At 58.1% G+C, this 57,671-nt stretch carries 48 protein-coding genes and 3 pseudogenes (1 of these 51 running past the window's edge); 23 read left to right on the plus strand and 28 right to left on the minus strand.

Annotated features, from left to right (window positions below; genetic code table 11):
- Positions 1–219, plus strand: a 219-nt coding sequence (locus JS530_RS07925) for a peptidylprolyl isomerase (RefSeq protein ID WP_214376648.1), incomplete at its 5' end; no start/stop codon positions are given.
- Positions 220–390: 171 nt separating this feature from the next.
- Here JS530_RS07925 and JS530_RS07930 read toward each other — a convergent pair.
- The 3 genes from JS530_RS07930 to JS530_RS07940 form a co-directional block, all read right to left on the minus strand.
- Entirely contained in the window at positions 391–2,718 is a 2,328-nt protein-coding gene (locus tag JS530_RS07930; RefSeq protein WP_214376649.1) for a RelA/SpoT family protein, read from the minus strand.
- A gap of 93 nt (positions 2,719–2,811) precedes the next feature.
- Positions 2,812–3,303: a dUTP diphosphatase gene (gene dut / locus JS530_RS07935; protein WP_214376650.1), complete on the minus strand. Its 492-nt coding sequence runs from the start codon at positions 3,301–3,303 to the stop codon at positions 2,812–2,814.
- Complete coding sequence (locus JS530_RS07940) at positions 3,303–3,596, minus strand: DUF4193 domain-containing protein (RefSeq protein ID WP_033890131.1); 294 nt, start codon at positions 3,594–3,596, stop codon at positions 3,303–3,305. Before JS530_RS07940 ends, dut begins: the two co-directional genes overlap by 1 nt.
- 147 nt (positions 3,597–3,743) lie before the next feature.
- On the opposite strand from JS530_RS07940, the gene sepH reads away from it, so the two are divergent.
- Positions 3,744–4,832: a septation protein SepH gene (sepH, locus tag JS530_RS07945; RefSeq protein ID WP_214376651.1), complete on the plus strand. Its 1,089-nt coding sequence runs from the start codon at positions 3,744–3,746 to the stop codon at positions 4,830–4,832.
- A gap of 20 nt (positions 4,833–4,852) precedes the next feature.
- On the opposite strand, the gene JS530_RS07950 is transcribed toward sepH, so the two are convergent.
- Positions 4,853–6,118, minus strand: coding sequence for an alkaline phosphatase family protein (locus JS530_RS07950; protein WP_214376652.1), 1,266 nt, complete (start codon positions 6,116–6,118; stop codon positions 4,853–4,855).
- Positions 6,119–6,194: 76 nt separating this feature from the next.
- Between JS530_RS07950 and JS530_RS07955 the strand changes: the two genes are divergently transcribed.
- The 6 genes from JS530_RS07955 to JS530_RS10825 all read left to right on the plus strand — a co-directional run bounded on the left by JS530_RS07955 (position 6,195) and on the right by JS530_RS10825 (position 13,185).
- Positions 6,195–8,906 carry a DNA gyrase/topoisomerase IV subunit A gene (locus JS530_RS07955; RefSeq protein ID WP_214376653.1) on the plus strand — a complete coding sequence of 904 codons (2,712 nt, stop codon included), beginning with the start codon at positions 6,195–6,197 and terminating at the stop codon, positions 8,904–8,906.
- 119 nt (positions 8,907–9,025) lie between these two features.
- The gene (locus tag JS530_RS07960; protein ID WP_214376654.1) at positions 9,026–9,652 is read left to right on the plus strand and encodes a hypothetical protein; all 627 of its coding nucleotides are present in this window, start codon (positions 9,026–9,028) and stop codon (positions 9,650–9,652) included.
- Positions 9,639–9,950 carry a transcriptional regulator gene (locus JS530_RS07965; protein ID WP_214376655.1) on the plus strand — a complete coding sequence of 104 codons (312 nt, stop codon included), beginning with the start codon at positions 9,639–9,641 and terminating at the stop codon, positions 9,948–9,950. Before JS530_RS07960 ends, JS530_RS07965 begins: the two co-directional genes overlap by 14 nt.
- 123 nt (positions 9,951–10,073) lie before the next feature.
- The gene (locus JS530_RS10820) at positions 10,074–11,378 is read left to right on the plus strand and encodes an ABC transporter ATP-binding protein (RefSeq protein WP_240541147.1); all 1,305 of its coding nucleotides are present in this window, start codon (positions 10,074–10,076) and stop codon (positions 11,376–11,378) included.
- A 72-nt stretch (positions 11,379–11,450) separates the two neighbouring features.
- Positions 11,451–12,140, plus strand: a complete 690-nt coding sequence (locus JS530_RS07975) for a hypothetical protein (RefSeq protein ID WP_214376656.1) — start codon at positions 11,451–11,453, stop codon at positions 12,138–12,140.
- 118 nt (positions 12,141–12,258) lie between these two features.
- The gene (locus JS530_RS10825; protein WP_240541148.1) at positions 12,259–13,185 is read left to right on the plus strand and encodes a response regulator transcription factor; all 927 of its coding nucleotides are present in this window, start codon (positions 12,259–12,261) and stop codon (positions 13,183–13,185) included.
- A gap of 108 nt (positions 13,186–13,293) precedes the next feature.
- Here JS530_RS10825 and JS530_RS07985 read toward each other — a convergent pair whose 3' ends face one another.
- A complete protein-coding gene (locus tag JS530_RS07985) occupies positions 13,294–14,421 on the minus strand; it encodes a zinc-dependent alcohol dehydrogenase (protein WP_214376657.1) in 1,128 nt (375 codons plus the stop codon).
- Positions 14,422–14,584: 163 nt separating this feature from the next.
- A complete protein-coding gene (locus JS530_RS07990; RefSeq protein ID WP_214376658.1) occupies positions 14,585–15,199 on the minus strand; it encodes a sugar O-acetyltransferase in 615 nt (204 codons plus the stop codon).
- Between the two features lie 204 nt (positions 15,200–15,403).
- Here JS530_RS07990 and JS530_RS07995 point away from each other — a divergent pair, with 204 nt between their 5' ends.
- A complete protein-coding gene (locus JS530_RS07995) occupies positions 15,404–15,784 on the plus strand; it encodes a hypothetical protein (protein WP_214376659.1) in 381 nt (126 codons plus the stop codon).
- A gap of 51 nt (positions 15,785–15,835) precedes the next feature.
- Complete coding sequence (locus JS530_RS08000) at positions 15,836–16,000, plus strand: hypothetical protein (protein WP_214376660.1); 165 nt, start codon at positions 15,836–15,838, stop codon at positions 15,998–16,000.
- 192 nt (positions 16,001–16,192) lie between these two features.
- Here JS530_RS08000 and JS530_RS08005 read toward each other — a convergent pair whose 3' ends face one another.
- The 4 genes and pseudogenes from JS530_RS08005 to JS530_RS08015 all read right to left on the minus strand — a co-directional run bounded on the left by JS530_RS08005 (position 16,193) and on the right by JS530_RS08015 (position 18,672).
- A complete protein-coding gene (locus JS530_RS08005) occupies positions 16,193–16,657 on the minus strand; it encodes a lipocalin family protein (protein WP_214376661.1) in 465 nt (154 codons plus the stop codon).
- A pseudogene (locus JS530_RS10990) lies at positions 16,643–16,714 on the minus strand (hypothetical protein); the annotation flags it as partial. The pseudogene JS530_RS10990 and the gene JS530_RS08005, both read right to left, overlap by 15 nt.
- A gap of 12 nt (positions 16,715–16,726) precedes the next feature.
- Positions 16,727–17,212 carry a hypothetical protein gene (locus JS530_RS08010; protein ID WP_214376662.1) on the minus strand — a complete coding sequence of 162 codons (486 nt, stop codon included), beginning with the start codon at positions 17,210–17,212 and terminating at the stop codon, positions 16,727–16,729.
- A 47-nt stretch (positions 17,213–17,259) separates the two neighbouring features.
- Positions 17,260–18,672, minus strand: a complete 1,413-nt coding sequence (locus JS530_RS08015) for a DHA2 family efflux MFS transporter permease subunit (protein ID WP_214376663.1) — start codon at positions 18,670–18,672, stop codon at positions 17,260–17,262.
- A 184-nt stretch (positions 18,673–18,856) separates the two neighbouring features.
- On the opposite strand from JS530_RS08015, the gene JS530_RS08020 reads away from it, so the two are divergent.
- The 4 genes from JS530_RS08020 to JS530_RS08035 all read left to right on the plus strand — a co-directional run bounded on the left by JS530_RS08020 (position 18,857) and on the right by JS530_RS08035 (position 22,297).
- Positions 18,857–19,402 carry a hypothetical protein gene (locus tag JS530_RS08020; RefSeq protein ID WP_214376664.1) on the plus strand — a complete coding sequence of 182 codons (546 nt, stop codon included), beginning with the start codon at positions 18,857–18,859 and terminating at the stop codon, positions 19,400–19,402.
- A 67-nt stretch (positions 19,403–19,469) separates the two neighbouring features.
- A complete protein-coding gene (locus JS530_RS08025) occupies positions 19,470–20,717 on the plus strand; it encodes a CynX/NimT family MFS transporter (protein WP_214376665.1) in 1,248 nt (415 codons plus the stop codon).
- Positions 20,714–21,601 (plus strand): ABC transporter ATP-binding protein, encoded by an 888-nt coding sequence (locus JS530_RS08030; protein ID WP_240541149.1) that lies wholly within the window; start codon positions 20,714–20,716, stop codon positions 21,599–21,601. Before JS530_RS08025 ends, JS530_RS08030 begins: the two co-directional genes overlap by 4 nt.
- A gap of 435 nt (positions 21,602–22,036) precedes the next feature.
- The gene (locus JS530_RS08035; RefSeq protein WP_214376666.1) at positions 22,037–22,297 is read left to right on the plus strand and encodes a hypothetical protein; all 261 of its coding nucleotides are present in this window, start codon (positions 22,037–22,039) and stop codon (positions 22,295–22,297) included.
- Positions 22,298–22,369: 72 nt separating this feature from the next.
- Here the strand turns inward: JS530_RS08035 and JS530_RS08040 are convergent, their stop codons facing one another.
- The gene (locus JS530_RS08040; protein ID WP_214376667.1) at positions 22,370–23,239 is read right to left on the minus strand and encodes a hypothetical protein; all 870 of its coding nucleotides are present in this window, start codon (positions 23,237–23,239) and stop codon (positions 22,370–22,372) included.
- 267 nt (positions 23,240–23,506) lie between these two features.
- Between JS530_RS08040 and JS530_RS08045 the strand changes: the two genes are divergently transcribed.
- From JS530_RS08045 to JS530_RS08055, 3 genes are all read left to right on the plus strand, one after another.
- Positions 23,507–23,860 carry a hypothetical protein gene (locus JS530_RS08045; protein ID WP_214376668.1) on the plus strand — a complete coding sequence of 118 codons (354 nt, stop codon included), beginning with the start codon at positions 23,507–23,509 and terminating at the stop codon, positions 23,858–23,860.
- 141 nt (positions 23,861–24,001) lie between these two features.
- A complete protein-coding gene (locus JS530_RS08050) occupies positions 24,002–24,271 on the plus strand; it encodes a type II toxin-antitoxin system TacA family antitoxin (RefSeq protein ID WP_214376669.1) in 270 nt (89 codons plus the stop codon).
- Positions 24,272–24,297: 26 nt separating this feature from the next.
- The gene (locus tag JS530_RS08055; protein WP_214376670.1) at positions 24,298–24,750 is read left to right on the plus strand and encodes a GNAT family N-acetyltransferase; all 453 of its coding nucleotides are present in this window, start codon (positions 24,298–24,300) and stop codon (positions 24,748–24,750) included.
- 141 nt (positions 24,751–24,891) lie between these two features.
- Here JS530_RS08055 and JS530_RS08060 read toward each other — a convergent pair whose 3' ends face one another.
- Positions 24,892–25,239: a helix-turn-helix domain-containing protein gene (locus JS530_RS08060; RefSeq protein WP_214376671.1), complete on the minus strand. Its 348-nt coding sequence runs from the start codon at positions 25,237–25,239 to the stop codon at positions 24,892–24,894.
- 343 nt (positions 25,240–25,582) lie between these two features.
- On the opposite strand from JS530_RS08060, the gene JS530_RS08065 reads away from it, so the two are divergent.
- Entirely contained in the window at positions 25,583–27,838 is a 2,256-nt protein-coding gene (locus tag JS530_RS08065) for an HsdM family class I SAM-dependent methyltransferase (RefSeq protein ID WP_214376672.1), read from the plus strand.
- Positions 27,839–28,063: 225 nt separating this feature from the next.
- On the opposite strand, the gene JS530_RS08070 is transcribed toward JS530_RS08065, so the two are convergent.
- The gene (locus tag JS530_RS08070) at positions 28,064–28,759 is read right to left on the minus strand and encodes a hypothetical protein (RefSeq protein WP_214376673.1); all 696 of its coding nucleotides are present in this window, start codon (positions 28,757–28,759) and stop codon (positions 28,064–28,066) included.
- A 94-nt stretch (positions 28,760–28,853) separates the two neighbouring features.
- On the opposite strand from JS530_RS08070, the gene JS530_RS08075 reads away from it, so the two are divergent.
- Positions 28,854–29,045 carry a hypothetical protein gene (locus tag JS530_RS08075; protein ID WP_214376674.1) on the plus strand — a complete coding sequence of 64 codons (192 nt, stop codon included), beginning with the start codon at positions 28,854–28,856 and terminating at the stop codon, positions 29,043–29,045.
- A gap of 264 nt (positions 29,046–29,309) precedes the next feature.
- Here the strand turns inward: JS530_RS08075 and JS530_RS11095 are convergent.
- From JS530_RS11095 to JS530_RS08095, 5 genes and pseudogenes are all read right to left on the minus strand, one after another.
- Positions 29,310–29,457: pseudogene (locus tag JS530_RS11095) on the minus strand (hypothetical protein); the annotation flags it as partial.
- A gap of 616 nt (positions 29,458–30,073) precedes the next feature.
- Positions 30,074–31,285: an Lhr family helicase gene (locus tag JS530_RS11100; protein WP_425350864.1), complete on the minus strand. Its 1,212-nt coding sequence runs from the start codon at positions 31,283–31,285 to the stop codon at positions 30,074–30,076.
- A 27-nt stretch (positions 31,286–31,312) separates the two neighbouring features.
- A pseudogene (locus tag JS530_RS08085) lies at positions 31,313–35,116 on the minus strand (DEAD/DEAH box helicase); the annotation flags it as partial.
- Between the two features lie 553 nt (positions 35,117–35,669).
- Entirely contained in the window at positions 35,670–36,635 is a 966-nt protein-coding gene (locus JS530_RS08090) for a ribokinase (protein WP_214376738.1), read from the minus strand.
- A 153-nt stretch (positions 36,636–36,788) separates the two neighbouring features.
- On the minus strand, positions 36,789–37,994 hold the full coding sequence (locus JS530_RS08095) for an MFS transporter (RefSeq protein WP_214376676.1): 1,206 nt from the start codon (positions 37,992–37,994) through the stop codon (positions 36,789–36,791).
- Between the two features lie 155 nt (positions 37,995–38,149).
- Between JS530_RS08095 and JS530_RS08100 the strand changes: the two genes are divergently transcribed.
- A complete protein-coding gene (locus JS530_RS08100; protein ID WP_214376677.1) occupies positions 38,150–40,036 on the plus strand; it encodes an alpha/beta hydrolase in 1,887 nt (628 codons plus the stop codon).
- 188 nt (positions 40,037–40,224) lie between these two features.
- On the opposite strand, the gene JS530_RS08105 is transcribed toward JS530_RS08100, so the two are convergent.
- From JS530_RS08105 to JS530_RS08115, 3 genes are all read right to left on the minus strand, one after another.
- Entirely contained in the window at positions 40,225–42,558 is a 2,334-nt protein-coding gene (locus JS530_RS08105) for a DNA gyrase/topoisomerase IV subunit B (protein ID WP_214376678.1), read from the minus strand.
- A gap of 66 nt (positions 42,559–42,624) precedes the next feature.
- A complete protein-coding gene (locus JS530_RS08110) occupies positions 42,625–44,085 on the minus strand; it encodes an RNA polymerase sigma factor (protein ID WP_214376679.1) in 1,461 nt (486 codons plus the stop codon).
- Positions 44,086–44,283: 198 nt separating this feature from the next.
- Complete coding sequence (locus JS530_RS08115; protein WP_342590063.1) at positions 44,284–44,886, minus strand: DUF4192 domain-containing protein; 603 nt, start codon at positions 44,884–44,886, stop codon at positions 44,284–44,286.
- Positions 44,887–45,391: 505 nt separating this feature from the next.
- Here JS530_RS08115 and JS530_RS08120 point away from each other — a divergent pair.
- Together JS530_RS08120 and JS530_RS08125 are read left to right on the plus strand one after the other, a co-directional pair.
- The gene (locus JS530_RS08120; RefSeq protein WP_214376680.1) at positions 45,392–46,468 is read left to right on the plus strand and encodes a polyprenyl synthetase family protein; all 1,077 of its coding nucleotides are present in this window, start codon (positions 45,392–45,394) and stop codon (positions 46,466–46,468) included.
- Between the two features lie 53 nt (positions 46,469–46,521).
- On the plus strand, positions 46,522–48,807 hold the full coding sequence (locus tag JS530_RS08125) for a Stk1 family PASTA domain-containing Ser/Thr kinase (protein WP_214376681.1): 2,286 nt from the start codon (positions 46,522–46,524) through the stop codon (positions 48,805–48,807).
- Positions 48,808–49,035: 228 nt separating this feature from the next.
- On the opposite strand, the gene JS530_RS08130 is transcribed toward JS530_RS08125, so the two are convergent.
- The gene (locus JS530_RS08130) at positions 49,036–49,764 is read right to left on the minus strand and encodes a lysophospholipid acyltransferase family protein (protein WP_214376682.1); all 729 of its coding nucleotides are present in this window, start codon (positions 49,762–49,764) and stop codon (positions 49,036–49,038) included.
- 51 nt (positions 49,765–49,815) lie between these two features.
- Between JS530_RS08130 and JS530_RS08135 the strand changes: the two genes are divergently transcribed.
- Positions 49,816–50,427, plus strand: a complete 612-nt coding sequence (locus JS530_RS08135) for a hypothetical protein (protein WP_214376683.1) — start codon at positions 49,816–49,818, stop codon at positions 50,425–50,427.
- A 156-nt stretch (positions 50,428–50,583) separates the two neighbouring features.
- On the opposite strand, the gene JS530_RS08140 is transcribed toward JS530_RS08135, so the two are convergent.
- The 6 genes from JS530_RS08140 to JS530_RS08165 all read right to left on the minus strand — a co-directional run.
- A complete protein-coding gene (locus tag JS530_RS08140; RefSeq protein ID WP_214376684.1) occupies positions 50,584–51,897 on the minus strand; it encodes an ABC transporter substrate-binding protein in 1,314 nt (437 codons plus the stop codon).
- A gap of 129 nt (positions 51,898–52,026) precedes the next feature.
- The gene (locus JS530_RS08145; RefSeq protein WP_240541152.1) at positions 52,027–53,013 is read right to left on the minus strand and encodes a carbohydrate ABC transporter permease; all 987 of its coding nucleotides are present in this window, start codon (positions 53,011–53,013) and stop codon (positions 52,027–52,029) included.
- Positions 53,003–53,935, minus strand: coding sequence for a carbohydrate ABC transporter permease (locus tag JS530_RS08150; protein ID WP_214376685.1), 933 nt, complete (start codon positions 53,933–53,935; stop codon positions 53,003–53,005). The genes JS530_RS08145 and JS530_RS08150 overlap by 11 nt, the downstream gene beginning before the upstream one ends.
- A gap of 250 nt (positions 53,936–54,185) precedes the next feature.
- Complete coding sequence (trpD, locus tag JS530_RS08155) at positions 54,186–55,235, minus strand: anthranilate phosphoribosyltransferase (protein ID WP_214376686.1); 1,050 nt, start codon at positions 55,233–55,235, stop codon at positions 54,186–54,188.
- Positions 55,236–55,464: 229 nt separating this feature from the next.
- Positions 55,465–57,030 carry an MFS transporter gene (locus JS530_RS08160; protein WP_214376687.1) on the minus strand — a complete coding sequence of 522 codons (1,566 nt, stop codon included), beginning with the start codon at positions 57,028–57,030 and terminating at the stop codon, positions 55,465–55,467.
- A 191-nt stretch (positions 57,031–57,221) separates the two neighbouring features.
- On the minus strand, positions 57,222–57,671 hold the 3' end of the coding sequence (locus JS530_RS08165; RefSeq protein ID WP_214376688.1) for a glycosyl hydrolase 115 family protein. The gene runs 1,566 nt beyond the window's last position; 450 of the gene's 2,016 nt are visible here — the last part of the coding sequence; the start codon falls outside the window, past its right edge; the stop codon is at positions 57,222–57,224.

The following is a 57,671-nucleotide window of genomic DNA, read 5'->3' on the forward strand; positions in this document are numbered from 1 at the left end:
CGTCGCGGCCGCGACGGCCAGATTCACGGCACCAACGGCTCCCAGTTCTTCATCACCACGGTTCCGACCCCGTGGCTGGACGGTCACCACACCATCTTCGGCGAGGTCGCTGACGAGGCTTCCAAGAAGGTCGTGGACAAGCTGGAGGCTTTGGACACCGATCCGATGGATCGTCCGCTCGAACCGGCTGTTATCCTGTCCGTGGATGTGGTTGAGTAATCTGCACTCGATAATCACGACTGGGTAAGCTTAATGTAAGTAAGCGTATAACTCGGCAACACAAGAGCCCTCTGATTGATTAATACAATCAGAGGGCTCTTTGCTATGCACTTGCTGCAGCTACGCCAACTACGCCAGCTACGCGACGAACTATGCCAACTACGCGCTGCACTACTTCATCTTGCGCAGTCGCGGCTCCGCGGATTCCTTGGCGCCGGTCAAGCGGTAGACGTCGAACACGCCGTCGATCTTGCGCACGGCGGCGAGCAGCGTGTTGAGATGCTGCGGATCGGCCATTTCGAAGCTGAACTGGCTGGTGGCCACGCGATCGGAGCCGGTGGCGATCGTACCGGAGATGATGTTCACGCCATGGTCGGAGAGCACGCGCGTCACGTCGGAGAGCAGGTTGCGTCGATCCAATGCTTCGACCTGAATCTTGACCATGAACAGGCCCTTGGTGCTGGTCCATTCCACCTCAACCACGCGCTCGGGTTGCTTGGCTTTCAGATCAATCATGTTCTGGCAGTCGGTGCGGTGCACGGACACGCCCTGATTGCGGGTGATGAAGCCGATGATCTGGTCGCCCGGCACCGGCATGCAGCAGCGAGCCAGCTTGATCCATACGTCGCCCACGCCCTTGACGGACACGCCCGTGGAACTGGAGGAGGTCTTGCGTTCCACCGGCTTCAGCGGCAGAACCTCCTGCTCCACCTCTTCGTCCACTTCGTCGGCGCCTGCATCCTTGACCAGATGCGAGATGACGTTCTGCGTGGAAATCTGGCCGTCGCCAATCGCGGCGAACACAGCATCCGCATTCGGGAAGTTCAGGTCAACGGCCACACCCACCAATGCTTCCGTGGTCAGCAGAGCATTGACCGGCAGGTTGCGTTTGCGCATGGCGCGGGTCAGTTCGTCTCGGCCTTCCTCGATGGCCTCGGTGCGGCGTTCCTTCGAGAACCATTGACGAATCTTGTTGCGGGCCTTCGGGCTTTTCACGAAGCTCAGCCAGTCGCGCGAAGGGCCGGCGGTATCGGACTTGGAAGTCAGAATCTCCACGGTGTCGCCGTTGTCGAGCGTGGTATCGAGCGGCACCAATCGACCGTTGACACGCGCGCCCATCGTACGGTGGCCCACCTCGGTGTGCACGGCGTAGGCGAAGTCGACCGGCGTGGCTTTGGCCGGCAGGGAGACGATCTTGCCTTTCGGCGTGAATACGTAGACTTCGGCCGAGCCGAGATCCTCCTTCAATGAACCAAGGAACTCGTTGGAATCCGGAGTTTCGGACGTCCAGTCGGCGAGCTGCTGAATCCACTTCAGGTTATCGGCTTCGGATAGCTCCTGCTGCTCGCTTTCGCCACGCTTGCGATCGGACTTGTCCGGCGAGCTCAGGGCACGGCCGGCCTGACCGTTCTCCTTGTACTTCCAGTGGGCGGCGATACCGAATTCGGCACGACGGTGCATATCCCAAGTACGGATCTGAATCTCAACGGGCTTGCCGCCGGGGCCCACCACCGTGGTATGCAGCGACTGGTACATGTTGAGCTTCGGCATGGCGATGTAATCCTTGAACCGGCCGGGAACCGGATTCCATCGCGCGTGCACGGCACCAAGCGCCGCATAGCAGTCCTGAATGGTGTCGACGATGATGCGCACGCCCACCAGATCGTAGATGTTGGCGAAATCATGGCCGCGCACGATCATCTTCTGATAGATGGAGAAGTAATCCTTCGGGCGTCCGGTCACATAGGCCTTGATGTGCTGATCGGCAAGATCCTCGTTGATTTCGGCGAGAATCTGCTTCAGATACACGTCGCGCTGACCGGCGCGGCGAGCCACCAACACCACGATCTCGTTGTAGATCTTCGGATAAAGCACTTTGAAGCTCAGCTCTTCCAGCTCGGTTTTGATGGCGTTCATACCGAGACGGTTGGCGAGCGGCGCGTACACGTCGAGGGTCTCACGCGCCTTCCTCTGCGCGGACGAGGTCTTCACATAACGCCAGGTTCGCGCATTATGCACTCGGTCGGCGAGCTTGACCACCAGGGTGCGCACATCGCGGCTCATGGCCACCACGAGCTTGCGAATGGTTTCCGCTTGGGCAGAATCCCCCACCTCCAGCTGGCTCAGCTTGGTGACACCATCCACCAAGCCGGCCACCGTATCGCCGAATTCGGCGCGGCACTGCTCCAGCGTGTAGTCGGTATCCTCCACCGTGTCGTGCAGCAAACCCGCCGCCACCACGAGCGGACCCATGCCAAGGTCGGCCAAGATCTGCGAAACCGCAAGCGGATGAATGATGTACGGTTCACCGGACTTGCGGCGCTGCGTGGAATGCTGAATCACCGCGCGCTGGTAGGCGCGGTCGAGGATGGAAAGGTCTTCTCCCGGATGATGGGCCTTGCACACCTGCTTGATCGGCTCAAGCGGGTTCAAAGGATCGGCGCTGATCTCGCAGCCCAGTTTGCGGGCAGCATACTGCTCGCTTTCGTTTTCCGACATGCCAACCACCTCCCGATGTGACTTATATTGTAGCCACGCGTAAGGTCGCGCCACGGCACTCATTTCGCGGCGCGACCTTGATTTCTCTCCAAATCAGCTGTTCGCAGCGTTCGAGGCCACGCCCGTCGAACCGAAACCACGTTCGGCGCGATCGGAACCGGGCAGCGTCTCGGCAGGAACGAATTTCGCTTCCACGTACCGTTGAATCACCAGCTGGGCGATGCGGTCGCCCGGATGGAACACCGCCGTATGCTCCGGGTCCAGATTGATCAGCGGCACTTTGATCTCGCCGCGATACCCGGCATCCACGGTGCCCGGCGCATTGAGCACGGTGACGCCCTGCTTGACGGCCAGACCGGAGCGCGGATGCACGAGCGCCACGTAGCCGGCCGGCAGCGCGATGGCCACACCGGTCGGTACCAGCGCGCGCTCGAACGGTTTCAGCGTCACATCGACCGTGGTGATGAGGTCCGCTCCGGCATCGCCGGCGTGTGCGTAATGCAGATCGGCCGGGTGCGCCGGGTCAAGGGACTTGACCAGTACTTCGGTGTTTTCCGGTTCGTTGTAGGCTGCGTCAAACCCCATCAGGCGGCGCACTCCTCACACACCGGCTGACCGTCCTCGTCCATGTAGGCGAGCTGGCTGCGGTGCTTGACCAGGAAGCACTGGGAGCAAATGAACTCGTCGCCCTGCATCGGGATGACGGTCACCGAGGAGTCCTCATTGCTGAGGTCGGCACCCGGCAGTTCGTAATCCTCGGCAATGGCGTTCTCGTCATCATCGATATCGCTCGAAGAATTCTGCGCGGACTTTCCCAGAGCCTGCAGCGATTCCTCGTCCTCGTCCTTGTTGCGTGGGGAATCATAATCCTGAGCCATCATGGTCCTTTCGTCTAACATCTATTACCGCGCGTATTACCGCGCTGTACTCGGCCATAGGGTACACGATTTGAAATACATGTAAAGTTCGACACGTGGGGCATACTGGAATATAGCAATGTCCTTGCCAAGGAAAGTGGTGTGCATATGCCTGAGAATCGGCTGGAAAAGGCCCATTTTGAGCGTGTCAGCGATACGGGGGATTTAGTGTTCTCCGTAGGTGGCCGCTATGTGGCCATCAGCCTTGACGACACGCTTGAGCGTGCGATTCTCGAAGCCAAGCAGGTCAAGAGCGAGACGCAGAAAACGGTGCAGCCGCATGAGCAAGCCACGCTGCCCATTTCGCAGATTCAATCGCTGATTCGCGCCGGCGCGGACCCTACCCGCGTGGCGGAACGCTATGGTTTGAGCGAAACGTTGGTGCGGCGCTTCTCCGCGGCTGTGGAAACCGAAAAGCAGTATGCCATCGAACAGTTCCTCGCCGTGCCCGCTCCGAAGGATAGTCGTGTGCGCACAATCAGCGATTTGGTGGAGCGCACGCTTGCGTCCGCTTCGATCGGCATGGAATCGGTCACATGGAAGTCGACGCGTCGTGGACTGGAACCATGGCGCATCGTAGCGATTTTCACTTCAGCCGGGCGCGAAATCCACGCCGAGTGGACGTGGAATATGCACGACAATTCCGTGGTCTGTCTGAACAATGCGGCACGCAAACTGCTGGGCGAACGCAGTGCCGCCGATGATTCCAAGTCCGCGGTCAAAGTACTGCCCACGCCGGAACTGCCCGGTGACTCCGTGCGTTCGGCGCGCATCGAACGCGCGGTCAGCGCCTGGGCTGCACCCAAGCCTTCCATTCCTGCGGCAGTGCCTCAGGCTGCGACTTCCGGCACGACTGAATTCGTTACTTCCGGTTCGATGCCGCCGGTCAAGATTCCGGGAGCTGTACCGGCGGGTGGCGCTTCCACTTCTGCCCCATCGGTCTCACTGCCTCCCGCACAGAATACTGCCACGGCCGGTAATCTGAATCCGCTGAATCCGGTGCGTCGCTCCAACGCTGGCAATATGCCTGGCGCGACGCAGCAGACTTCCGCTGCAACTGCCAGTACGGCGCAGCAAGGCACGACTGCCGGTGCCGGTGATGCCACGCCGGCCGCCAGCACGCCCGCGAAACCCGCCAAGCGCCGCTCCGGCCGCTCCGCAGTACCCAGTTGGGATGAGATTCTCTTCGGCGACTGAGGCCTGTGCCCGTGGGGCGCTTACGCCACATCGATCAGGCAGGGAATCTCCATCTCCAATTGCGTCTGGGAGCCATGCACGCTCGGCAGATGCGTGGCTTTGTCGTTCTGCGTGCGTGAGTCCACGAACGTGGCGGCTCCAGCGGCCTGCACGATTACGTCGCCAATCATCGGTTTCACACGTTCGCTGACCGGGCCGAACAGTCCATCGGCGAACGCTTGCGCTTTGGTGCGCACGAGTGCCGTCTCGCCGACACGGTCACGCCAGCGTGCGGCGATATCCTCGGGATTTTCATCAGCCTTGGCGTAGAGCATCAGCGAACGCGGCTCCCCGCCCACGAATTCCACGCCCTGCGCCAGCTGCGGGTTTTCGGCTATGTCTATACGCTGGCTCATATCGGCCTGTACCATGCCATGATCGGCCACGATCACAATCAACGTACCCTTGGGCGCGCTGCGACGCAGCAGAGCGAGCTGGGCGTCGATATGTTCGAATGTGGCCACCCAGTTCTCGGAATCCCAACCGTAGTTATGACCGATTTTGTCGGCGTCACGGATGTACAGGTAGGTCAGACCTTGTTCACGGGCGGCACGGGCGGCGGCGAGCACACGGTCACGCGGCGTCACGTTGCCCTGGTAGTCGGTGCCACGCAATGCCGCTTCGGTGAGCGGCGAGCCGGCGAACTTGGGCAGCCCGGAACTGGTGACGCGCACTCCTTGGGCGCGCAGGCGTTCGAATACCGTGGGTTCCTGCTGCAAAGCGAGCGGATCGATCATCGGCGGCACGGGAATATGCGGATTGGCGGGTTTGGGTGCCAACGCATCCTTGAATTGAATGAGCTGGATCAGCGTATGATGTTCCGGCTCCAACTGCGTGTAACCGGCCATACCAGTCAAGCCCGGGCAGGTGCCGGTGCCGAAAGCAGCCATGGCGGCCACAGTGGTGCTGGGCGCACAGGTGGCGATGGGACGCTGATTGGCAGTGTCGTTCATCAATGAACGCAGATACGGCGCATGACCGAGGCGCATAGCGAGATTCCAATAGCCGAGACCATCCACGAGCACCACGATGGCGGAAGGCGCGTCCGGCAAGTCAAGCGTCTGCTGGCAGGCTTTGGGGTCGGCGTGCACCGGCGTGGCAATCGGGTGTCCGATGGCGCTGGAGAGGGCGGGAAGCACGGCGGAAAGGTGCAATGCTCCCCCGCGCGCATCTACTGTCCTATCCCCGTAAGTCACGGTGGGTATCAGGCGCAGCAGCTCATCCATATCCGGCGTTTCTACAGTCATAGGGTTCATCGTAACCCCACCAACCCCGCAATGCGAGGGGCACTGCTAATATAGGGCGAGTTTGAAAGGGAGTTTCATGGCATCACACCGCAAACCGTCCGTGCAGACTTATGATCCGCGCAAGGTCAAGGAGCATATCGTCGAGACGCCGCTCAATGAGGAAATGAGCAAGTCATTCCTTGAGTACGCGTATTCGGTAATTTATGCGCGCGCGTTGCCGGATGCGCGTGACGGCATGAAGCCGGTGCAGCGCCGTATCGTCTATCAGATGGGTCAGATGAATCTGAACCCGGATCGCCCGTATATGAAGTCCGCCCGTGTGGTGGGCGAGGTGATGGGTAAACTGCATCCGCACGGTGATTCCGCGATCTACGAGGCTATGGTGCGCTTGGCTCAGCCGTTCGCGATGCGCCTACCACTGGTGGATGGCCACGGTAATTTCGGCTCGCTTGACGATGGCCCGGCGGCCTCCCGCTACACCGAGGCTCGTCTTGCCCCGGCCGCGCTCGGCATGAATGCGGACATTGATGAGGATACGGTTGATTTCACGCCGAACTATGACAACAAGCTCAAGGAGCCGACCGTATTGCCGGCGGCGATTCCGAACCTGCTGGTCAATGGCGGCTCGGGCATCGCGGTCGGCATGGCCACGAACCTGGCCACACATAATCTTGGCGAAGTGGTGAACGCGGCCAAGTTCCTGATGGCTCATCCAGAGGCCACGCTCGAACAGCTGATGCGTTATGTGCCGGGCCCGGATTGGCCGACCGGCGGCACCATTTTAGGTCGTGATGGTATTCGCGAAGCCTATGAAACCGGCCGTGGCACGCTGACCACGCGAGCCACCACGCATGTGGAGCATGTGACCGCCCGCAAGCAGGCGATTGTGGTGACCGAACTGCCGTACATGGTGGGCCCGGAAAAGGTAATCGAACGTATTTCCGATGGCGTGAAGAACCGCAAGTTGGAAGGTATTTCCGGCGCGTTCGATCTGTCCGACCGTCACAACGGCACGCGTCTGGTGATTGAGATCAAGACCGGTTTCGACCCGCATGCCGTGCTGGTGCAGTTGTTCAAGCACACGCCGTTGCAGGACAATTTCGCCATGAACAACGTGGCATTGGTCAACGGCCGCCCGCACACGATGGGTTTGAAGGAAATGCTGCAGGTGTGGATCGACCACCGCCGCGTGGTGATTCGCCGCCGGTCCGAATACCGCAAGAAGAAGGCTCAGGAGCGACTGCACCTGGTCGAGGGCCTGCTGTTGGCCATGCTGGACATCGATGAGGTGATTCAGGTGATTCGCACCTCGGATGATGCGGATGCCGCGAAGACCCGTTTGATGGCCGTGTTCGATTTGGATGATGTGCAGGCCCAGTACATTCTGGATCTGCGTTTGCGCCGCTTGACCAAGATGAATCGCATCGAGCTGGAAGCCGAACGCGATGATCTGAAGAAAAGCATCGAGGAGCTCACCCGTATTCTCGCTTCCGCCGAAGCGTTGGATCAGGTGGTGACCGACGAGATGGATCAGGCCGTGGCCAAGTGGGGCTCCCCACGCCGCACGGTGCTGCTCGACGTTGATCCGGACGGCACGCTGACCCCGGTGGCCGCACATGGTTCCGGCACATCCGAGCTCGCCAAGTCCGCGATGGAGGCCGCCAAGTCCGCCGCCACGATCTCCTCCGCCGCGGCCGATGTGGCCGCCGCCACCAAGGCGGCGAAGAAGAGCGGTGAGGAGAACGTTCTGGCCGGTGCATTGAAGATCGAGGACGAGCCGTGCGTGGTGATGATGAGCGCCACCGGTCTGATCGCCCGCACCACGCCGAGCGCATTGGATGTGTACCATGCCCGCTCTGCATCCGATAAGCGCCAGCCGAACGATCAGATCACCACGATTTTCCCGACTTCCACGCAGGCTACGTTTGCATTGATCACTTCGGCCGGCCGCTTAGTGTTGGCTCATGTGGTCGATTTGCCGGCACTGCCCGCTTCGGAAACGCTGACGCTGACCGGTGGCGTGCAGGCTGATGAGCTGATTGGTATGACCGAGTCCACTGATCCGATTCCGGGTGAGCATGTGGTGACTGCCATCGCCATGGAACAGCCGAAGAGCAACGATAATGGCGACGAAGACGCCACTGAATCTGCACCGCTCCCCTCACTGGCCATTGGCACGCGCAATGGCGTGGTCAAGCGTTGGAACCGCGAGGCACCTACCACGATGGATTCCTGGCCGGTCATTGATCTGAAGGAAGGCGACGAAGTGGTGTTCGCCGCCACCGCCGAGGACGATGATCGTCTGGTGTTCATCTCCTCTGACTCCTCACTGTTGACGTTCGAAGCGAAGAATGTGCGTCCGCAGGGCCGCACCGCAGGCGGTATGGCCGGCATCAAGCTGGCTGCCGGCGCGCATGTGATGGCGTTCAACGTGGTGCCTGCCGGCAAGGTGGCATGGACGTATGAGGAAGGCGAAAACGGGTTGAGCTCGGCCTCCGGTGCCGTGGTGCTCACTGTGGCCGGTGATGAGGAGGCTTTGCCCGGTACCGAAAACGGTGCTGCCAAGGTGACGCCGCTCGAAATGTATCCGACCAAGGGTCGCGCTACGGGAGGCGTGCGCTCGCAGCGCTTCTTGAAGGGTCAGAACACGCTGATTCTGGCATGGGTGGGCCTCTACCCGCTCAACGCGGCCACATCATCCGGAACCGCGGTGGAGCTGCCGAAGCCGGATATGCGCCGCGATGGCTCCGGCGTGGATCTCGCCGCCCCCATCGCCTTCATCGGCTGAGTGTCAACACTCCCCCAACACGCACAAACCTCTTTCCACTATGGAAAGTGATACTATTTTCCATAACGGAAAGAGGTTTGCTATTCGGATATACAGCAATCCGCGTGAAGGGAGCCGTCATGGCAAATACGCAGCAGAAGCAACAGACACAACAAATGCCTGAACACAAACCGGTCAACGGCCAGCAGCAAGCACTTGATGCACTCGACGCCCTGCAGACACTCGACGCCGATCGCGCGAAAATCGCAACCGGCTATGCAGCTCTCCGCACATCCAACATTGTTTGGATCGCCATCGTATTCGGTCTGCTCACATTCACGTACTGGCTAATCCCTCAGGCATGGTTCAACCGATTCAACCTGCCGTGGAATCCCATATGGGTTGTAGCTGCTCTGCTGGTGATAAGCCTGCTGCTTCTCGCTGCAGTCATCATGCTCAATAGCCGACGACAAGGCATCGCTCCGCAATGGCTGGCACCGAAACCGGCGATGCAAAGCCGCCGCTATACGATGGCGGTCGCCGTGCATTTCTTCGTTAATTTCATTCCACCGATTTTGGCACTCGCTGTAGGATTCGCCACCACCGCATGGTGGTCAGCCGCGGCAGTCACACTGGTCGGCGCGGTCATCAATGGCGCCATGGAAGCATGGGAATGTGACGAAATCGTCCGCGCATTGCAGCAACGTACCGCCCCCGATTCATCTGCTCTCGATTCTTCAACGGAGGTGCATCATGACATCGGATAATCAGCAACCGGTATTCAACGAAGTCATCCACGCTCCGATTCGATTGCGCATCTGCGGCCTGCTCGACACGTATGGCACCATGCGATTCGATGTGCTGCGCGATACGCTCGAGATTAGCGACGCTACGTGCTCCAAACACCTCAAGACGTTGGCCGAGCATGATTACATTCAGCTTGATAAGAAAGCCGGCGAAGGCGGTAAAGCCTACAAAGTCACCTGGGTGAAACTCACCCGCGAAGGCAAGCAGGCGTTCCAATCCCACGTAGCCGCTCTGCGCCAAATCGTCGCTGGGCAGTAGCAGTTCCTGACCTTCCTGAGCCAGCGCAAGCCATACCCAAAAATCACTATCATGCGCATGGCTTGGCGCAAGCCTACCCAAAAACACCACGCGCCACCCCACCACGCTTAATCCGAGGCACCTATGCGAGCCATCTTCTACAAGGATTTCCAACAGCTTCGCCATAACACCGCGATGCTGTCCATCACCATCATCGCCATTGCCATGTCAATGCTCTGCATCGCCGTGATTCCCGTAATCGGCATACGCAACGATGCGGCGAACGCCCTGTACCAGTTCGCCATCATCACATTGGGCATATGCTTGGCACCTACGCTTTCCATCGATGCCATCCGCAGCGACCTCGCCAATGGCACCATTCTCACGGTACGAGCTTGCGGCCGTCCGCTGCGCCAATATGTCATCGTGCAACTAGTGTGGGCACTCATCCCAATCACCATTGCGAGCGCAATACTCACCGCATTCACCTATGCCGTTGCTCCGACGCTGCGCTCGGCAATTCTTACTCCGCAAGGTATCGCAACAGCATGCGCGCCCACGCTCATCGCATTCGCGCTCTATATCTGGTCCATTTGCATCAAAGGAAAGGCTTTACTCATGACCAGCTCCACCCTCGCACCTAACAACGACACTATCGGCACCGATCAAGTGCCGGCCATCCGTATCACGGATATGACGTTCGGCTATAAACGCAGCAAACCAGTGCTGGAGCATATCAATCTCGACGTGCCGGTCGGCCAATCGCTGGGCATTCTGGGATACAACGGCGTGGGCAAAACCACCCTGTTCGGCATTATTACTGGCTTGCTGCGCCCGCAGCACGGTTCCGCGGCAATCAACAGCAATGTATTCCATTCGATGCGCGAAGTGTTTCAACTGAGCGATTCCGGTAACCTCTCCCCTACGATGACCATTCGCGAAAATCTCAAGTTCCGTTCGATGCTTTACGCCACGCACGAGAACCCGCATCCCATCGATATGCAGCATCTCAACGAACTGCCGATGGTGCAGGCGTTCGAGTTGGGCGAGCACCTCGACAAGAAGGTCAAAGATCTCTCCAGCGGCCTGAGGAAACGCGCAGGCATTGTGTCGGGCATGCTGTTCGACCCAAAGCTGATTCTGCTGGATGAGCCGACCAATGCGGTGGATCCGATCACCCGGCAGTTGCTGGTCGATTTGATGAAACAACTTAAGGCGAACGGCCGCACGATATTGATCATCACGCATGATTTGGAATACTGCTGGGAGGTCACCGACCGCGTCATCATCCTCGATAACAAGCACCTCGTCAAAGATTGCGATATCAGCGATTTCCCAAACATCGACACATTCAAACAGGCCGCCACACTTGGCCGCGAACGTAGCAATGTGAACTTTGGCATCACCCTCTCTCAGCCCCCTTGCCAGGGGAGCTGGCGGCGGAGCTGACTGAGGGGTAGTTCAGGAATAAACAAACCACTGTAAGCAACGTGGCACAAGCTTCAGAAAAGGATAGCTCCTATGAAAGCAATGCTTTGGAAAGATTGGATTCTTCTACGCAGGAACCCGTTATATTTGGCATTCGGCATCGGTCTTTGGCTGTTCATTCCGGTGATGCTCGCTATGCTCTCCGTGAGCGCTCCCGCGGACCCCACCACTATAGATGGATTATCCATGGTGCAGACGTTCGCACCATGGTATGGGTTCTTGGGCAGCGAATTGGCATTATGCACGCTGATGGCCAATCCCAATACGATGGATATGTCGGCTTCGGTGGAAGTTGACGGCACTCTGGAGTCTTGGCGTGCCTCCGGCCGTTCGATGCTGCAGTATTGCATAGCCAAAAGTCTGTTGCCCATGCTCATAGCCGAAATCATGTCGCTGACCATTCTTGGCTATCTGGCTTGGGGAGGATTGGTCCATTGGAGCAGCACCGCGATTCCTGAAATGGTGTGCATTGTACTTACGCCAGCGGTGATTGCTTTCGCCGGTGAGCAGATTCTGCTTGCCTCGCATGCGGCCTCGGTTGGCTCATTCTCGGTAATCTCACTGGTTTCCTCCGCGCCAATGCTGGTATTCATGATTGTGATGCTGATGATGTCCACGGTTTGGGCACTGATCGTATTGGTTGCATTCGGTATCCTTGCCGTTTCACTCACCATTGTTTCCACGCATCGCCGTTACCCTACGACATTGCGGCCCATTCTGTAATCACACTCCTGTGACCAGCCGCATTCCGGCCTAGACTAGACGAGGGGTTCTGGATGGTACCTGCATCCGGAACCCCTGCCATACCTCGGCCTACACTGGGCGACATAGGAGGTGCCTTATGAAGTTACTGGTCGCCGCATCGAATGAGCCGCTCGCCCGCGCCATTCGCGGCACGTTGCTGGGCGCGCAGCATGAGGTTGACCAGACCGGCACCCGGGAAGCGACATTGCATGCGATTATCGCGGCACAGCAAGGGCAGGTTGTAGCCAAGGATGAAGTCGATGCCAAAGCATCGGGCGGCAATCAAACTCAGACTGCGCAAACGGGCGCTCCGGTACAAACCACTGCCTCAACGCAGTCCCAAACCGCAAATGATGTCGATGCAGCACCCATAATCCCTTATGATGCGATTGTGCTCGACGAGGATCTGGTCGAACCGCCGCACAATGATTTCGTTGCGAAGTTGCGTACAACCGGCCCCTCATTGAAGATTCTGCTGCTCGCCACCACTCCGTTGAGCCGCGCGACCGGCGAGGGTAATCGTTGGCGAGCACTGCCGCATGAATACGCGCCAATCGAACCGAATCAATCAGCTGAACCGACTGCATCATCTGAATCCAATGAGACCGGGGAATCCAGCGATTCAAAGAAATCCGGTACACCAGTAAACGCCAACCAACCGGATGCCATACTGCGCAAACCGTTCTCCGATACTGAGCTGCTGTCATATATCAGCGCGCTCGCCGCCGACTCTCCTGCGATGATTATTCGCGGCAATCTCACGTTGGACACCACCCATCGCCGGGCCTACTACGCGTCCACGCATAGTCCGATCACACTCTCCCGCTTGGAATACAGCCTGCTGGAGGCATTGGTCAAAGCCGATGGCAAGTTCGTGAACACCAAGGAACTTGTGGGCCTTGTGGGCGGGCCGTATTTTGAACAGCAGGGCTTGCTGCGCAACGCTTTGTATACGCTGGATAAGAAGCTCACGCGCGCGGGTCTCATCATGACCCAGCGCGGTTCCAACTACCGCATTCGGTAATGTTTTCAAATCAGCTATCCGCGCCAAAAATAGTGTGCTTACGAACAAGTTGTTTATGATTAACTTGTTCGTAAGCACGCTATTTCACGATAGAAGCAGACTACTGCCTCACAGCTCGGGCACGACCTCGATCTTGAGGCCTTGCATGCTGAGCGCGTATTCCATGGCTTCGTTGATCTGGTCAAGCGGGAACACGTTGGTCACCAAGTCCATGACGGGCAGGCCGCGATCCTTGGCTTCCTTGAGGAACTCCTGTGCTTCCAGCCAGTCGCCGGCCTGATAGGTCCAGGAGCCGGTGAGCTTGATTTCCTTCTGGCACACGTCCAGATGCGGGTTGTAGGTGGCGTCGCCGGTGTTGGTGAAGAAGCCGACCTCGCAGTAGGAGCCGCCACGGCGAATGTACTTGAACAGGGCTGCGGCCGCTGCGGGCGAACCGGTGCATTGGAAGCCCATTTCCGCGCCGAGACCTTCGGTGACTTCGCGCACGGCGTCGGCCGCGGCGTCCACGGAATCGTAGTCGGAGAAGTTCACGGTGGCGGTGGCGCCGAGCTTCTTGGCCATCTGAAGTCGGGCTTCCTTGGCGTCCACGGCTACGATGTTGCGGATGCCGTAGGTCTTGAGCAGGGCGACCAGCAGCAGGCCGATTGGGCCGCAGCCTTGGACCAGCACATGGGAGCCGTGTTTGAAATCGTAGATCTTCTTGGACTCCTCCACGGCGTGCACGATCACGGCGGCCGGTTCAATCAGAATGCGCAGGTCACGGTCGGGCATGTCGTTCACATTGAAGATTGCCGCACCTGGATTGCACTTCATGTAGTCGGAGTACCAGCCGTTGAAGAAGTGGTCCTCGCCGGGCATGAGTCCATGGATCTCGCCGTTTTCACACAGGTGGATCATGTCGGCGCGGCGCTTGCAGATGGAGCAGTGGCCGCATGGGCGCAGACCGGTGACGATCTTGTCGCCCACCTTGAGCGGTTTGCCGGAGTAATCCGTGGTGACGTTCTTGCCAAGCTTCACGACTTCGCCGGTGGCTTCGTGGCCGAGCACGATGGGAGCGAATCCGAACGGGTCGGCACGGTATTCGGACTGGTCGGTGCCGCAGATGCCGCAGCCTTCAACGCGGACGAGCACTTCGTCATCGTTGATTTGCGGCAGTGGGAGCGTGCGCACGTCGATGTGCTTGGGCTCCGTCAATACAGCAACACGGCCTTCTGCGGGGATGGTTGGTTCGGACATTGTCATAACTCCTTTGTGATGAGGGAATGCCTTCACTTGGTTACATTAGTCCGATTACCCCGCAGAACACCGCATCAACACTTTGTCTTCTTCTGGCTCCCTTTGTCAGGGGAGCTGTCGGCAAAGCCGACTGAGGGGTAGTTCTACAACTACGTAAATGTCATTACATCCCCTCCGGAATGCACTTATCGCGCCAGTAGTACTCCTGATCCTGTTCGTTGATTTCACGCATCACGCGGCATGGGGTGCCGACCGCCACCGAGTTGGCGGGAATGTCTTTGGTGACCAGACTGCACGCGCCGATAACCGAATTGTCTCCGATGGTGACGCCCGGCAGCACGGTGACGTTCGCTCCGATCCACACGTTGCGACCGATATGGATTGGCTCCGAGAACTGTGCGAGTCGCTCGCGCAGGTCAGGGCGAATCGGGTGGCCGGTGGTCACGAGCGTCACGTTCGGACCGATCATCGTATGGTCGCCGATGAAGATTTCACCATCGTCCACAAGCGTCAGATTGAAGTTCGCGTACACGAAGCTGCCCAAATGGGTCGAGCAGCCCCAATTGGCTCGCAGGGGCGGCTCCACCCAAGTGTTCTCCCCCATTTCGGCGAAATACTCGTGCAGCAGCTTGTCGCGTTCGGCGGAGGCGGCCGGCAACTCGTTGGTCTTGTTGAGTATGTCTCGCTGCGCCTGCTGCGCGGCGTCCATCAGCTCGCCATCCCACACATACACCTCGCCCGAATGCAACACATCCAAGACTTCCTGCGGCACGTTCATACTGATTGCCCTCCTGCTTCATTGCGATTATCAAGTTCTCCGAATCTCCTATGGCCCGGATTCCTCTTCATAATAGCCGAGTGGCACACGCAACATCTTCAGACTGTGCCATCGGACTCATTCGAACAAATGTCCACATAGGTATAGAACATATGTTCTATACCTATGGAAATGACAGGCTGTACGGAAGTTGAGGTGGACGGCATGGCTTGGAGATTCATCACGCACGCATGCGGACATCAAGAACGCATCAATGTGGACGGCCCATACGTAATCGTGGAACAGCGTGTGCGCAAGGCGGAGCAATCACTATGCGCGGCATGCATCGGCAACGTTAGCCGACAGGACAACAGGATGGATGGTTTCTGCGCATTATGGGGCAGCAAAACGCAATGCGATCGCGCCGAGCCAATTCGCCGGCGAGTGCTCAACCAAGTGGATATTCTCGCAGCCCACGCCCGCATCGAGGACCGCGACGCCTTTGCCGAACTGCGCAAACAGGTGCTCCGCCGCGACGACGCAGCCTGGTGGATCGAACATAGGAACGATGCCGTCAACATCCTCGCACAGGATATAGAGCTGTAGAGTTATGAGAAGCATATCCCCGCCGACTACGTGGGCCTTACGTCCCTCGGCGTGAGCATCCTGCTCGGCGTGCTCGCCATCGCCGCCACCAACGGCTTCCACGGCTACGGCTGGGGCATCATCCTCACCGGCGTTATCGGCGTCGCACAAGCCGTCTACACCTTGATGAACCAAGCGTTCGGCGGCAAGCTCAGCAAAGACAGTGAAGCTCAATAAAAAACAAAGAGCTAAGCCCGTCTCGTGTTGTGCGCGAGACGGGCTTAACTTGTGCGAGAGCCCCCGAAAGGCTATTCATTCAGTACCCATTCCAAATCCCCTTGTTCACCGGTTCGTCGGGTTGTGGCTTTCTTCGGCGGGTTGGCGGAATTGGACCGATGCCGGTGTTTTTCGGAAAATGGGCCGGTGTTGTTAGTTCCATCCTCCGACGAGTTCGAGGCAGCAGTGGCCCGTTACCGAGTGTCCTCGGTAGGTGCCGATCACTTGGCTTGCGCCTTCGTATTTGCGCCCTGAGGGGTTCGGCGAAGCGATTTCCTGTTCATCCATGATGGATGTGACGGTGAGTTTCGCTTCCCATTCAGGGATGGAGATGGTCCATCCGGTTGGGTATTTCATGCCGGTCACAGGACTTTCCCACACGTTGAAGGAGTCGCCGACCATCGGATCCACGCCGGCGGAAGATTGGGTGCCGTCCTCATGCAGGACGCTGGCCCAGCAATGTTCGCTGCCCGTGGCCAGTTCGGTTACACCCCATAGGCTGATCACGTCGGGATCGTTATCGAAGCAGAGGTTCATCCACAGCCATTTGCAGTTGTAGCCGTCCTTGAGGCTTCTGCCTTTGGGCATGCCGGCGAACTGACGGTCCATCCATACCATTCCCTCCACCTCGTGGCGCTGGCCGTCGAGAGTGATGACGCCTTTGGCAGCCATGTGCGGGAACGAGTATTAGTAGTTGGCCACTCCGGCGATCTGGAAGTAGCCGGTACCGAGACTGTAGAGTGGATATCCGGTGCCGTGCAGGTCAAGGTAGATGGATCCGTCCGGCATGGCCGATGCGATACGCATGTTGTCGAGGTCGCCTTCGATGACGTCCTTGTCGGTGTGGATGTGCAGTCCCTGGCCTGCGACCTGTCCTCGCCTGACCTTGTAAAAGCGGTCTTCGTGACGGTAGATGCGTCCGGTCTCATCGGTGATGGACAGCACGCTGTTGATCATGCGCACCGGCAGGTATTTGGAGAACTGCAGGACGCTGACATGGTACATGAAGTCAAGGGTGTGGCCGCCCGTCTCGAAATGACCGACCCAGAACCATGAATTGCCGACTTTGTCGGTGCGCATGAATGTGTCTTGGATGGGATCCACCAGCGGTTCGGTGCCGTGGTGGAAAGTGCGGATGTTGTGGGTCAGCGAGTTGTTCGTGGTGTTCATCATGTCTCGTTTCGTTTTGGTTCCGTTCTGTTGATGCGTTGTCGGTTCGGTCACTGTCCGACGAGAGTCTGTTTCGTCGTGCCTCGGTGCGTTCGAGTCGCCAGAAGCGCTGTGACGAGGGCGGCCGCGAGGATGACCGCGATGGCGGCGAATGCCAGCGTCGAGCCGAGTATGGATTGCGCGTGCTCGCTGGCGGTGGGCGCGAGGGTGGTGGACAGCGCGGAGATGGATACGATGAGGGCTGTGCCCATCGAGGAGGCGATCTGTCCGACGGTGTTGGTCACGCTTTGCGCGTGCCCGATGTTTTCGTTGTCGAGTGCGTTGATGCCCCAGGTGTTCACCGGGGTCATGGCGAACATGAGTCCCGCGTAGAGCACGGTATAGGCGCATGCCGTGAGGATGACCGAGGCGTCCGCGCCGAGCAGAGCCATGAGCACGCCGCCGATGGTCATGACCGTCAGGCCGGGCAGGGCGACCTTGCGGATGCCGTATTTGTCGAACATGCGGCCTGAGACGATACCGCAGCATGCGCCGATGAGGGCACCGGGAAGCATGGCGAGCCCGCTGGCGGTGGCGGATGCGCCGAGCACGGTCTGGATGAACATCGGCACCATGACGTTGCAACCCATGAGGGCCGCCTGCATGCATGCCACGATGATCACCGAATGCGCGTAGGTGCGGTTGGCGAGGATTCCGACGCGCAGCATCGGTTCCTTCGCCTTGAGCTGTCGGCGCACGAACACGGCCACGAGCAGCACGCCGACGACGATCAGCGAGACGGTGAGCGCCATGTTGCCGGTGGACGTGAACGTGGACAGCCCGTACAGCAGGCATGCCAGACCGACCGAGGAGAGCAGCACGGAGACAAGGTCGAACGCACCCGGCTGGAAGCCGTCGAAGTTACGCAGGTAGACGGCGGCCAACGCGATGACGATCAGCGAGACGGCCGCCATGATGACAAACAGCGTGCGCCAGCCGAACGAGTCGATGATCACGCCGGAGACGGACGGGCCGAGCGCCGGGGCGAAACCGACGACGAGTCCTGTGATGCCCATTGCCGTACCGCGGCTTTCCTTGGGGAACACGAGCAGGATCACCGCGGTGACCATCGGCATGATCGCGCCAGTGCACAGGGCCTGCAGCACCCGGCCGACCATGAGCAAGGGGAAGGTCGACGCGAATGCGGCGACGAGACTGCCGGCCGCGAACAATGAGATGCATCCAATGAACAGTCTGCGGGTGGAGAAGCGCCCCATGAGGAACGCTGCGAGTGGGATGACCATCGCCTCGACCAGAGAATAGCCGCTGGACAGCCACTGAACGGTGGTGGAATCCACCCCGAGGTCCTTCATGATGGACGGCAGCGCCGGCGTAACCACCGACATGTTGAGCACGGCCAGCAATGTGCCCATGAGCAGCACGATGACCATGATCCATTGTTTTCTGTTGATGCCAAGTTTCACAATAACACTCCGATAAGCAATAGATATTGATTATTCAACGAGCATCAATTATTATCGAAACGCAACGGATGACAACCACTGATATGCGACATTTCTCGCTTATTCAACGATTCGCCTGAATCGTCGAACAACACGCGGCTTATGGACGGAGCAGGAATGACGCTACCGGCAGAACGAAAGGAGCATGGTGACCGATCTGCGCATCGTCAAAACCCGCAAGGCAATCCGCGAGGCGTTCCTGCGCCTACGGGCATCAGGAGTTCCGGTCTCGAAGGTCAAGGTCAAGGACATCTGCGACCTTGCGCTCGTCAACCCGAGCACGTTCTACAAGCATTACCTCGACGTATACGACCTCAACGACAAGCTTGAGGACGAGACCATCGACGCGATGCTGGAACATTACCCCGACAAGGACAAGATCCTGTCCGATCCGCCCGCATTCCTCAATGGCTGGAGACCGGCCATCGACAGCCAGATCGACGATCTGCGCGTCCTGTTCGCCGGCCGCTCCGAAGCCATGTTCCGCAAAATCGAATCGATGCTCGTCGAACGTTACTCCGCCCGAGCTGCGAACGAGCGCGAGCGCATCGCCGCCGTCTTCTCCATCGCCGGGGCCCTCCACTCGCTTGGCCTGCTCAAGTTGGAAGGCGGACAAAGCGACGACGAGATCATCGCGGCCGTCGCCGAAAACCTCAACGCCATCGCCGCTCGGATCCCCGACGGACGATAACGAACACCCCCTATACGAATCAACGGCATCATCACACGGATACTCTTTAATCATCTAGCCAATCATCATGGAACAGATAACAGAACAACATCCCATGCCATCGTCGGCATCGCGATTCGCCGCATCGATACTGACCGCGCTGGTCTTCGTCGTCGCGCTGAATCTGCGAGCCCCGCTCACATCCGTCGGCCCGCTGCTGCCACGGATAGGGGCATCCGAACATCTCAACGCGACGATGCAGGGTCTGCTCGGCTCGTTGCCCATCCTCGCGTTCGCCGTCGTCTCCCCGATGGTGCACCGGGCCGCCGAACACCTCGGCATCGAACGCACCGTGCTGGCCGCAATGGCGTTCCTGACGTTCGGCATCGTGATCCGTTCTGCATGTGGCACCATCGGATTGTGGGCCGGCACGCTCGTCATCGGTTGCTCGATCGCGGTGGGCAACGTTCTGGTACCGGCCATAGTCAAACGCGATTACCCCGGTCACACATCACTTGCCACCGGCATATACTCCGCATGCATGACCGGCATGGCCGCGTTCGCCTCGGCCACGACATTGCCCCTGTCCGATGCAATCGGGTGGCAGGGCACGCTCGGCATCTGGGCCATTCCCGCCGGAATCGTCACGCTGCTGTGGCTATGGCGTTCACGGGCGAATGCGCAAAGGACGACCCCGGCTGCGAAGACCGCCGCCGATGCGCAGCCCCGCAGCCGACAAAGTACGGCATCGGAGACCAGACTCCGCGTCTCCATGTGGAAAAGGCCGGAGGCATGGGCCGTCACCCTGTTCATGGGGCTGCAATCTGTGAACTATTACGTGTGCGTCACCTGGCTGCCCACCATCGAGGTCTCCTTCGGCGTGCCCGCCGACCGGACCGGCTGGCATCTGGCGGTCTTCCAGCTCGTCGGTATCGTCATGGGACTGCTCATCCCCGTAATGCTGAAGGGCGACAGCCAGGTCGCCGCCGTTGTCGTCGCCAGCATGCCATTGGCCATCGGTGCGCTCGGACTGGCATTCGCACCGCGGCTCGATCTGCTGTGGATCATCGTCGCCAGCATCGGCTCGGGATGCTCTCTGGTCGTGGCACTCTCATTGATCGGATTGAAGACCTCAACCACCGAGGAGACGACGCAACTGTCGGGCATGGCTCAATGCGTAGGATACCTGCTCGCCGCAGTCGGTCCCACATTGGCCGGAACGATTTACGACATCACCTCGGGATGGCGGACGGTGCTCATCATGCTGGCCATACTAGCCGTCGCACAGACCGCCATCGGCATCATCATCGGACGGAATAAGGAAGCGGGGCGATGACCATGCTCGGCGAAACACCCTACGGCGCAATGGTACTAGCCAGGTCGGTGGGCTACTATCGCAATCGGCGGCTGATCCTTGCCGACGTAAACCTCACCATTGCCACCGGCGGACGATGGGTGCTGTTCGGGCCGAACGGAGTGGGAAAATCCACACTGCTGGAAATGATCGCGATGCGCACCTACCCCAACGTCGGCGAGCTGCGCGTCTTCGGGGACCGAACAGTCGCGGGCTCGGACCCGGAGCGCCGTCGCACCCGCGTGGCCATCGTCTCGGCGGCGTTCGGGCACAACATCGGGTCGGGAATGAACCCGCTCACGGTCGTCGCCTCGGGGATTCCACGAGAAACGAAGGATTCGGCTGACGAGGCATACGAGAAGGCGTACGCGATGATGCGCCGGCTCGGCATCGCATATCTGACCGGCAAACAGTGGCGCAACCTGTCCGAAGGCGAACGCACGAGGGTGATGATCTCCCGCGCGCTTGTCTCGCCAGCGGATCTCCTAATCTTCGATGAACCGACCACCGGCCTTGATCTGGGTGGCCGTGAAACGGTATTGCGAGAACTGTCGGCGCTGGCCTCGCGAGGGGACGAGCGCACGATGCTGCTCGTCACGCATCAGGTGGAGGACATCCCCGCCGGATTCGACCATATCGCGATGATGGGCCGAATGATGGAACACGAGTGCATGACATACCTCGACACGCATCCGCGCATCTACGCCACACTTGACGGCAACACGACACCGGGAACCATCACATTCACCGGGCCACTTGACGAAGGACTTACCGACGAACGTCTCGAATCGATGTTCGGCGTCCCGCTACACGTAGAGCGAACCGGGCAGCGATGGAGAGCCTCGCAACGGCTGTGTTTCGCATGAGCGGTCCGAATGAACGCCTCGTCGCCGGTTCCAGTGCTCCTCAGTCATTATGTCGCATTCGACTGGGGAGCACTGGAACCGATGCGGACACAACCGGGACACAGAGACCGCGGAAAACAACGAAATCAGCAGCAATCAGCGAAATCTCACGAAAAGACGTCAAAACGGCATCATTGCAACGAAAACGCACCTAATGAAGTCCTCAGAAACCAGCGAAGCAACCCTTCAAAATAACAAGGGGGCATACAGTCGCATATCACGAATACTGCGTCACTGTGAGGGAGTGTTCGGCTATGACGCCGCAGCATGCATCGCTCGACAGATAATTCAGCGTTATCCCAATCGAGGATTACTGCAATCAGTCATTAGCAGATACTTGCGCAATTAGTGCCGCATCTATGCCGGCCAAATCCCACCGGAGGAAAGGAGATGACCATGACCATCACAACTGAGCCTCTGTTCGACGGCGGAAGATTCCGTCTCTATGAGAACCGTGTTGAAGAGGATCGCATCGGCTGGCTGGGACGGGTGAAGCGCACGGATGTGACCTATTACAGCGATATCACTGCCACCCGGCTGTCGGGTCGCATGCTTATTCTCACTCGCTCCGGATTGCGGACCAATGTGGTTCTTCAATTCAAGCGCAAGGAGCATGCGCGGCTCGCACTGGATATCATCAACGCCCACCGCGTATAGAATCCACCACGTATAAAACGGGACTCGGTGATTCCGCAGAGCCACGCGCAGACACAACAAGAAGCGCTGCCATCACTCCAATCGCGTCAACGCGTTCTTGATATTGTCCGCCATGGTCTTCTGCTGTGCGGCATTCAGCTTGGTCGACGTGCGCACCACAACGGTTCCAATCACCTCATGCGAGCCTGAATCCAGGAATCCTTGCCCATCGAACGCGGAAAGGTACTTGTCTCGCTTGGCAGCATCTTCCTCGCTCGTATATGATTCCACAGAACCACCGCAATCAGTCCCCTTATCGAGCACACTGCCTTCCATAAACGATTGGTCAACCAACGGCGAGCAGAAGAACACCGCCGCAACATATCCACCCTTTTTATTCAGGTTTTCGTTGGGATCGTTATCCTCGGTCGCAGCCTGAATACCGTCGATGTCCGGCAAACCAGTAAGACGCTGGACGATGAAATCATCCTTAGGCGCATCCACTTGCTGATACTGCTTCTGACTGTCGGCAAGTTTTTTCTGCGCGTCTTCAAGCTTTGCCACAGTCTTGGAGTAGTCAGGGGGTGTCGCATACTTGGCCGCAGCGGCATTGAGCTCATCAGTCTTGGATGGCTTCTCACCAACCTGCACACGCTCCTTCTGAGCCGCAGCAATGGCTGCCTTCAAATCGGCAACGATCTGGTTATCGAGCGGCTTGTTTTTCTTAACGCCCTTGACTGACTTATCCGCCGAGGAAATGACCTTGTCAAAAGCCGTATTGGCTTTCTCAACCTTGGAAACCGCAGCATCGTAAGCCTTGGATGCGGCATCATGCGGCATCCAAGCAAACTTGACATAGCATCCAATGCCGATGACCAAAGCGACTACTACTGCAATCACTACAGCGATAACGGTCTTTCTATTCACCGTTTTCGGAGCATCCGCTTTCGTTGTCGAACTCATATCTTCCTCCCAGCTTCACTGCTATACATCAGCCAAATCCTACTCTCGCGCACTTGGCAGCAACTCAGCCCCGAACTGAATCAGCGGCAGACTCTCGAGCAATCTACGAAAGAGCTGTAAACTAGCACGTGGTTCTATCAAATCGAATTGGTCTAGAGCCGACCAACAACAGTCGTACAGGCTTGCAATAGGAGAACAATCATGACTAGCGGATTCACCGCGCCTTTCTACTAAGCAACTATTGCCTAGTTTGAAAGGAACATCACCATGTCTCGAACATGGAAGGACCGACCATACCGAATCATGGAGGCCGAGGCCGAGCGCGCAGGATATATGCACACTAGACGCTGGCCGCTCCCCCACAACATGTCGGCTACAAGACTTGTACCCGACGTAGCGGCATATGCGTATGCCACCAACCACAACCTGCATATCCCTGCACGCCGCATCCGAGACTATCTCTGGATCGAGGATGATTGGATTCCCGATTACGGAGCCAGCCACCGCGTTCGCGAAGCACTCAATGCCGCAGCCATCGCAGCCAACAACGGCTACGATATGAGCGACTGGGATGATTCCATCGCATATCAGAGACGACGACGCTGGATCATCGGAGAATAATCAATAACCCGCGCTGCGCTCGCAACAAGTCGTTCGCGAGCGCAGCACAAGTCACCAGACAAAGACAAATCACAACAACCAAACCGATAAAGATAATCTGCCATCACAGCATGTACGTATTTTTGACGTACAATTGGATTTATGGCAACAATCACACAGAAATCATCACGTTTGGATATTCGTCTCACCGAAGAGCAACGAGCACTTATCGAGCGGGCAGCTTCACTGACCGGCTCGACGCTCACTCAATGGACCGCACAACACCTCATCGAAGCCGCACGTCGCGATATCGATAAGGAGACAACTTTGCGGCTGAATGACACCTCATTCGACGCTTTCCTGGCGGCGCTGGATGCTCCCACCCCCAACGCCGCCAAGGAACTGATGATGAGGGATCCACAATGGGCTTGACACGCTTCTTTCTGAAACCACGACGTATGGAAGAAGATGACAATATACAAGATTTCTCCTGCGGCATTCCGCTTATCGACGATTGGGCTCACAAGCGAGCCTTGGGCGCGGCAAAGCACGGTACTGCAGTGCCCTATATATCAACCACTGCAGAGGGAGCAATTGCCGGCTTCTATACCCTCAGCGCTTATTCGGTAAACAGAGACAGCGTATTAGGTGGTTGGCTACGTCGTAATACACCCGACCGAATCCCCGCGATTCTTATCGGTATGCTTGGCGTCGACGTGCGATTCCAAGGAGAGGGATTGGGATGGAAACTGCTACAGGATGCCATCATCCGAGCTCACGCCATCAGCCAACAACTTGGCTCACGAGCCATAATCGTTGACCCGTATAATGACAGCGCCCGCTCTTTTTACGAGCATTTTGGATTCAGACCAATCCCCGGCAACGACAGCATGTATCTCAAATTGGCGTAATGTCGGTTGCAGCAGTACGCAAAAACGTGAACGGCAATCAGAAGCGGACCATTCCGGCCATCAGAAGAAAAGTACTGGGATCGGCATGTTTGGAAGAACACCAATCCCAGTACTTTAAGGCCTCATAGAGCTCAATAACCACTAGTTACGCTCTTTGCCAGCATCCTCGCAATCATCAAAGCTGATGGTGAAGGTCTTGCCAAGCGCGGTGCAGTAGTCAGCAAGATAGCCGAGCAGACTAGCCCGGCTAGAACCATCTTCAGCCTTCCACAGCTCTGAGGCCGAGATGCCAGTGCGTTTTGACATCTCTTCCAAGCTGACGCCAGCCTGCTTACGCATAGAGACTAGGAGCTCGCAGATCTGCTGCTGTTGCGCAAGATTCAGGCTTGACAAGGAATCCGACTCTTTGTCTGACCGAGCAGAGACTTTCCTCAACCGTTCAATCTCAGTCTCTGGGTTCTCAGCCTTCTTACTCACGTTATCTGTCATAATCACACCTCAATTCCACTAGGCCTATTAATCGTAAACAACGTCGGCAATCGTCTCGGTTTTGACCATCGGCAGCTCCTCTCTGAACTTGCAATACTGCGTTTAATAAGCACACTGCGACTTAAAACATTAGTTCGAGGTCGGCGCGGCAATACACCGCGCCGACCTTCTTTCTACCCTAAGGAGAGCTTTGTCATGCCCACCAATTCCGAATACTATCACACATTAAACATGCATGTGAACCACATTCACATTTGTTTTATTAGAACTTCAGTTATATACTCACAGTATAACCTGTGAATAGGGTCACACAGAGCACGACAACATAGGAGTCACAGTGGATATGGAACACGACAAGCCCGCAAAGTGGTCATGCACCGAGAACACGCTCTCCTCCGCCGATATTGCCCGTATGGCCGGCGTACGCCCATCCGCAGTATCGAACTGGCGCAATCGAGAAAACAAGAACTTTCCAAAGCCCGTGGACTCCAAAGACGGTCGCCCTCTGTTCGACTACGACGAGGTGGCAGCATGGCTCACCAGCAATAACATCGCATTCGAAGACACTCGCATGGAACAGGCTGCCTGGTCGTTCTTCGACCGCTGGCGCAATCAGGCTGACCCAATGGCAATGATGTCACTGCTCCTGTGGGCTCTTTGCGTTCGCAGTACAGCCAACAGCTTCCATTGCGAAGCCGAATGGCAAGCATTTCTTTCCAAAGTCGACGCCGAGCAATCATATACAGATGCATGCCAGCAACTGGTCAGCACATTGCTGAATGCATACGATGGCAGTTCCACCTCAGCAACTCGCCTTGCCCTAACGCCACCGTCCGAAATCGAACAGCTGCAACCAAACGAATTAGCTGAGCTGCTTCATTTCGCAAACAATCTCTTCGCCCTCGGCGCCGACAAAATGAATCAGCTCGTATCGATGATGCTTGAACGCACCATCATCAGCCAAGGACGCATGAACGGCGAATTCGGATGCCCGAAATCACGCGTATCGGTTTTGCTAGCCAAACTTGCCGCTGCGCACATCAACAAACATGAATCAGGCAAACAATCCATCATCGCGTACGATCCCGCATGCGGCATCCTTGAAAGTCTGCTTCAACTGGGCAGCATCATAGGAAAAGACGCCAACGCGCAGCAGCCTGCAGTCGGAGATAATCAACAAAGCAATAGCGAGCGCATCATCAAATTCCATTGCGCCGATATCAACATTCGTACATCGACCATTGCCGCACGCCGCTTCCTCCTTGCCGATCTCACAGGCATTGCGCTCGATATCCATACGCAAGACTGCCTTGTACAGGATCCTTCTCCTCGCACGAGAGCGGATGTCGTTGTATTGGAGACACCGTTCGCCCTGAGATGGGAGCCGAATGACATGGATCTGCGTTGGCGATATGGCATGCCCTCGAAAAACGATTCAGCATTGGCGTGGGTGCAGGATGCGCTCGCACATCTTTCCGACGTCGGACGCGCATTTGTCGTAACCTCTGGAGGCCCATTGTTCAGGACGGGTTCCGAGACCGATGTGCGTCGTGCTCTCGTTGCCGCAGGATGCGTAGAGTCGATTATTGCGTTGCCTTCCAATCTGTATGTCAATACGGCAATTCCTACGTTCCTCTGGGTGCTGACTCCTCCGAACAAGACCCGCGATACGGTGAGCATGGTCAGCATGACTGTGGAAAGCGATGCGTATGGTGTGCAGGATAAGCCAATCGAATGGATGGAACAGACACTGGAATGGTTCGCGCATGGTTCTTTGCTTCCCACGCGTCCTCTTATAGCGCGAACCGTTCGCTCGATTGAATTGTTAGGCGATCCACAGGTCACGTTGTTGCCATCGCAATGGCTTGACGCTGACAAACAGAACCCGGACGAGATCGAACTTACTTATACGCAGCAGCAGAATGTTCTGACGCCTATGAACGTTCTGGCATCCAAGGCGTTTGAGACTTTACGACAGTTTGACGCACAGGGTTTGGATTGCCGCGATATCACCACTGTCCGCTTGGGAAGCATCGCCACGATAAAGCAAGGCGACTATAAGCCAGAGCGCAAGTCGGGATACGCGTTGCACGAACAAGTTATGCCGGAAGATGTGGTCACTCCAGACGATGTGAGCGCTCATCAACTGCGAGAATTGGATTCAACACAGGATTTTGCCGAAAGCAGCAGAATGACTGCCAAGAACGACATTCTGCTGATCTCCGGCGAACTTGCTAAAGCTGTGGTGGATGAGTCCGGTGGCCGCCGCGTGCATAAGAATGTGCACATCGTCAAACTGATGGATGAGGAGCGCTGGAATCCACAATATGTGGCGTTGATGGCAGAAGGTACTTGGAACCGCGACCGGCAGACACCTTCCATATTTGTTAAAGGCATTCGCCCGGCTCAACTGGAGATTCCCGCATTGCCTTTGGATCAGCAAAACCGTGTAGTCGCCTATGCGCACGCCGTAGAAACATTGCGGCAGAGCGCGGAACTGTACCGTACTCAGCTCAGTACGGTGACTAGCGCCATTCGATACGGTGCAGCTATCGGCATGAATACCCGCGAACAGTCAAGGAGCGATCAGGAACAATGAAGCGTTCACTACTGTACGCGATACCGCTGCCTGTGATTATCGGCCGCTATGAACTTCACTGACGAGGAAATCAGTCAAGCCATTAAGGATTGCTATGCGCGGAATGCTGCACGAGGCCGCATGACACTGCAAGAAGACATCAAGAAAGCCGATTAATTACTTGGTTCCCTGCTATCTCAGCCCTGTAGTATTCCGGCAACTCATAGCGCGCAATGTGCGCAACCACTACGCCAAAGAGGCCACGGCTTCGTACATGTTTTGCACGCCCGACGAATCCGGTTGCAGCACGGTGAGGAATCGCACATGATTGCCTGCAACCGGCACGATGCCTCCCATCGATGGGCAGGAATCAGCCACCGCCCTGGTCAACGCCGATTCGACCATGGACGGCAGCCCCTCATCCAACGCGATCACCAATGCGGTGAGGTTCTCATGCTTCACCGCATCATATCGCGAACCATCAAAGTTTTCGTTGTAGTCCAGCAGATAGATGCGCACATGATGACCGTACAAGGTGCGATCCATGAGCATGCGGATCGACCGGTCATACGCACGATTGAACGGCTCGGCATCGCGCGGCACCGGCACCTGCATAGGCGCAACCACATCCTCCAAACCGTCCGGCCCTCCGGTGACCGTCACCTGACCGCCAAATCGTTGATTGGTGGTCACTGAAGAACTCGCACCCTTGAGAAAACTCGTATATGCGGCACCGCAGCCTTCGGCGATCGCACGAGCCTTGGCATCCGTCCAGCTGATTGCTTTCTCACCGAACGTACCGGCGATGTACGCGGTGGCGACCGGCGCAGCACTGCTGCCATCCTTCGGCTTGCGAAGCGCCGCAATCACACCCGCAACCGCACAGCCCACACAAAGCACCAGGCCAACAATCGTAATAACCCACACAAAAGTCGTGCTCATCCCTTATCACCGTTTCCCTTCCCTTGGCCCAACAACCACGGCGATCACTCGATTCAATCAGTTCAACATGAACAGGTCATTTATAATGATACCCATGAGAATTCCCAAGATTTCTACTTTGTATATGATTACGGCTGCGCTCAACGCAGTATCGGCAATCCTCGAGTGCGTGCAGGCAAAGCCAAATCCTTCACGTGTCATGATGCGAATTTCACTGACTCTATCTTGGGCCATCATCACCGCTCTCCAGCTACAAAATGAGCAGGAAGCGGAGATTACCGAATAAGCATACTCAGCCACAAACTCTGCTTTTATGAGTTCTTTCCTGAATCGTTCGCAATGCTGCGCACATCATTCAGGAAAGAGTTCAATCGTTTTGCGCGTTTGCGATTATCGCAGAAACGGCATTCCCAATATGAAAGAACCGCCCAGCCCTCATCAATTAATCGCTGGCGTTCCTCAACCATTTGCCACCATTCCTCAATATGGGTTTCCTGCCACATGCGCTGCGATTCAGGTGGCAGCGCCTTGCGACGGCACTCCTGCCGATCATGCCACAGACAAGAATCCACGAATACCATGATGCGGTATTTCGGCAGCACAATATCTGGCGTGCCAGGATACCGCGAATCATACTTTCTAAATCGAAAACCATTACGGAATAATACGGATCTCAGTTGTCTGAGCGACGGCTCCATATATGATGATTTTTCCGCCGTACATGAGCTCTGCGAACCAGCCACCTGTTTGGCATAGAACAATTCGATATCCTGATCATCCGAATAATAACGAAATGATGCAGTAATGGAATCATCCACAAAGTTCATAATCATCCGAACGGTTTGCTTCGCTTCTTCCTGCGATGCAGCCTTCCCGTACGCGTCAAATTCAGGAATCGTGTATATCCAATCCTCACCAATATGCTCAATGAAAACAGAAACACCTTTAAGATTCGCTGATGTGATATTCGTTTGAACTGCTGGCTTACTCTTTTTGCGATAATAAGACTTCCCGCCATACCCCGGTTTCGACGTCAGATGGTATCCATGACATTGCGGGCAAAGATAATACCGCTTCTCATCCTTGTTTCGCGTTCGTCCGCGTCGCTGGCGCTGAGTACTGGCCAAAGCAATCTTCGCATCCAATTCAGTACGGAAACGAACTTTTCCACATGCGCGCGAGGTATTGGAGGACTTGTTGCGCGCCCATTCTTGTTGCCGTTGTTGGAATACGCGAGACTTTTGTTTCGGCGTTCTAATGCCCATTGACACCTCCTGCAACATTGAAAGCCAGCGTCGGTCGATTATCGCCACACTAGTATAGCCGCATGCCTTGGGGAACGGGGACGAAGCCGGCTTGGTGAAGCGTGCGGGCGAATGGGTGGCGGGCATTCAATGGCTCACCGTTGATATCACTGAACGTTACCGTCGCCGACCCACTTCCAGCAGCGACAGCCCCGGTACTCGCACGCTGCAGTGCATAGGCCAGTTCCGCAGCGGCTTTGCGCATCATGGCATCGGCTGGAATATTGGCACCAGTGGTTTCATCGTCAATGGCATCGGCTTGAGACTGCGTTTCGAACGCCGTCAGATGCTTGGATTTCACCGTGGCGTACAGCAATGGTCCGCGCACACTCAACACCACGAGCGAGCCGGCACGGCGCGTCGGCTTGGTGGCTTCAGCGCTCACTTGAGGCCAACTGATGGCTGCGCCGCTCAGGTTCGCGGGATCCAATACGCTCAGCGCCACCACGGTTTGCTCGCGACTCTCCAGCGGGTGACGCAACGCATCCACGGTCTCACGCTCCGCGAATTGAGCCGCTCCGAAACCACGCACAAACATGCCTCGCACCAGTCGGCCGTGCTCCTCCATACGCTTGAGCAGCGGATACAATGCAGAGAATCCTCCCGGCACTTTTTCCTGATCGATCAACGGTTGCGCGATAACGCCATAGCGGTCAAGCAATACCTCCACCAAAGCGAGCGCCTGCTGCGCTTGCATGGACTGCGCAGTTTCCGATGCCTGAGCATTGGCATCATCATCGGTCGGATCGGCGGCCGTCAACGACCATAATCCCGACAGTGTCATGTCCGTGGTTGCGCGGCGAATCGGCGCGACCCTTCCCCGCCGTCTCGAAACCGTGGCTTTACGCCGGCTATTCTGCCCACCGACACTTGCCGCCAACGCTCGTACAGGCGCAAAGCTGGAATTGGTGACTTTGCCTTGCCACACGAGACTCCAAAGCGCATCCTTGAACTGTTGTTCGCTCCACTCCTGAGGGATGATTTCGCCGGTTTCCGGATTGATATCCGGTTCCGCGGTCTCATTCCAGATACGCTTGGCAGCGTCCATCAACTGGCGCGCATGGAAAGCGCCGCCCGCCGAGAGCGCCGCAAGAATAGCTTGCGGCATGGTGGCTGATTCGCCGCCATCGGCATTGATGCCGCCAATGCCGCTGGTACCACCATTGCCATGACCGGCATTGTTGTGGTCACTGGCACTATTGCCCTCCAAAGCATCTGCCATGGAATCCACAGCATGTGATTCGTCTGGCAGCAGCACTGAATCCGCAGGGTGGAAGCTAATCTCACCGGCCTCCAAAGCACCTGTTGCACCGGCTTTGGAACCGACCCACACCACGTCTCCCGAGGTGAGCAATTCATCCAACATCGCCGGCTGATAGTTGCGCACGCGGGCCGGGAATATGGATGATTCCCATAACGCGGCCGGCAAGGCTACGTCTTCCAACTGTTCGATGATGCGCATCAATCCGTCCGCGCCCTCATATCGTTCGCCGCCAACAGGCCCTACGCCTTGACGGTCGAGTAGGAACATCTGATAGGCGGCCGGATCCACTGGTTTGATGGCTTTGCGCGCTTTGGCCAGTGAACGTTGGCGGATTCGGCGGAACACATCCTTATGCAGCCACTGTCCAGATTGCGAAGCGGAAGTCTCTGGCTGTACGACGGAAGCCTCAGTGGCATCAGCACCGCGCCTGCCATCACCATGGCAATCCGTACTGCTGCAATCATCGACAAAGTGTCCTTTGATGAGTTCGCCGGCATTGGCCAGTCTGTCCAGCTCATGTACCGCGTCATCCGCGGCAATGTTCAGGTTTTTGATGATTTGCTCGGTGGTGAACGGACCGTGCGTTTTCGCATATCGGGTGACTCTGCCGGCGATATCATCCGCGGCAAGCTCGTTCCAAAAGGTGCGCTCCCCCAGTTCCTGTTCCACAGCGCGAATCACATCAGCATCCAGAACCTGAGCCATATTCGTGCTGCCAAACAAACGTTCAAGCACCTGTGGATCCAGCGAAAGCAACTGAGCGTTGCGTTCGGCCTGCGGCTGATCATACTGGTACATCACCGCGCCCACGAAACCGAAGAGAATGTTCTCGGCGAACGGCGACGGCACATCCGTTTCAACATCCTTGATGACGATGTTGCCGGATTCAAGTCCGGTCATCACCTCATGCAAAGCAGGCATGTCATACACATCCTGCAAGCATTCGCGCGCGGTTTCCAACAGCAGCGGGAAGTTTTTGGCGGTTCTGGCCGACTGGAGCAATTGCGCCGCCCTAAGCCGTTGCTGCCAGAGCGGCACGCGGCGGCCGGGGTCGGAGCGCGGCATGAACAGGGAACGTGCAGCGCATTCACGGAATCGGGCGGCGAACAGCACGGATTCGCCAACCTGGCGTTCCACATCGGAGCGCAGATCCTCCGGGTCGAAGAGGAACAAGTCAGCTACCGAAATATGGCCTTCACCATCCGGCAGCTGGATCACGATGCCATCGTCCGCCGCATAGGCCTGACCGTCGAAACCGTAGCGAATGGCGAGTCTACGGCTGATGGCCATGGCCCACGGCTCATGCACGCGGCGGCCGAAGGGGCTCAGCAATACGATGCGCCAGCCGCCATCCTCGTCACGCGTGCGCTCCACTACCAAAGTCCTGTCATCCGGTACGACACCGGTGGCGGCCTGTTGCTCGGCAAGAAGACTCGCAAGGTTGGTTATGGAGTTGGCGTCAAGGCCGTCATGTTGAAGGCGACGCATGACGGCTTGGGTGAAGTGTGGCCGTGCTCTCCCCTCAGTCGACGCACGGCGGCAGCTTCCCTCCCGAGAGTGGGCAGAGGAAGATTCAGACTCAGACTCAGGCGAAGATGCGGGCCGCTCCAATCCGGCGGTGGTTTCGCGTAGGAATCGGCCGATGGTTGCGCTGAAGCCATAGTCGCGTCCCGCACCTTCGCCATGCCAGAACGGCAGTCGTGCGGTGCGTCCGGGCGCTGGCGTCACCACCACACGGTCGCGCGTAATCTCCTGAATCTGCCACGACGAAGTACCTAGTGTAATCACATCGCCCACGCGTGATTCGTAGACCATTTCCTCATCCAGTTCGCCTACGCGGCGTTGTCCGGCACCGGCATCGGCTTCGGGGAGCACCACCGTGTACAGTCCTCGGTCTGGAATCGTGCCGCCCGAGATCACGGCGATTTTTTGCGCTCCCGGACGAGCGGAAATCACACCCGCTTCCCTATCCCACATAAGCCGCGGTTTGAATGCGGAAAAATCTTCGGTGTTGTATGCGCCGGACATCATGCCGACTACCGCATCGAACATGTCGCGCGGCAACTCGGCGAACGGCGCACTACGGCGTACCGACGCATACCAGTCATCCGCCGTGAGATTATGCATGGATGCCGCAGCCACCGTCTGCTGAGCGAGTACATCCAGCGGATTGCGGGGAACGGCGAGCGGCTCGATATCGCCGGCCATCATCGATTCCAGGCTCGCGGCAGACGTGACGATCTGCTGACGGGTCAACGGATAGAACAGGGCATGGGAGACTCCCCCGACCTGATGATCGGCACGGCCCACGCGTTGCAGTCCGGAAGAGACGGACAGTGGCGTATCCACCTGAATCACCAGATCCACGGAACCCATATCAATGCCGAGTTCCAGACTGGAAGTGGCTACTACACAGCGCAGTTCGCCGCGTTTCAATCGCTCCTCGATCATCTTGCGGCGATCCTTGGAAACCGAGCCATGATGGGCCATGGCAATCACATCGTTGGAATCATGCGAACCGACCAGCATGGTGGTGGAGCCAACCACGGCATCATAGTGTTTGGAGAAGCCTTCGCGCCCTTCAGGAGAGTCCGGTCCCGTTGCCCATGCATCACGGTCCGTCGCTCCATGCTGCTCGGCATAGAGGTCGTTTAGCCGTGCAGTGAGTTTTTCCGCAACGCCACGCGAATTCACAAACACCAGCGTGGTGTGATGGGCAAGAATCTCATCCAGGATGCTCTGTTCCACCACCGGCCATATGGAACCGGACGTACGATCGCCGCGAGCGCCGGTGATGGCGGTGGAGCCATCGCCGGTTTCGGCTATCCCCTTGCGTTCGGCCAGTCGTTGCATCGCCGGGGTGACGCCGCTGATACGCGGCATGGGCTCGGCATCCACGCCGCCGACCCGTTGTTTGGCGTTCACGGATTGCAGATCCCGCATGTTTTCCAGCGGTTCGACCATCTTCAAATCCATAGCCGGCCTGCCGCCGGGATTCACGATGGTCACCGGCCTGCCGCCGCCTAGGAATCGGGCTGCTTCTTCCGGCGGGTTCACCGTGGCGGAAAGGCCAATACGCTGAATGTGCCATTCATGATGGGCGGCATCATCTTCGTCGGCGGTACTTATCGGTGCCGCTGTGGACTCACTGGAATCAGCCGAATCACTCGGCGTATCCATCGTCTCGCGCTTATGGCTTTCGGCGACCAGATTCTCCAAGCGTTCGAGGCTTAATGCCAGGTGCGCGCCACGTTTGGTGCCGGCCATCGCATGAATCTCGTCCACAATCACCGTTTCCACGGTGGCGAGTATGCGACCGGCCTTCGAGGTCAGCAGCAGATAGAGGGATTCCGGGGTCGTGACCAGAATGTCCGGCGGATGGGAGGCAATACGACGGCGTTCCTGCGCAGTTGTATCCCCTGAACGGTTGGCAATGGTAATTGCGGGCACACTCATTCCTTGCGCCTCGCATTGTGCGGCTATGCCTTCAAGGGGACGTTCGAGGTTCTTCGCCACATCAACCGCGAGCGCCTTCAACGGCGAAATATACAAGACGCGCACGCCGGAGCGCTTCGACCGTGTGCGCTTTTCACCATGACCCATAAGACTGTCGATGGCAGCCAGGAACGCCGCCAGTGTCTTACCGGAGCCGGTGGGTGCGATGACCAGCACGTTCTTACCGGATGTGATGGCCGGCCAAGCCTGATTCTGTGCTTCGGTGGGTGCGCCGAACGCATGCGTGAACCATTGCCGGGTGGGTTCAGCAAACAGGTTCAGACTTTCGCACATATGTTCGAGCCTAGTCGGGTATGTGAACAATGGCAAGACACCGCCCAGCGGGGCAAAACCTCGAGCCAGCCACAAACACAACCCAATAATCGCCCTTCAGCGAGGCGAATCCTCGGGCAGCCCGAGAAATTACCTCACCAGCAGCCCATAGACGGGGCAAATCCTCGAGCCACTCGCGATATTGCCTAACTATCAGCACCTCAGCGAAGCAAATCCTCGATTCAACCGACGATTTGCCTCACCGGCAATCCACCAGCGAGGCAAATCCTCGGGTCAACCATCAATACACCTCGGCAAACGCCCATCAGCGGAACAAAACCTCGGGCAGGCTGACAAATCACCACGCCAACGGCCTCCAAGCGGAGCAAAACCTCGGGCAGACCGACGATTCTCCTCACTGGCAATCCACCAACGAGGCAAAACCTCGGGCCAATAGCAAATGCGCCCCACTGACGAGTTGTCAGCAAGGCGCAGTATCGGGTCATTCGAGGATTTGCCACGCTAGAACAGCAGCACTAACATGGCGCCACCACAATCCCGCGCGTAAACATCATCAGCTGAAGTATTCGATGACTTCCTCAGCGCTGCCATACGCGCTTTGCGCACCAAGCTTGGTGGCGGCATACGCGGAAACGTAGGAACCGATCTGCGCGGATTGCAGCAGCGTGAAGCCGGCAGCCAAACCGGCGAGCACAGTGCCCATGAAGGAGTCGCCGCAACCGGTGGTATCGACCGCATCAACCTGGGCCGCGGACACTCGGTGCCAGCGTCCGTCCTCAATCACAATCGAGCCGGAAGCGCCAAGCGTCACAATGGCACGGTCGAAACCGTAATCGGTGAAGCGAGACACCACTTCATACCAGTCGTAATCATCGGTGCTTTCCTCATCCGGCAAGCCCAGCAGCTGCGCCACTTCATGCTGATTGACCAGCAGAATGTCGGTGGCCTCCACCAATTCGTGCGGCAGCTCATCCATGAACGGCGAATCGTTGAGTAGCACGGTCACGCCAGCCTCATGTGCGGTCTGGGCTGCGGCGATCACCGTGGAAATCGGGCTTTCCAAACACAGGCCAAGCACTGCGCAAGCCGCGATGGTGTCGCGATGTGATTGCACGTATCCGGCGCTCGCCTTGGAATTCGAACCCGGCGAGTAGACGATGGTGTTCTCGCCTTCGGCGCTTACGGTAATCAAGGTGGTGCCGCTCGGACCCTCCACATGCAGGATGTCGGCGGTATCCACGCCGGCCTCATCCAGCTTGCTCAACAGGAAGTCCGCGTTCGCGTCCTCTCCCACAGCACCCAGCAGCTGCACGTTCGCGCCGAGGCGTGCTGCGGCCGAAGCCTGATTGGCTCCCTTACCGCCTGGCAGCACCTTCATGGCACCACCGTTGACGGTTTCGCCCGGTTTGGGCAGTCGTTTCGTACTTACCGTGTAGTCGGCGTTCATGGAACCGACCACAATTACAGAACCCTGCGCTTTGCCCAGTGCTTCCAGTCGATCACGCACCGGCTCGGGCATCTGCTCATGTTCTTCACTTTTCTCCATGGTTGCTCAGCATAGTAGGCACATGGGCCAAAGGTCGAATCGGCGGACTCCGAGAGGTAACAAAATGGCTAATTTTCAGGCGATACGAGCATCACAGACGTATCCGCAAACGCCGCATCCAATCGCTTAGCCGCGAATCTTGCGCAGCCGCTCGTGCATCACGGTCATCAGTACGAGGAACAGCAACAGGTACCACGGGTAGAGCGCGATGCTCACGTATTGGGCGATGACGCCGAACACCGGAGGCATGAGCAGCGAACCCATATAGGCGCACGCCATCTGCACGCCGACGATGGCCTGCGAGTTCTCCTCGCCGAAATAGGTAGGTGTGGAATGAATCACACATGGGTAGATCGGCGCACAACCGAGGCCGACCACCACGAGGCCGACCACGATACCCAAATGATGCGGCAGCGGCACGAACATGACAACGATACCAGCCAAAACCAGCATCTGTCCCAGTCGAATCATCTGCGGGTCGGAAAGCTTCATCGTAATGAATCCGGACAGGCCACGGCCCACGGTGATGCCGACATAGAACAAGCTTGCCCAGCTGGCTGCGGTGATCGTATCCACGCCGCCGTGAAGCACCATGTAGCTGGAGGCCCACAGTCCTGCGGTGGTTTCGATGGCGCAGTAGCAGAAGAACATGATGAGGATCTCCTTGGCACCACGAATGGCCAGCACGCCGGCAACGCCCAGAGGCTTGCGCGCCTCATTGCCTTGCATATCGGCCTCGGCAGCGGCATCCAAGGCATCGCCCTGCGCTTCAGCGGCGGTCCGCTTGCGTGACTTCCACAACGGCAGGCTCAGCATCAGAATCACGGTGAGCACCACTTGCAAGATCGCGATGTACCGGTAGCCCCACGGCCAGCCTTGCCCGCGAGACAGCGCGAATCCCATGATGTACGGGCCAATCGAAGCGCCGACGCCCCACATGCAATGCAGCCAACTCATGTGGCGGCTTTCGTAGTGCACGGCCACATAGTTGTTCAGCGCAGCATCCACGCCGCCCGCACCCAAGCCATACGGTACGGCGATAAGCAGCAGCACCCAATAATTCGGCGCGATGGAGAAGCCTGCGAGCGCAGCCGCGGTTAACGCCACGGAAACCGCGGTGACGCGTCCTGCACCGAACTTGAGCGTCATGCGATCGGACAGCAATGCCGAGACGATGGTGAACATGGAGATCACCGCCGAGATGCCGCCCGCCCACGAGACCGGCACCGCCAAATCCTGACTCATGGTCGGCCACGCCGCACCCAACAACGCGTCCGGCAGACCAAGGCTGATGAACGCCACATAAATCACCGCTAGCAGCAAGCTGGCCATGATGCAAACACCTTTCCTACAACGCAACAACACTGTTCGTGATAACGATGTCATACAGCTTACCGAACGGTAGGTAAGTAACACGCCGACAATGCCGCCGAAAGGTTCAGCAATCCAAGCTGGGTTATTGCGGCATGGAACGCTAGACTGGAGGCATGAGCACGCCACAGCCGAATCCGGCATCATATCCGTCACCTGATCCACAGAACCCCAATCCTTATTCCGCCCCGCAGCAACCGCAACAAACGCAGCAACCGCAATACGCACAGCCGCCGTACACGCAGCAGCCGTATGTGCAGTCGCCGCAGTATTCCAACCAACCCGCAGGCCCGGGCTCCCCTGTTCCTCCGCCATATTACGGAGCCAACCCCTATGCCAACCCCTGGGGCGGTCAGACGCCGGCTGCCGCCATGCCGCCTCGCCGTAAGATGCCGACATGGCTGGTGATCCTCATCACCGTGGTGGTGGCCATCGCATTGAACGTCGCCATCATCGCCGGCATCGCCCGTGGCATCTGGGTGTTGGTCGAATCCGCCGGATCCAACTCCCATTACACTTACTCCGATCAGGAGCTTGAGCAGGATCATCCCGCTCCCCAACCATCCAAGCGCCCTGATTCAATCGATGCCGCATTCGACTCGTATTACACGCAGAAGTTCAAGTGGAAGGCCTGCTACCAAGGCGACGCATGCACCACGTTGAAGGCTCCGTCCGACTGGTCCCATGCCTCCAGCAAGCCCATTGAACTGCATCTGGCCGTGCATTTCGCCACCGGCAGCCAGTCCAAAGGATTCCTGTTCATCAATCCCGGTGGCCCGGGCGGCTCAGGCGCTGACTTCCTCGATAGTTTCGTCAACGACACCGCTTCCGACGATTTGCGCGAGAACTACGACATCATCGGTTTCGACCCGCGCGGCGTGGCCGATTCCACGCCGGTCAGCTGCAATGGCGACAGCGCTATGATGAACACCTTCTTCCTTGCCGACCCCACCACGAAGGACAATCTCGAGCAGAGCCGCGAACGCGCACAGGAGTTCGCCAAGATCTGCCGTGATTCCACCGGAAGTCTCATCGACCATGTGGATACGCAGTCCGTGGCGCACGACCTTGATATGATGCGGGCGCTCATGGGCGAGGACAAGCTCGATTATCTCGGCTTCTCCTATGGCACGTACATTGGTTCCACCTATGCCGCCATGTTCGGCAAGCAGACCGGACGTCTGGTGTTGGACGGTGTGGTCGACCCCACCGAGGATGCGCTGAACGCCAACATCAATCAGGCCGTGGGCTTCGAGAACGCGCTGAAGGCGTATCTTGAGGACTGCTTGAAGAACAATGCGAGCAGCTGCCCCTTCACCGGCAAAACCGTGGATGAATCCGTCACACAGATTCAGGGATGGCTCAAAAAGGCCGACGAAAACCCATGGCCCACGTCGACATCCGGCGAACGCATCAATGGCACGACGATGATGTATGGCACGATCCTGCCGTTGTATTCCAAGGACAATTGGCCGTATCTCAATAAAGCGTTCGATGAGCTCAAGCACAATAGGAACGCGGACACCATGCTGCTGTTGGCGGACGCTTATCTTGGCCGTGATGAGAACGGCAAGTACACGGACAATTCCATGGAAGCGAATATGGCGGTGAACTGCCTGGATAATCCGCCGACCTCGGATATGAATCTGGAAGCGCAGGCAGCCGAGGAAATCGACGAGAAGGCTCCTACGTTCGGCCGTTACATGGCGTACGGCAACATCGGTTGCGATGCGTTAAAGCAGGATCGTTCGCACATCCAGAAGCTCGACTATTCCGCCCCGGATGCCGCGCCGATTCTGGTGGTGGGCACCACAGGCGACCCGGCCACCCCGTATCAGTCATCGGTGAATCTGACGAAACTCATCAAGAACAGCGTGCTGCTGACCTATAAGGGTGAGGGACACACCGCCTATGACGCGAAGAACACCTGTGTGGCCAACACCGTGGATGATTTCCTGGTGAATGGCACGGTTCCCTCCAAGGATGTGACCTGCGGCAAGTAGCGGCAAGTAGCTTGTTGACTTCAGCCAAAACCGTGGCGGCAAACGCAGGCAAAAAACGCAGGCAAAAACGCAGGCAATCGCAATGGCCCCAATTCCCGGTATCGATTGAACGGTACCACGGGAGTCGGGGCCATCGCGATGCACGACATCGTATGCGGCATCGCATGATGCGATGTCCAGCCGACCGATCAGGTATCGATCTTGGAGCGGTCGAAATCGTCGGCGTTATCCACGATGAATTGTTTGCGCGGCGGCACGTCATCGCCCATGAGCAGGCTGAAGATTTCGGAAGCCTGGGCGGCGTCCTCCATGCGGATGCGGCGCAGCATGCGGGTGCGCGGATCCATGGTGGTGTCGGCCAGCTGGTCGGCGTCCATCTCACCCAGACCCTTGTATCGCTGAATGTCGTCGTTGTAGCCGATATGCTGCCTGTCCAAGTCGGCAAGCTTGCCGGCCAGCTCATCGTCGGAATACGTATAAATGTATTCGCCCTTATGCGAGCCGGTCAACGCGATGCGATGCAGCGGCGGCACGGCGGCGTACACGTAGCCATGCTCGATGAGCGGCCGCATGTAGCGGTAGAACAATGTCAGCAGAAGGATGCGGATATGCGCGCCATCCACATCAGCATCGGTCATCATGATGATCTTGTGGTACCGGGATTGTTCGATATCGAAACTCTGACCGGAGCCCGCACCAACCACCTGAATGATGGCCGCGCATTCCTTGTTGGACAGCATCTGCGTAATCGAGGCCTTCTGCACGTTCAAGATCTTGCCTCGAATCGGCAGTAGCGCCTGGAATCCGGCGTTGCGTGCAGCCTTGGCGGTACCGAGTGCGGAATCACCCTCCACAATGAACAGTTCGGCGATGTCATCATTGCCAGGCTGACAGTCGGACAGCTTGGCTGGCATCGAAGCGGATTCCAGCGCGTTCTTACGGCGCGTGACCTCCTTGGCTTTGCGGGATTGGATGCGGGCGTGCATCTCCCCCACAATCTTCTCCAGCACGCGGCCGGACTGCTCCTTGTAGCCGCGCTTGGCGCCGGTAATCATCTCCCCGAACTGCTTATCCGTGAGTCGGGTGGCAATCGGCTTGACCTGTGCGGTGCCGAGCACATCCTTGGTCTGGCCTTGGAACTGCGGTTCGGCCACGCGTGCGGTAATCACCGCCACAAGCCCGGCGGTGATGTCGTCACGCTCCACTTTCATGGCGGAGTCCTTGAGATTCACCTTGAGCTTGCGCGCGTTGTCTTCCACGGCTTTGCGAATCTGCTTGGTGATGCCGTTCAGGAAGCCATCCACATGGGTGCCGCCGCCCGGTGTCTCCACGATGTTCACGAAGCTGCGAATCGTCGTGTCATAGCCGTTCACCCAACGCAAGGCGATATCGATGCCGCAGGTGCGTTCGATTTCCTGCGCGTGCAGTTCGCCGCCCGCGCCGACCGCCTGGGTCTCCTCCTTGTAGGTGCCTTCGCCTTGGATGCGCCAAATGTCCGAAACCGGCTCGCCTTTGGACAGGAAGTCCACGAAGTCCTTGACGCCACCGGTGTGGCGGAATTCCACTACGCGCGGGTGCGCCGGCTGTTCGCCGAATGCGCCATCCACGACTTCGTTGGACATGTTCAGCGAGAAATCCTCCTCGCTGCTGTTGTCCTGCGGCTCCTGAGCCTCGGCTGCTGCGGTTACCTCGACTGCGACAGACTGCGCAGGTTCCGTAGACGGCACAACTTCTGCAGACTGCACTGGCTCGTCGGTCTCGGCAGATGCGATGACAGCATCCGGTGCCGTTTGCTCCACGGCCGCGGATTCCGGCACGTTCTCATCCACAATGGTGATTTTGAGCCCGGGTACCAGGAAACTGGTCTGGCGTACGCGATCGACCAACTGCTCATACGAGAATTCGGCGGTTTTGTTGAAGATTTCCGGATCCGCCCAGTACCGGATACGCGTACCGGTGGTCTTCGGGCTGACCTTGCCGATGATTTCCAGTTCGGTGGGCCGGTTCTTACGGGTGCGTTTGAACGGCGAATCCGGCGAAGGATTGGCCGGATCGGCATCCGTATAGACACCGGGATGACCCTGATGGAATGCCATGTGATGGGTTTTGCCGTCACGATCGACTTGAACATCCAGTCGGGAGCTCAACGCGTTCACTACCGAGGAGCCCACGCCGTGCAAGCCGCCGACCGCGTTATATGAGGAGTTGCCGAACTTGGCGCCGGCATGCAGCTTGGTAAGGACCACTTCCACGCCGGACAGACCGGTTTTCGGCTCCTTATCCACCGGGATGCCTCGACCGTTATCCGCCACTTCCACCGAACCATCGGTATGCAGGGTCACGGTGATATCCGTGCAGAAACCCGCCAATGCCTCATCAACGGAATTGTCGATGATCTCCCACAGGCAGTGCATAAGACCCTGCGAATCGGTGGTGCCAATGTACATGCCCGGGCGCTTGCGTACCGCGTCCAAGCCTTCAAGGACGGCAAGATCCTTCGCGCCATAATCTTCTGTGGCCATAAATCCTTAATTTCTCTCTCAATACCATCTTGGCTTCCCTCGAACGGAGGGAAGCCAAGCAATCGATCATTGATCCAGGAAGTCGCGCAGCGTCTGCGAACGAGACGGGTGACGCAGCTTGGACATGGTCTTGGACTCGATCTGGCGGATGCGTTCACGGGTCACGCCGTACACACGGCCGATGTCGTCCAGCGTCTTGGGCTGGCCGTCTTCAAGGCCGTAACGCATCTTGATCACACCAGCTTCACGCGGAGACAGGGTCTCGAGCACCTGCTTGAACTGCTCCTGCAGCAGGGAGAAGGCCACGGCGTCGGATGGTGCGATGGCATCGGTATCCTCAATCAGATCACCGAACTCGGAATCGCCATCCTCGCCCAGCGGAGTATGCAGGGAAATCGGCTCACGACCGTACTTCTGCACTTCCTGCACCTTCTCCACCGGCATGTCCAGCTCACGAGCCAGCTCATCCGGCGTGGGCTCACGGCCCAGATCCTGCAGCATCTGGCGCTGTACGCGGGAAAGCTTGTTGATCACTTCCACCATGTGCACGGGCACGCGAATGGTACGAGCCTGATCGGCCATGGCGCGGGTGATGGCCTGACGAATCCACCACGTGGCGTAGGTGGAGAACTTGAAGCCCTTCTTCCAGTCGAACTTCTCGACGGCGCGGATAAGACCCAGGTTGCCTTCCTGAATCAGATCGAGGAACAGCATGCCGCGGCCCGTGTAGCGCTTGGCAAGCGACACCACGAGTCGCAGATTGGCTTCCAGCAGGTGATCCTTGGCCTTCTTGCCATCGGCGGCGGCCCACTTGAGCTCGCGCTTGCGCTTGAACTCCATGCCTTCGGACTGGGTATCCAGCAAGTGCTGGGCGTACAGACCAGCCTCGATGCGTTCGGACAGGTCGACTTCCTGTTCGGCGTTCAGCAGGCTCACGCGGCCGATCTGCTTCAGATAGTCCTTGACCGGATCGGCGGTGGCGCCGGCTGCGATCACACGACGCTTCGGATTGCCGGCCGGGATGATGTTCTCATCGTCGTCATCCGTGTCGGAGACCACATAGGCGCCCTTTTCCTTCGGCTTTTCCGGAGCCTTGGGCTTGGCGTCTTCGTCGTCATCATCCTCATCGTCGACGTCATCCTCGTCAAGGTCATCCTCATCGAGGTCGTCCTCGTCGGCAGCGTCATCAACGTCGTCGAGATCCTCGTCGAGGTCGTCGACATCGAGGTCGGCGTCATCCACTGCATCCTCATCGAGATCATCGTTCTGATCGGACTCGGTGTTCAGCAGCTCCTCGTCCTGAGCCTTGGCGCTCTTCTTGGTGGCGCGTGGCTTACGAGTGGTCTTCTTCGCCGCCTTCTCGCCGGACTTGGCTTCGCCTGCGGCTTCCTTGGCCGACTTCGTGGCGCGTGGCTTACGCGCGGAGGTCTTGCGTGCGGTGGTCGTAGAGCTGGCCTTCTTCTTCGGCGTGGTCTCCTCGCCGGAGCCTTCCGTGGACTTGGTTGCCGTCGTTTCCTTCGTGGCCAAAACTGCTCCTCCTGATCTCTCGCCGGAAGTTCCATACCACATAGGCACACTTCTGGCAAGGGCAAATCATCAACTAAGAGAGTAAATCACCTTGCACGGACGATTATTCCCAATTGACGAAAAAATGTGTTGCAGGCATGATGCACGTTCGCTCGTCGACCCCGCACGCCACCACCTCACAAGACGAGGAAAACCCTGCTATATGGCCGAATCCGCCACACGGCACGCACACCATGCCGGGGAGATGCCCCGGTCGGCCGCGGAGAAGACCATCGCCGCCAGCGAACAATCCTCATCGAGTATCAGACATTGCAGGGCGAGCGCGGCGGCGCTGGGATCGCCCAGCCACCATAACGTGTACGCGGCCACCGCCATCGGTTGAATGCAGTATGGCACCGGAGACAATGCGGCCATGGTGAGCAGCATGTCCACTCCCGTACGGCAGCGCTCCTCGTCCGGCACTATGCCTTCATCCTCGAATGCGGCGGTCAGCAGTTCGCTCATGCGTCGTTTGGCGTGCTTGCTATGTGGTTTGGCGGCGAATTCCATCAGCATTGATTTAGGGCATTGCCGCTGATCGATCACCAGCGAAAGAATGATCGCGTCGCGGATCGACAGGGTCTCGTTCATGCCCACGGCAAACGCCGCCATGGTGTCGGCCTCCAAATCAGCGGATCCATCGTCCAGGGAAGCAAGCCATGCGTCCAATGGTTCGGACACCCAATCAGCATCCGCCTGCTGCGGGCCCCGCATTCGCCGATCCTCATGGAATGCGTGCTGCATCATGTCCAGATCGTCCATATCGAATCCGTCGAAGCCGCAGGATTCAGGCTCCGGCATGGGCAGTGTCTCGCACTGGGAGATATATGGTTCGCACGGTGACACATAGCACGGTGGCACATACTGCGTCTCGCGTGGCGCACGGCGTTGTCCTTTGTCTGATTGACCCGTGTGTGCGCCCGATCTTCGAGCGCCGCCGCGATGGCGCGAATCGCGCTCCCCTTGGTCGCGGCGAGCGCCATGGCCTCGTGCGCGTTCCCGCCTCACGCCACGCTCAGCAGTCGTGTCGGTGCCGCCGGCATCCGTGTGCTTACGTCGATTGTTCTTGTTCGCCATGATGGTCCTCCTTGACCTGCGCGTTCATGCCGCGAGCACCCTGCCCGAAGCAAGCCCGAATGGGCATGTGCTCACTATGCATGAAATCCGGTCTGCGCAGGGTGAAAAACAAGGTATGTGGTTCGAGCTTCACAGCCCTTTATTTCCAACGTTCTTGTATTCATCACAACCTGTGGATAAGTTATAAGGCATGTGCACCATCGCAAATGACCTTGCCGTAGTCGAACCTCGCATCCGTGAATTGGTTCAGGAACTGTCCGATGCCCCAGCCACCGGTACCGTGGCCGACGCTTTGCAACAGGTGATGGGCGAAGTGGTCGATCAGGCCGTATCCTCCAGTCAGGGCGGTAAACGATTGCGCGCGCTGCTCAGTCTTGATGCGTTCGACGCGTTGAGCGGCCGCGCCGACATGCGCAACGCGATGATCGACTTGGCCTGCGCCATCGAAGTATTCCAGACAGCCGCGCTGGTGCACGACGATATCATCGACGAATCCGACCTGCGCCGCGGCAAACCGTCCGCGCATAAGGCACTTGAGGCCACGGTGCACAGCGCATCGATCGGCCGCGGTCTGGGACTGATGCTGGGTGATATTCTCGCCACCGCCTGCATCGAGATCGCACGCCGGGCGGCCAAGCAGCTTGAGAACGGCGACGCCATCATCGAATCATTCCTCACCATGCAGCGTGAGGTGGAGATCGGTCAGGTGTTGGATCTGGGCGTGGAGATGACGTCCCTCGAGGATCCGGAGGCGTTGGCTCAGGCTTCGTTGAACGTGTTCCGTTGGAAGACCGCAAGCTACACCACCATCGCTCCCCTGCTGTTCGCCTTGTTGGCGGCTGGCGTGGATCCGGAAACCGCCCGCCAGCGTGCGCTGGCCGTGGGTGAACCGCTTGGTCTCGCTTTCCAGCTTGCGGATGATCTGTTGGATGTGGTCGGTTCAAGCCGCAACACCGGAAAGCCAGTAGGCGGCGATATTCGCGAGGGCAAGCGCACCGTACTGCTCGCCGACGCGCTGAGCGCCGCCGATGCCGCCACACGGCAGGAATTGATGGACATGTTCGAGGCACCGCATCGCGATGAAACGCAAGTCGAACGCGCCATCGGTATGTTCGAGCAAACCGGCGCCATCAATCAATCGCGCCAGCGTATCGCCGTATTGTGGCATGAAGCGCGTAAGGCCATCGCCGATTGGCAGCTTGGCGAACAGTCCAACCAACAGCTGATTGAGGCATGCGCGCGCTTCATCCCCGCCGATTTACGCTAGTGCCATGTACACTTGGCCTTGTTCAGCTGTAGTCAAAGGAACCGTACGAATCAATGAGTGAGAACGAGCCCGCGCAGATGATTGAGGGACGCTACCGCATTGTGCGCGCCATCGCCGAAGGCGGCATGGCCACCGTCTATGAGGCGGTCGATGAGCGTCTGGGTCGTACTGTGGCCATCAAGGTGATGCACACGCAATTGGCGCAAGGCCCGCATCGCGCGCAATTCGTGGAACGATTCCGCCGTGAGGCCAATTCGGCGGCCGCCATTGCCAACCCGCATATCGTGCAGGTGTATGACACCGGCGAGTTCAATGGTCTTGATTTCCTCGTCATGGAATACGTGCATGGCATCAATCTGCGTCGTGAAATGAACATGCAGGGCACGTTCTCCGTGCGTGAGACGCTGCGCATCATCGCGGAAACATTGGATGGTCTCGCATCCGCGCATCGCATCGGCGTGGTGCATCGCGACATCAAGCCGGAGAACATCCTGCTCAATGATCGAGGCCATGTGCAGATCACGGACTTCGGGCTGGCGAAGGCAGCCAGCCAGGCCACGCTGAGCTCCACTGGCATGTTGCTCGGCACTGCGGCGTATCTGGCACCGGAGATGATCGAGAACAATCTGGCCACTGCGCAAGGTGACCTGTATTCGGTGGGCATCATGGCATGGGAGATGCTGGCCGGCAAGGTGCCGTTCGACTCGGATAATCCGGTCACGCTTGTCTTCAAGCATGTTCATGAGGATGTACCGTCCATCGCCACCGTCTGCCCAGGCATTGATCCGAGCGTGGCCGCATTCATCGCTCATCTGACCGCGCGTGCGGTCGAAGCCCGTCCCAAAGATGGTACCGAGGCGGCTTCCGAACTGCGCCAGCTGGCGGCGAAGCTGCCGTTGGAGGCGTGGGGCTATCGACTGCACGTCGATGCCGGCGACCCGAATCGCACCGATGCCACCGCGCCCGCCTTGGTGGGCACCATCGGCAAATCGGCGCCCAAGCTGACCGCCGTGCAGCCAGCATCGGATATGTCAACGGATGCGGTTGCCGGCTCGGCGGCACCGGCAGCACAGTCTGCGCCGCCCGCTCCCCCAGTGCAATCTCAGCCAGCCACTGAGCCGGCGATGGGCGCGGATGGGCTTACGCATACCACGGTGATGCCGCAGTCCGGCTTGGCGCAGTCCGAACTGTCCCAGAGCGGCGAGACCCAAGTGCTGCCGCATATGCCGGGAGAGCCCACCCAGGCATTGCCTACGAATCAGTCGGGTGAGGCGGACTCGGCATCCGACGGCGTCAATCCTGCTGCGGCATCGGATACGGGCAAGGCCGCGGATGAGCACAGCTCCCGTAAGAAAACCGCGCTCATCATCGCGGCCATCGTGGCTCTGGTGCTCGCCTGCACCGGCGGCGGCTTCGGCTGGTGGTGGTTCGCCGGCCCGGGCAGTTATTGGAGCGTGCCACAGCCTGAGGATGTGACCTGCACCGCCGAAGACACGTCCTGCTCGCTTGCCGGAGCGGATTGGAAGACGTATGAGAGCCTGCTGAAAACCACAGGCGTACCGTATAAGGTCACCGAAGCATTCAACGACGACATCGCCAAAGGCAAGATCGTTTCGGCCTCCATTGATAAGGCCGAGGCCTTCGTGAATAGCCATGTGGGCAAACGCAGCAATCAGCGGCTGGATATCGTGGTGTCCAAGGGCGCGCAGATAATCACCATTCCCGAGGATATTCTGGACTCCAGCTCCGCCAACGGCAAGGATCCGCTGGCCACGCTGAAGAAGATGGGATTCAGCAAGGTCACGCACGATGAGGCCAACGACCAGTATTCGATGGATGTGCCGGAGGGTGCGGCGCTGACCATCGCCCCCGATCCGGGCACCACGATCAAGCATGACGCTGAAATCACCATTACCTTGAGCAAGGGTCCGATGCCGGTGAGCATGCCGGATGTGGTGGGCAAAACCAAGGATGAGATGCTTGCATCGTTCGGGGAGCTGAAGCTCACCGCGAACATTAGCGAACAATACGACGACAAGATCGCCGCCGGCACGGTGATCTCCACTTCGCAGAAGGCCGGCACGCAGCTCAAATGGGGTGACAGCGTGGACGTGGTGGTGTCCAAGGGACCGGAGACCACGGTACTGCCGAACGTGGTCGGCATGAAGTACGATGATGCGGCCAAGCAGCTGGAGAAACTCGGCTTCACGGTCAAGAAGTCCGCGCCATTGGGCGACATCACCCATGAGGTGCGCGTGCAAAGTCCCAAGGCCGGCGAAACCGTGCGACTGCGCGATGAGAACGGCTCGCCCACGGTGATTACGCTGACCGTGGTGTGAGGCTACGTGTGAGGCCGTGCATACGCGGTCCGCAGTGTAGTTGGCTTGTGTAGTCAGCCCGCAGTGTAGCTGACCCACAGTGTAGTTGGCCCACAGTGTAGTGGCCTCACATCCCACAGTAGCGGCTAGTGGACTGTGGCAGTGGACTGCGATAGCATCCGCACGCAGGTATGAAAAAGGTTCCTTCCGTAAAGAAGGAACCTTTTTCATACAGCTGGCAATGGGAGATCAGGCCTTGTCTTCAGCTTCGCCGGTTTCCTTGGCGGCTGCGGCCTCTTTGGCGGCCTTGAGTTCAGCCTTGACCTTCTGCGCGTATTCATCCACGTATTCCTGACCGCTCATGGCCTGAATCGCGGCGGACACACGATCGGTCAGCTCGCGCAGTTCCGCATGGGTGATCTCGTCCGCGGACTTCTTGGACACCGCGATCGGCTTACCATACTTGACCTGCGTCTTGCCCTTCTTCGGAATGGACGTGCCAATCGGCTGCAGCTTGTCCGAACCGATCAACGCCACCGGCACAATCGGGCAGCCGGTTTCCAAGGCGAGACGCGCCACACCGGTGTGCCCCTTGTACATGCGGCCGTCCGGGCTGCGCGTACCTTCGATGTGAATGCCGAACAGGTGACCGTCTTCGATGATCTCGCGCGCATGTTCAAGCGCACCGAGCGACTTGTTGCCGCCGGAGCGGTCCACGGGGAACACGCCCACGGAAGTGAACCACCATTTCTTGAACTTGCCTTTCAGACCCTTGCCCTCGAAATACTCGGCCTTGCCCATGAAATGCACCATGCGCGGGCAGGTAATCGGAATCAGCGCATCATCAATCACCGCCAGATGATTGGCTGCGATGATAGCACCGCCGGCACGTGGCACGTTCTCCAAGCCGGAGACAGTGGGGCCAAGACGATGGCGGGCAATAGGACCGAAGACTTTGACGAAGAACCAGTACAGCACTTGGCGTTTCCCTCCCTGCGCGGTTTGGGGCATCAGATTAAAGTGGACTATATGACTGACCTCAACAATACCAATGCAGCCGACGAGCCCACAACACCCACGCCGGATGATGGCGCAAAGCACAGCGATCTTGATGCCGCATGGGCGGCGTTCGAAGCCGAACATAAGGCGGACCTCAATGATGTGGCGTCGTCTCGACAGGCGAAGAAATTCGAGAAGCAGGCCAAGAAACGCGAGAAAGAGGCACTGCTTTCCGTGGATGATTTGAGCGCCGACGCTTTTACCGATGGCGTTCGCCCATTTCACGAACGCGCGAATAAAGCGCGAGGCCCGCGCGATTTCACCGGTTCCAGTTGGCTCGACACCGACGACGTAATGGACCGTTACGATGACGGTGGCTTCACTCCCCCGAATCCTGATTTGGGTCCGGTCCATGCATCGACGGTGCTGCTGACTGTGTTGCTGGTTATCGGCTTGGTGGGCACATTGGCCATGATTCTGGTTCCCGCGCTCTACAGCATTCCCGTATTGAGTTCGATCCTGAACATCGTGTTCGGCATATGCACGGTGCTCGGCTTGGGCGGCCTGGTGGTCAAGATTCTGAATAGAAAGAACCGCCCCGGCGATAAGGGCGGCTATTTCGACGACGGCGCTCGCGTCTGACTGTTTTGACTGACGGATTCCTCACACAGACTGACGGATTTCTAACGTTTTTCGTTGGAAATCCGTCAGTCAACGTTGGAAAACCGTCAGTCAATTCATCGGATGGAGGTGACTCTGTGTGTTGGGGGGTCTTTTCTGCGCAACGCCTCATCCGCGTCACGAATTGAAGTCGATGGACTCCTGCAATTCGGCGATCATCGACTTCGCGGCATCTAACGGCTTGCGCTTGCCGAAGACCACATCCTGCTGGTAGCGGACGATGGTCTTATCCAATTCGGATGCGCCATTCGGCACCACTTCCGGAGCCTTACCTACCGTCGGACGAATTGCATCCACAAAGTCCAGCGATAGTTTGTCCGTTCCCGTGGCCGTCTTGGCGAGCGAGGTACGAATATCGTTGTTGGCCGGGATACCACGCTCGGTGCCGAAAATCGTTCCGGCGTCACGATTGTTGATTAGATAGTCAACCAGCATGGCGGCTTCAGCCGGGTGCTGCGAACCAGAGGAAATCGCCCAATACATGCCGTTCTTGAAGTACATGGTCTTCTCCCCCGGATTGACCTGTGGTAGTTGCACCAAGGTCATGTGCGGGTTGCCTGCTGCTTGAGCATACGGAGTGATCTGCGTGGCCTGTGTAAGCATGAACGCCTGCCGCCCTTTGCCGAAATCAGTATCATTCATGGAGGCCGTGGTGTTCTCGCTCCAACGTTCGGCACTGCCTTCGATGCCATTCTTGGCCCAGTCTTCCGGCATCTGGAGGAACGAGGCTAACGTCTCGGGAGAGATGCTCACCTTGTTGCCGTCGAAGGTGCTTTCCCCGTGCTGGCGAGCCCAAAGTTCCAGACCGTAGCTGTTGTTCATGAAGATGGAGCCGATGTATTTGCCATTGGACTTCTCAGTGACCTCTTGGGCGACGTTCTCGAACTCCTTCCACGTCCATGCACTGGTGTCAGGCAATGTGATGCCCAACTCATCCAGAATGTCATTGTTGACGATGACACCGAACTGCGCGATGGTAGCCGGAGCCGCCACCTGAACGCCTTCCACTTTGCCCGTGTCACGCGTGTCCGCGTCCATATGACTCAGATCAAGGTATTGTGAGGCCTTGTCCATGTCCAACAGGGCGTTCATCGAACCGTAGAACGCCAAGTAGAGTTGGTCCATCTGCATCACGTCAGGCGCGTTGCCGCCAGCGGATTGCACGGCGAGCTTATCCCAGTAGCCGGTCCAGTCGGAGTATTCGGTCTCCACATGAATGTTCGGATGCTCTTGCTCGAATCCCTTGACCGCAGCCTCGGTGGCTTTGATGCGGGCATCACCGCCCCACCAGTTGAGACGAATGGTCACATCGCCCTCGGCCGGCACGACCGGCACATCGGATGCGCCGACCGAACTGCCGCAGGCGGCTGTACCGCACAACATCGCCGCAGTCAGAGCCGCAGCCGCAATCTTCTTCCATATACGCTTCATATCAATTCTTCCTCCGTATGGAAGCAGGGAACATGGATGCGTGCGGTATCAAGGCGCGGCGACGAAGACGTACGAAGGTACGTCGAGGAGACAGCAACGCAGATAACGCTCCATTCATGTTTTCTGCCATCACTTGCCTCCGGTTGTGGCGATTCCCTGAACGAGGTACTTCTGTCCGAACGTGAACACCAGGAACAATGGAATCAGCGAGACCACGCTCATCGCGAACATCGGACCGTAGCTGGATTGGGACTGCGCGTCGATGAACGTGCGCAGAGCAATCGGGACGGTGTACATATCCGGCTTGGTCAGGTACAGCAGTTGACTGAAGAAGTCGTTCCATGTCCAGATGAATGTGAACACCGCGCAGGTGCCGATGGCGGGCTTCATGAGCGGCAGCAGGATCTGGAAGAAGATGCGGATGTGTCCGGCACCGTCGATCTTGGCGGCTTCATCCAGGTCGCGCGGCAAACCACGCAGGAACTGGTAGAACAGGAAGGTGAAGAACCCGTCCATCGCAAGGAACTTCGGCAGAATCAGCGGCACGAATGTGTTGATGAGGTGCAGCGAGTTCCACATGATGTACTGCGGGATCACAATCACATGAATCGGCACCATCAACATCAGCAGCATGAAGCCGAACAGCACCCCGCGGAAACGGAAGTGCAGTCGCGCGAATGCGTAGGCCGCCATTGAGCAGGTCAGGATGTTGCCAATGATGGCGAATACCACGATGATCAGCGAGTTCAGAATGTAGCGGCCGAACGGGTAGCTCAGCGCGTTCCACCCGGCTGCATAGTTCTGCCACACCGGATTGGTGACCAGCAAACCCATATTGGTGAAGATTTCATCCTGCGGGCGCAGGGAGCTCGCGACCATCCACAGAATCGGATACAGCATCACAATCGCCAGCAGGAGCACTACAACCTGCTTCACCACAGCGACGACTACGCGCGCGACACTGCGGCCGCGATGAGGATTCATGCCCGCGCCGGATCCCAGTTCCGCATAGGCGTCCTGTTCACGTTGCCGGCTGCGCATCTCACGCATGGTTTTCTCCTTGATGGATTCCGGAGGATTGAATATGGCTTTGTTGGTTACGGCATTAGTCGTCATAATGCACCCAGAACTTTGAAAGAGCGAAATTGATTCCCGTCAGCAAGGCCACGATCACCACCATGATCCAAGCCAGTGCGGAGGCGTATCCCATGCGCAACGAAGCGAAGCCCTGCTGGTACAGGTACAGCGTGTAGAACAGCGTGGAGTCGCTGGGGCCTCCAGTGCCGCCCGAAACCACATAAGCCTGCGTGAACGTCTGGAAGGAATTGATGATGCTCATCACCAGATTGAAGAAGATAATCGGACTGAGCATCGGCAGGGTGATGGACCGGAATTGCCTCCATTTGCCGGCACCATCCACACTGGCCGCCTCATAGAGCTCGCGCGGAATCTGGCGAAGACCGGCCAGGAAGATGACCATCGGAGAGCCGAACTGCCAGACATGCAGCGCGATCAACGTCCAGTTGGCGGTGTCCGGATTGGCGATCCAGCTCATCGAAGTATCAATGCCGAACAGCCCGAGGAACGCATTGAACAGACCATCCGAGCCGAACACCATCTTCCAGAGCACCGCCACAGCCACCGAACCGCCCAGCATGGAGGGCAGGTAGAAGGCGGAACGGTAGAACGAGAGTCCACGCATGCCCCGGTCGAGCAACACTGCCAAGGCGAGGGCCGCCACCAGCTGCAGTGGCACGGAGACGATCACATAGGTGAGCGTGACAGTCAGCGAGTTGATGAATCTGGGGTCGGCAAGCATATGCCGGTAGTTCATGAGCCCCACGAACTGCGGCGGCTTGATCATGTTGTATTTGGTGAAGGAAATCACCAAGGAATACACCATGGGAATCAGACTCAAACATATTGCGCCAATGAGCCATGGCGCCAGAAAGCCCAACGCCACCTTGGTATCGGCTGGCTTATCTTTCGGCTTATGCCGGTTTTTGACCAGAGCTCCGAATTCCGCAAACGAACTCACAATGTTCCTCCCACGATCCCTGACCGCCATCGGTCGGACATGATTAAAGGATATCGGAGTACTTACCACCTCCGCCACTTGTTGCCATTGTTGCCAAATCGTATGACATCATTGTCGAATGATCTACAGCGATACGTAAGCGATAAAAAACTCCCCTCGTGCGAGGGGAGTTTCAGAATCAATGTTGACCGACCCGAATCCGACTGTGCGATTGGTTACATGGTTGATCATGTAATCAACCGCAGTGTAATCAGGCTTCCTTGGACTTGGCGGTTGCGATCCACTGGTTCAGCAGGGCTTCGGCCTTACCGGAGTCAACAGCATCTTCAGCAATCTTGTAGCCTTCAGCAAAACGTTCAGCCAGCGAACCATTGCCCACCAAGTGACCGTCTGCCACGATGGCGGAAGCGGCGTTGAGCAGTGCGGTGGAGCGCGATGGCACATCCTTGCCGGCCAGGAAGTCACGGAATGCAGCGGCGTTGACTTCCGGCTCACCGCCCTTCAGGTCGGCGACATTGATCTTGGCGAGACCAAGATCCACGGTCGGATCGAAGTCGGTTTCGGTGACCTTGCCGTCGCGAATCTCCCAGACGGAGACCGGGCCGGTGGGAGCCAGCTCATCCATGCCCTCATGCGAGGTGTATACCATGCCGGATTGGCCTGCGGCGGCATACGCGCCGGCCATAATCGGGCTCATGGCACGGTTGGCGCAGCCGATGGCCACGTGCGCCGGCTTGGCCGGGTTGGTCAACGGCCCCAGTACGTTGAACACGCAGGGGATGCCGAGAGCCGCACGAACCGGGCCCACGAAACGCATGGCCGGGTGGAAGGTACGTGCGAAGGCGAACGTGATGCCCACTTCGTCGCCGACCTCGCCCACGGCTTCCGGCTTCAAATCGAGCGGCAGGCCCAGAGCTTCCAGCACGTCAGCGGCACCGCACTTCGAGGATGCGGCACGATTGCCATGCTTGACAATCTTCACGCCGGCTGCGGCGGCCACCACGGCGCCCATCGTGGACAGGTTCACGGTGGCGAAACCGTCGCCGCCGGTGCCCACGATATCGGTGGTCTCGCCGGACACGTTCAGCGGGATGGCGTGCGAGACCATGGCCTTGGCCGCGCCGGACACCTCCTCGGCGGTCAGACCCAGCTGCTGCTGCATGGCGAGCGCCGCGCCCACGGCCGCGGGGTTCGCGTTGCCTTTCATCAAATCGTCAACGAACCATTCGGATTCCTCGGCGCTCAGGTGGTCTCCCCCGACCAGCTTGGTGAGAATCGACTTCCATGTGATCTCTGCCATTGTTCCTCCTTGACGCACATTTGCGCCCGATAACTCAGTAACGCGGCTCATTGTAATGGCTGTACGTTTCTCGAGATGCAAACTTCCATATTGCAAAATATGACGACGAAAGGCTCCTCTGATGCACGAGGAGCCTTTCGCGGATGGATCGTTCATGATCACCGTTCGCAATCACGACTGTGATCGCAAACGGGAATCAGCCGGTCATCGATGTCGAATGATTACTGCATCATTCGGTAGTTTGCGGCCAGCACTGTTCGTACTTGATGCCGGTCAGCTGTTCGACGACCTTCTTGGTCTCCGGATCGACGTCAGCCTTCTTGCCGCCGTCCTTGAGACGATCGATTTCCTTGAGCAGCACGGCGTCGGTGGTCTTGTCGAGCTTCATGGTGAAGGAGATGATCCAGGCCACGGCGAGGCCTGCGATAATCCACCAAACCAGCACGGTGCCGATGGCGTTCACAGCCTGCTCAGGCTGCGGCTTGCCGGCCTTGAAGGCTTCCTCCACGAAACCGTTGGCGCCGAGGAACCAGCCCCAAGCCATGGCGGACAGGCCAGCGGTGATCTTGCGGGCGAACTGCTGGAAGCCGATGTACAGGCCACCGCGGTTCTCACCGGCCATGATCATGTCGACGTCCGGGATGAACGGGAACACGTTCCACGGAATGAACCAAGTCATGGCGCGGAAGACCAGCCACCAGATCATGACCACGTACAGCGCAGCGTTCCATGCAGCGGTGTTGTTCTGAGATGCGGTCTGCCACAGACCCCACAGACCCAGCAGGCCCAGGATGGCGCCGGCGAAGTTCAGGGAGAACATCTTGCGCGGACCAAGCTTGGCGAAGATCCAGCCGAACACCGGCTTCAACGGTTCGCCGATCAGAGCCATGCCGAGCAGTGCGGAACCGAAGGCAACAGGCTTGTTGAGGTTGTAGAGCACGAAGAACAGCCACACCTGGCCGAAGATGTCCAGGAAGGACTGGCCGAGCAGGTAGATGAGGATGTGCTTGCGGAAGGTCTTGTTACGCAGGGTGGAGAAGTAACCGACGAAGATGTCGCCCACGCCCTTGAGCCACTTGCCGAAGTTGAATGGTTCCTTCTTCTCGGCCTCAATGGCGGCTTCGTCGAAACCTGCCTCTTCAGGAGTGAGTTCCCAAGTGGACTTGTAGGCGATGAACACGAACACGGCGAACAGCACGATGAAGAAGCCCATCGAAATGGTGTAGGAGGAGCTCTGCTTGTCGCCCAAGGCCTTGAGGAAGGCGGCCATACCCAGCGGAATCACCGCGGTGGAGATGCCGGAGAACAGCATACGCGTAGTGGAGAGCATGGTGCGACCGTTGAAGTCGGTGGTCATCTCGTTGGGGAGCACCGAGTACGGGGTCATGATCAGCTGGTTGGCGATGATCCACAGCGCGTACACCACGAAGTAGGCCCACACCGGCAGTCCCGGCACGAACATCAGGATGGTGACGAGCAGCATCGGCACACCCAGCAGGATCAGGAAACGACGGCGACCGAACTTGCGGCCGATCTTCCACTTGTACAGGTTGTCGGACAACGTGCCGAAGATCAATGCGGAGAATGCAGCCAGCATGGTGGCGATGCCGACGATGGAACCGGCCTGAGCCACCTTCAGACCAGCGAACGTGGTCCAGAAGAGGGTCAGGTAGGTGGCAATCTGGCCGAAGCCGCCACCGTAGAAATCACCGAACGCGTATCCGATAGCGTTGATGAGCTTGATTTTGCGTCCCTGAGGCGCCTTAGCCTCGGGGGCTGCCGTCTGCTGTGACATTGCAGCATTCCTTTCTATTTCCAGACTTGGTGATTCCCAAGTCCGGTTTTTTCTTTTTCTTACTTCTCCGCTTCTGTATGCAAGAAGCTGGAGAGGGAAGTGTGATTAGGGGAAGTCTGACATTGACATTGCTGTATGGGTCGCTTCCCCGGTGCAAGCCCCTCATCAGAGGGAGCCACGATGTGGCACGGTTACTTGCCCCACTTGGCTTTCATGGCGGCGAAAATCTCACGGTCGGTCGGGTGGTTCTCCATGTTCATGATCACGAACACGTCCTTCTCCCAAGCCGGGTAGCAGAAATCACGCAGCCACTGGAAGTAGTGCGGACCGTCGCCCACGCAGCGCAGGTAGCCCATAAGCTGCTCGCACACCCAGGCGGATTGTTTGATGTCGGTCAGGCAGTCGTTGCGCCAGAAGCCTTCCCACTTGCCGTGTTCGCGGTCACGCATCGCATGGTCGCCCGCGGTGAATTCCTCAGCGGCAAGACCAGCGTCATAGAACGCGTGCTGCCAGTCTTCGTCGTAGCCTGCGAGCAATGCGTCGCACACGTGTACGGATGCGGCCACCGAATGCTCGTAGATGCCGACCTCCACGCCGATGGAATCGCGAATGAGCTCGGCTGCGTCCTCCTCGCCGCGCAG

The sequence above is a fragment of the Bifidobacterium colobi genome, from assembly GCF_018555455.1.
Taxonomy (GTDB): domain Bacteria; phylum Actinomycetota; class Actinomycetes; order Actinomycetales; family Bifidobacteriaceae; genus Bifidobacterium; species Bifidobacterium colobi.

Coding starts and splice junctions, on each gene's coding strand:
- JS530_RS07985 (WP_214376657.1), bottom strand. CDS start 14,421: ATGTCCGAACCAACCATCCCCGCAGAAGGCCGTGTTGCTGTATTGACG.
- JS530_RS08020 (WP_214376664.1), top strand. CDS start 18,857: ATGGTGACCGATCTGCGCATCGTCAAAACCCGCAAGGCAATCCGCGAG.
- JS530_RS08070 (WP_214376673.1), bottom strand. CDS start 28,759: ATGAGCACGACTTTTGTGTGGGTTATTACGATTGTTGGCCTGGTGCTT.
- JS530_RS08040 (WP_214376667.1), bottom strand. CDS start 23,239: ATGAGTTCGACAACGAAAGCGGATGCTCCGAAAACGGTGAATAGAAAG.
- JS530_RS08090 (WP_214376738.1), bottom strand. CDS start 36,635: ATGCCCGAGCCGGTGCGTGATCGACTGGAAGCACTGGGCAAAGCGCAG.
- JS530_RS08045 (WP_214376668.1), top strand. CDS start 23,507: ATGTCTCGAACATGGAAGGACCGACCATACCGAATCATGGAGGCCGAG.
- JS530_RS08105 (WP_214376678.1), bottom strand. CDS start 42,558: ATGGCCACAGAAGATTATGGCGCGAAGGATCTTGCCGTCCTTGAAGGC.
- JS530_RS08030 (WP_240541149.1), top strand. CDS start 20,714: ATGACCATGCTCGGCGAAACACCCTACGGCGCAATGGTACTAGCCAGG.
- JS530_RS07990 (WP_214376658.1), bottom strand. CDS start 15,199: ATGAACGTGCCGCAGGAAGTCTTGGATGTGTTGCATTCGGGCGAGGTG.
- JS530_RS07975 (WP_214376656.1), top strand. CDS start 11,451: ATGAAAGCAATGCTTTGGAAAGATTGGATTCTTCTACGCAGGAACCCG.
- JS530_RS08055 (WP_214376670.1), top strand. CDS start 24,298: ATGGAAGAAGATGACAATATACAAGATTTCTCCTGCGGCATTCCGCTT.
- JS530_RS08135 (WP_214376683.1), top strand. CDS start 49,816: ATGACTGACCTCAACAATACCAATGCAGCCGACGAGCCCACAACACCC.
- JS530_RS10820 (WP_240541147.1), top strand. CDS start 10,074: ATGCGAGCCATCTTCTACAAGGATTTCCAACAGCTTCGCCATAACACC.
- JS530_RS08075 (WP_214376674.1), top strand. CDS start 28,854: ATGAGAATTCCCAAGATTTCTACTTTGTATATGATTACGGCTGCGCTC.
- JS530_RS08140 (WP_214376684.1), bottom strand. CDS start 51,897: ATGAAGCGTATATGGAAGAAGATTGCGGCTGCGGCTCTGACTGCGGCG.
- JS530_RS07995 (WP_214376659.1), top strand. CDS start 15,404: ATGGCTTGGAGATTCATCACGCACGCATGCGGACATCAAGAACGCATC.
- JS530_RS07960 (WP_214376654.1), top strand. CDS start 9,026: ATGGCAAATACGCAGCAGAAGCAACAGACACAACAAATGCCTGAACAC.
- sepH (WP_214376651.1), top strand. CDS start 3,744: ATGCCTGAGAATCGGCTGGAAAAGGCCCATTTTGAGCGTGTCAGCGAT.
- JS530_RS07955 (WP_214376653.1), top strand. CDS start 6,195: ATGGCATCACACCGCAAACCGTCCGTGCAGACTTATGATCCGCGCAAG.
- trpD (WP_214376686.1), bottom strand. CDS start 55,235: ATGGCAGAGATCACATGGAAGTCGATTCTCACCAAGCTGGTCGGGGGA.
- JS530_RS08060 (WP_214376671.1), bottom strand. CDS start 25,239: ATGACAGATAACGTGAGTAAGAAGGCTGAGAACCCAGAGACTGAGATT.
- JS530_RS08100 (WP_214376677.1), top strand. CDS start 38,150: ATGAGCACGCCACAGCCGAATCCGGCATCATATCCGTCACCTGATCCA.
- JS530_RS08035 (WP_214376666.1), top strand. CDS start 22,037: ATGACCATCACAACTGAGCCTCTGTTCGACGGCGGAAGATTCCGTCTC.
- JS530_RS08145 (WP_240541152.1), bottom strand. CDS start 53,013: ATGACGACTAATGCCGTAACCAACAAAGCCATATTCAATCCTCCGGAA.
- JS530_RS08005 (WP_214376661.1), bottom strand. CDS start 16,657: ATGGTATGGATGGACCGTCAGTTCGCCGGCATGCCCAAAGGCAGAAGC.
- JS530_RS08160 (WP_214376687.1), bottom strand. CDS start 57,030: ATGTCACAGCAGACGGCAGCCCCCGAGGCTAAGGCGCCTCAGGGACGC.
- JS530_RS08120 (WP_214376680.1), top strand. CDS start 45,392: ATGTGCACCATCGCAAATGACCTTGCCGTAGTCGAACCTCGCATCCGT.
- JS530_RS11100 (WP_425350864.1), bottom strand. CDS start 31,285: ATGGCAGATGCTTTGGAGGGCAATAGTGCCAGTGACCACAACAATGCC.
- JS530_RS08010 (WP_214376662.1), bottom strand. CDS start 17,212: ATGATGAACACCACGAACAACTCGCTGACCCACAACATCCGCACTTTC.
- dut (WP_214376650.1), bottom strand. CDS start 3,303: ATGGGGTTTGACGCAGCCTACAACGAACCGGAAAACACCGAAGTACTG.
- JS530_RS08095 (WP_214376676.1), bottom strand. CDS start 37,994: ATGGCCAGCTTGCTGCTAGCGGTGATTTATGTGGCGTTCATCAGCCTT.
- JS530_RS07940 (WP_033890131.1), bottom strand. CDS start 3,596: ATGGCTCAGGATTATGATTCCCCACGCAACAAGGACGAGGACGAGGAA.
- JS530_RS08050 (WP_214376669.1), top strand. CDS start 24,002: ATGGCAACAATCACACAGAAATCATCACGTTTGGATATTCGTCTCACC.
- JS530_RS08125 (WP_214376681.1), top strand. CDS start 46,522: ATGAGTGAGAACGAGCCCGCGCAGATGATTGAGGGACGCTACCGCATT.
- JS530_RS08025 (WP_214376665.1), top strand. CDS start 19,470: ATGGAACAGATAACAGAACAACATCCCATGCCATCGTCGGCATCGCGA.
- JS530_RS07930 (WP_214376649.1), bottom strand. CDS start 2,718: ATGTCGGAAAACGAAAGCGAGCAGTATGCTGCCCGCAAACTGGGCTGC.
- JS530_RS08115 (WP_342590063.1), bottom strand. CDS start 44,886: ATGGACGATCTGGACATGATGCAGCACGCATTCCATGAGGATCGGCGA.
- JS530_RS10825 (WP_240541148.1), top strand. CDS start 12,259: ATGAAGTTACTGGTCGCCGCATCGAATGAGCCGCTCGCCCGCGCCATT.
- JS530_RS08065 (WP_214376672.1), top strand. CDS start 25,583: ATGGAACACGACAAGCCCGCAAAGTGGTCATGCACCGAGAACACGCTC.
- JS530_RS07950 (WP_214376652.1), bottom strand. CDS start 6,118: ATGACTGTAGAAACGCCGGATATGGATGAGCTGCTGCGCCTGATACCC.
- JS530_RS07965 (WP_214376655.1), top strand. CDS start 9,639: ATGACATCGGATAATCAGCAACCGGTATTCAACGAAGTCATCCACGCT.